Genomic DNA, 57671 nt, shown 5'->3' with positions numbered 1-57671 from the left:
GGGCGTTTGACACCTTGGAACCGGGAGATATTATTGCCGCCCGCGTGACGCACTTAGAGCCATTCGGTGTATTTGTAGACATTGGCTGTGGCGTGCCTTCGTTTATTGGCATTGAGCACCTCTCGGTGTCCCGGATTTTCCATCCAAGTGAACGATTTACTGTGGGACAGTCGATCTATGCAGCTGTACTGTGCATGGATCGCGCACGATCACGGATTTCTCTCACACATCGTGAGCTGCTCGGCACTTGGGAGCAGAATGCTGCACTGTTTCATCCCTGCGAGACCGTTCCGGGAGTGGTGCGGAGCGTAGAAGAATACGGGATTTTTGTTGAACTGACGCCAAACTTATCCGGCTTGGCAGAGCGAAAACCGGACATGAAAAATGGAGATCGGGTGTCGGTCTATATCAAGTCGATTCTGCCAAGCCGTATGAAGATCAAATTGAATATTATTGATTTGCTGCGGGATCAGCCGCCGTTCCAGCCGCCGTTGCATTACTATATCACCGAAGGACGGCTGCAAGAGTGGGTTTACTCCCCTGCTTCCTGTGTCAATAAACACATTGCAACCGTGTTTTGCTGACCTCTCTTATTGGGTCACACGGAAAATATAGCTGCCGAGCGGCGCCAGAACAATTTGCGCACGGTTGTGGTCATCTGAATAGATTACCCAATCATTCGTCACGTCCCGACCGCCGTATTTCGATGTATCCGAACTAATCAGCTCGCGCAGCGTTGTGGGACGGTCGAACTGTAAGGTGTAATTGGGATATTTTCGATTGGACAGATTGAGAACGACCAATAGTGTCTGTCCTCCAGCCGTGCGGAAGTAGGAATATACTGAGTGCTCACTGTCATTGGCATCCAGCCACTGAAAAGCACGCATATCGTATTCGTCCTGATGCAGAGCAGGATTTTCCAGATAGAATTGAGACAAATCCATCAGATAATGTTCAAATCCGATGTGCTTTGGATATTCCAGCAGATTCCAATCCAGTTGCAGCGCTTCGTCCCATTCGCGGAATTCGCCGAGCTCATTGCCCATGAAATTCAGCTTTTTGCCCGGATGGGTGTACATGTAAGTGAACAGCGTCCGACACTGTGCAAACTTCTGATCGTAATCACCCCACATCTTGTCAAGCAGCGCTTTTTTACCGTGCACGACTTCGTCGTGGGATAACGGCAAAAGATGCAGATTATCGTAAAAATAACTCATGGAGAATGTGAGTCGGTGGTGTGCCGCAGGACGCTGCTCTGGCGGCAGCATAAAGTAAGATAATGTGTCATTCATCCAACCAAGATCCCATTTATAGTCAAAGCCAAGACCGTCATATTGAACGGGAGCCGTGACTTTAATGAGATTTGTAGAATCCTCTGCAATGAGCAGTGCGTGGGGATGCCGCGCACGCAAACCTTTGTTGCATTGCTGCAAGAAATAAGTGCCGGACGGGTTGACACCATTGCGCTCATCACCTTGCAAATAAATGACATTACGGATGGCATCAAAGCGCAGGCCATCACAATGGCAGACGGTGAGCCAGAAATCGGCAGCAGACTGGAGGAACGAGCGCACGATCGGCTTGACTAAATCAAAGTTGCACGATCCCCACTCGCTCAGCCGCACACCGCTGTGATCTGGGTATTCATAGAGCGTAGAGCCGTCAAACCGTGCGAGAGCATATTCGTCCGGGATAAAGTGAACGGGCACAAAGTCCATAATGACACCGATGCCGTGTTTGTGGCATTGGTCGACCAGATAGCAGAAATCTTCCGGTGTACCATAGCGCGAAGTGACGGCAAAATAACCGCTCTCCTGATATCCCCAAGAGCCATCAAAGGGATGTTCTGCGAGCGGAAGAAATTCGATGTAATTGTAGAAATGCGCTTTGCAGTATGGAATCAATGATTCCGCCAATTCCCGATAGTTCAGCCAGCTGCCGTCTTCGTGCTTGCGCCAGGAACCGGCATGGACTTCGTAGATGTTGATGGGCTGATTATAGTGATTGCCGCGCGCTGCACGCCAACCACTGTCGGAGAACTGATATTTTGCGCCGTCGGTAATGATGGAAGCTGTGTTGGGACGAAGTTCGGAACAACGACCAAAGGGGTCACAGCGATCACGATAAGAATCCTGTTCAAATGCGTGCACACGGTATTTATAGCGCTGACCGGCTTTCGCTTCCGCCCAAAAGAGTTCAAACACACCTGATCTTGAAGGTGTCATTTGAACCGGTGTCCAGTTGTTAAAATCACCGATGAGTTCTACGACGAACGCATTGGGCGCATATACGCGGAATACGACACCCTGCTGATGATTGCGGATGGTTGCATGCGCGCCAAAGTAATCGTAAGCGTTAAAGCAGGTTCCTTGAAAAAATTCTGAGAGAATAGGATTCACACAAATCAACTCTTTCTGTTTTAGGGCTCAGATCCCTTGATTTTTTCCCAGTAAGCGCGTGCTGCCTGCTCGGTTTTGTTCGGGCCATACGCATAGTAGTGACGATCGACCAGATGATCGGGCAGGAATTGCTGTTTGACCCAATGATTGGGATAGTCGTGCGAGTACATGTAGCTTTGTCCCCGACCGAGTTTTTTTGCGCCGCCGTAGTGACAGTCTTTCAAACTGCTCGGGATGTCTCCGGGGCCATTTTGGCGAATGTCAGCGATGGCTGCATCGATGGCACAGATTGCGGAATTGGACTTAGGTGCGGTTGCCATCAGAATGACCGCCTGTGCGAGCGGGATGCGCGCCTCGGGCAGACCAAGCTGAAAGGCACTGTCCACACAGGCTTTGACAATCGCGGCACATTGCGGGTACGCCAAACCGATATCCTCACTTGCAATGACCAGCATACGCCGTGCCGCAGAGATCATATCTCCGGCTTCCAGCAGTCGTGCCAGATAGTGCAGTCCTGCATCGGGGTCGGAACCGCGGATGGATTTCTGGAATGCAGAGAGAATGTCGTAGTGACTGTCGCCGTCGCGATCATAACGCATATTGGAGCGCTGCGCAACTTGCGCGGCGCTTTCTGGTGTGATGGTTTCCCCGTCGGCTGTGCTATTGACCAGCAGTTCAACGGCGTTCATGGCTTTTCGCACATCACCGCCGCAGCTGTGCGCGATCTCCTCAGCTGTTTCGGGTGCAATGGTGATAGATCGTCCTTCACAGGCGATTTGAAAGCCGCGCTCTACCGCACGTACCATTTCCTCTGCTTCTACGGGCAAAAACTCAAAGACCGTGCAGCGGCTTAAAATCGCGTTGTAAATATAAAAATAAGGATTTTCTGTCGTGGAGGCGACCAGCGTAATACGACCGTCCTCAATAAATTCCAGTAAACTTTGCTGCTGCTTTTTGTTGAAATATTGAATCTCATCCAGATAGACCAAAGCACCATTGGGTGCTAAAAAGGTGTCCAGCTCGTCTACGATGGACTTGATATCTGAAATAGATGCGGTCGTAGCGTTCAAATGGTATAACTTTCGGCTGGTCTGACGTGCAATGATAGAGGCAACTGTCGTTTTGCCAATGCCGGAAGGACCATAAAAAATCATATTGGGAATGTTTCCGCTGTCTATAATCCGGCGCAGCAGGCCGCCTTCTCCGAGCAATTGGCGTTGGCCGACCACATCGTCGAGAGATTTTGGGCGAATCCGGTCAGCAAGCGGCTGATACATGAGATCCTCCCCTTTCCGTATATGTTGAATATAAATATTATAGCAGTTTTTACAGAGAAAGACAACGGCGGCTTGACTTTATCGATTTATTGTATTAAAATATAGGAAATTGTAATTTGACTGGATGAGGTGACCGTGTTATGGCCGGAAACTGGCGCAAAAATGTAAGAGAAATCGCTCCGTATGTGCCTGGAGAGCAGTCCAAGGACGCAGACTTGATCAAATTGAATGCAAATGAAAATCCCTACCCGCCTTCTCCAAAGGTACAGGAGGTATTTCGCAGCTTTGATGCCGCTGCATTGCGGCGCTATCCCGATGCCAACAGCACGGAGCTGCGCCACACGCTAGCCGAGCATTTTGGAGTCGGTGACAACCAGGTTTTCTTGGGAAATGGTTCGGATGATGTGCTGGCGCTGTGCTTTCAAACCTTTTTCTGTTCGGATGAACCGATTTTATTCCCGGATGTGACCTATTCGTTTTATCCGGTCTGGTGTTCGCTGTTTCGGATTCCTTTTCGCAAAGTTCCGCTTACCGCAGATTACCGCATTGATCCGCAGGACTATGCCGTGCAAAATGGCGGTGTTATCCTGCCCAATCCCAATGCACCGACCGGTATCGGAGAGGGCCTGGAGTTTGTAGAAACGCTGCTTCAGAACAACCCGGACAGCATTGTGATCATCGACGAGGCATATATTGATTTCGGTGGTACGTCCTGCCTGCCTCTGCTCGAAAAATATGAAAATCTGGTTGTTGTGCAGACCATGTCCAAGTCGCGTTCGCTCGCAGGCATGCGCGTCGGTTATGCAATTGCATCGCCCGAACTGATCGCGGCACTGGAAGCGGTCAAGAACTCGTACAACTCGTATACCATGGATATGCTGACGCTGGATGCAGCAACTGCATCGGTCAAGGATGACGCGTATTTCCGCGAGATCTGTGCGCGTGTCATTCAAACGCGAGAGCGTTCGGCCCAAACCTTCCGTGAGATGGGTTTTACGGTACTTCCCTCTCAGACCAACTTTTTGCTGGTAACACATCCCGAGAAATCGGCTAAGGAATTGTTTGAAAAACTCCGTGCACAAAAAATCTTTGTGCGCTACTTCAATCAGCCGCGGGTTGACAATCACCTGCGCGTGACCATCGGAACCGATGACGAGATGGACAAACTGTTTGAGGCTTTGCGGAATATCATGTGATTTGCAGTAAAATAAAAACGGTATCCCAAGTGGGATACCGTTTTTTCTATTGTTATTTGTCCAGAAGTGCGATGATTTCATCCAGTTTTGCGTCCCGCTCTTTGGAATCTTCGCAGGATACCGCATCTCGCACACAGCCATTGAGGTGACCTTTGAGTACCTCTTTGCGCGCCTTACGCAGCAGGGCTTCGGTGGCAGAGAGCTGATTGATGATGTCAATGCAGTAGCGGTCTTCGTCGATCATTTTAAGGACCGCTTCAATCTGTCCGCGTGCAGTTTTGACCAGCGGCTCTACTTTTTTACGATCTGCACGCATTACTCGATCCCCACAACCTTGTAGCCGGCGTCGGTAACCGCCTGGGTCAGGACCTCGTTTGCAACATCCTCCGACAGCGTACAAATCGCCTTGCCGGTCTCGTGGCTGACTTCAGCAGACCGGACACCGGGCAGCTTGCACAGTGCGTCGTGTACATGACCGGAGCAGTGGGGGCACATCATGCCTTCAATTACAATCGTTTTTTCCATTGTGGATTCATCCTTTCTTGTATCAGTTGTTTCTGCCATAGAAACGGCAGGTGTTTGCGGATTGATTTCTGCGTGAAGCGGGCGGAAGAACTTCAGACGCAGTGCATTGGATACTACGCAGACCGAGGAAAGACTCATAGCTGCCGCGCCGAACATCGGGCTGAGTTTGAGTGCAAACGGAATCCAGAATACACCGGCTGCAAGCGGAATGCCAATGCAGTTATAAATGAATGCCCAGAAGAGGTTTTCCTTGATGTTGCGGATGACCGAACGAGACAGCCGAATTGCATTGACAGCATCCATCAGGTCGGATTTCATCAGAACAACATCGGCAGAGGAAATGGCAACATCGGTACCGGCGCCGATTGCGATGCCGACGTCGGCACGTGCCAGCGCGGGTGCGTCGTTGATACCGTCACCGACCATTGCAACTGTTTTGCCCTCTGATTGCAGGCGGCGCACCTCTCGTTCCTTATCCTGCGGCAATACTTCGGCAATGACATGCGGAATACCCAGCTGATTGCAGATTGCCTGCGCAGTGATGCGATGATCGCCGGTTAAGAGCGTGACATCAATGCCCAAATGCTTAAACTGGTCAATCGCCTGCTTGCTGGATGGCTTGACGACATCGGCAACGCCAATCACGCCGATGAGGATACCGTCTCGCGCAAAATAGAGCGGAGTCTTGCCTTGCTGCGCTAACTCATCTCCATAGTTCGCACTTTGTGAGGTTGAAATACCCTGGGCTTCCAGCATAGCAGCCTTGCCTGCAATGCAAGCATGCCCGTCAATCAGAGCCGTGATGCCCTTGCCAGTCTGGGCTTCAAAGCCGGAGATGGATAAGCTGCGAGTCTGCTTTTCCTGTGCATAGGTAACAATTGCCTCGGCTAAGGGGTGTTCAGAGGGCTGCTCCAGCGTGTATGCAATCTCCAGCAGTTCTTTTTCGCTTACGCCGAATGCCTTGAGATCGGTCACCACGGGATGACCCTCTGTGACCGTTCCGGTCTTGTCGAGCACAACCGCGTCGACCTTGTGCAGCAGTTCAAGTGCCTCTGCCGACTGGAACAGAACACCGTTCTCTGCACCGACACCGGTTCCAACCATGATTGCAACGGGTGTCGCGAGTCCCAATGCACAGGGACAGGAGATAACCAGGACTGCAATTGCACAGGACAGCGCGAAGGTGAAGGTCTGTCCGACGAGCAGCCAGACAATCAGCGTGATAAGCGCAATACCTAGAACAATGGGGACAAAGACACCGGCAACACGGTCGGCCAGTTTGGCAATCGGAGCCTTAGACGCACTGGCTTCTTCGACCAGACGAATGATCTGAGATAGAGTCGTCTGGTCGCCGACACGCGATGCGCGGAAGGTGATGAATCCGTTTTTATTGATGGTCGCAGCGATCACGGTGTCTCCAACACTTTTTTCAACCGGGATGCTTTCGCCGGTGAGTGCCGCTTCATCGAGAGCGGCCTGCCCTTCTGTGATGATGCCATCCACCGGAATGTTCTGACCGGGACGTACAACGACGAGATCACCGACTTGAACTTCCTCGATGGGGACAGTCACTTCGGTACCGTCTCGCAAAATGACGGCGGTTTTGGGGCGCAGATCCATCAGTTTGGAGATGGCTTCACCGGTCTTCTTCTTTGCACGTGTCTCGAAGTATTTTCCGAGGGTCACAAGAGTCAGAATCATGGCAGCCGATTCAAAATACAGATCATGCATGTACTGATGCACACGCGGCATATCCTGATGACCCAGTCCCCAGCTAAGCTGATAGAGTACAAAGACACCATAAATCAGTGCAGCACTGGAACCGACAGCGATCAGTGCATCCATGGTCGGAGCACGGTGCCAAAGAGTCTTGAAACCGTTGATATAATATTTCTTGTTGACGATGACAATGGGTATGGTCAGTAAAAACTGAGTCAGTGCAAAGTTGACTGCGTTTTCTGCACCGGATAAGAAAGACGGTATCGGAAGTCCCACCATACTGCCCATCGAGATATACATGAGCACGATCAAGAACACAAACGATGTGATAATGCGCTGCTGCATGGACTTTAATTCCTGCTGTCCGTTATCAGCAGCACTCGCCTGCTGTGCAGCAGCTTTTCCTTTGACCGATGCACCGTATCCGGCATCAATAACCGCTTGGATAATCTCCTGATCGGACAGTTGGCCTTCGGTATATTCGGCTGTCATGCTGCCGGCAAGCAGATTGACTTGAACGTCCTGTAAACCGGGCAGCGCGCGCACGGCTTTTTCGACATGTGCAGAGCATGCAGCACAGCTCATGCCCGTCACATTGAATTGTTGTTTCATAACACTCCCTCCAATTACACCCCCTCCCTGTGGGGGTGGGTATTTACAGGATTAGTATACCGAGTCCGTCTGTATTTGTCAAGCAAGATCATAAAAAGAAACTCCTCTCTGAAGAGAGATCAGAGAGGAGAAACTGTTTATTCGATTGTAACGCGGAAAGACAGTGTTTCAGAGCGTCCGGCAGCTACGGTACGAATACCGACTTTCTTTTCCAGCTCCTTGCCCAGATAAGCACAATCCGGCAGCGTGCTCCAAGGCTCCAGACAGATGAACGGAACATCACAGTCGGGCTTATAGGGACTCCAGACGGCGAAGTAATCGATTTCGGGGAATTCCATAATTACCTTTCGGGAATGGCTCAGGCATCCCAAAGTGCAGCGATGTACCGGGAGACGATCGAGCATCAGGGTGTTATCCTTGGAGAATGTCTCACGCGACAGATACAGTCGGCCATCCTTAAGCGGTACAGCGTGATGCGACTGCATCAGCATGACATCAGCATCACAATCGATGACATCCAGCGCATCAATGCCTTCAAACTCAAGATAGTAGTCGGACAGCGCCGCGTCATCAAAGGATAGCATGTATGCATCATGTCCGCCAACTTCGTAATACATGGTATGATTGCTGTCGTTTTGTACGATGTGTTCCTTTTTGAGCGTCTTGCCATCGAGCGAATAGCGAATGGTGAAGGTAAAGTCGTAGGGATACATTGCCTTGGTGTACGCATCCGCACTGAGCGAAAGTTCTACGCAGGTATCGGATGCCTGTACAACGGTAAATTCCTTGTCTCGCGCAAAGCCATGTCGGGTGATTTCGTAAGTGGTTCCATCCAGCGTATATTCCTGATCTTTGAGTCGGCCGATGATCGGGAACAACAGCGGTGCATGCTTGCCCCAGAATACAGGATCTGCATTCCAGACATATTCCGATTGGTCGGATTTGCGTACAATAGAAGTCAGTTCTGCGCCAAATTCGTTGATGGAAACGCGCAGAAATTCATTTTCGAGAAATTGCATGAGAGCTTCCTCCTTGAAATTTTATAATTTGCTGATGGGACAGCATACGAACAAACGAGGATACGATGACGATGCCCATTGCCATAGCACCAGCGATACCGATGGTGTTGATGCAGGCACTTAAAGCTTCCTCCGGTGCACCACGGATGCAAAAGAGCATCGTGCGGTAGATGCCGCCGCCCGGAACCAGAGGAATTACACCGGCAGCCAGATAGACGATGGCCGGTGTACGCAAGACACGCGCGAAAAATTCCGCATAGATCGTGGTGGCCACGGCAGCCAGAAAATATGCTGGGAGTTCGCCTAACCCGGCACCGGATACTGCGTAAACCAGCCAACAGACTCCGCCAGATGCTGCCGCACAAACTAAGTTGCGTCCGCGGACTTGAAATAACACGGCAAAACAGAGACTGGCAAAAAAGCTTGCAGCTGTTTGATAGAGAATTGCACCCATCGGTCAAAACACCCCCAGAAGCAGCGTGCGCATTCCAAGCGGTATGGCCGCACCGGCTGCGATACCGGCTGCAATCAGGAGCGCTTCGGAAAAGCGGCTGATTCCAGCCATGAAGTCACCGGCAATCATGTCGCGAATGGAGTTAGTCATCAATAAACCGGGAACCAGAGGCATGATAGAACCGATGATTACAACATCGTAGTTGTGTCCGAACCCTACGGCAACGCCTAACAGTGCAGCCAAACTAATCCATACACCACCGAGCAGGTTGGTAAACAGTGCGTGCATATACAGTCGTTCGGTGTATGAGACGAGGGTTTGAAGCAAAAAGCCAATTATGAATGCTAGAAGTCCTTCGGTGAAGCTGCCGCCGAAGAGCAGCGTGAAAAAAGCAGCGACACCACCGCAGGCAAAATACTGAACCTGTTTGGAGTATTGCGGACGCGCCTCAATCTGCTGCAGGTCTTTTTGAAATTGACCGTAAGAAGCCGGGCAGGTGCACACCGCACGGCAAAGTCCGTTAAGCGCGGCTACTTTGTCCAGATCGGTTCCGCGCTGTTTGATTCGGCTGGTCTGTGTGAGAATCTCTTCTTCGTCGATACGAATGGTGGCGATGATCGCCGTGGGAACCGCGTACACATCGGCACTCTGTGCGCCGTAAGACAGACACATGCGCTCAATGGATTCTTCTACGCGATAAATTTCTGCACCGCATTCCAGCAGACGGCGACCGAGCAGCAGCGCACAGCTTAACAGCTCGGCCGATGTCATACATGTAATCAATCGGGTACTCCTCCCCTTTCAATAACCTTTTGTCACATTCAGCATACCTTGTTTGCTCTATAAAGTCAATGAAAAAAAGAGCCGCCATAAGGCGACTCTTTGCAGCAAACGATCAGCTTTCTGCCGAAGACAGCATGAGCTTAATACGGTTTTCCTGATTGATTTTGGATGCACTGGGGTCGTAGTCGACGGCAACAATGTTTGCCTGCGGGTAATGCTCACGAATTTTACGAATCATACCCTTGCCGGCAATGTGGTTCGGCAAACAGCCAAAGGGCTGCGTGCAGACGATGTTGTTGACGCCCTCGGTGATGAGTTCGACCATCTCAGCGGGAAGCAGCCAGCCCTCACCCATCTTGACGCCCTGACCGATAATTTGCTGAGACAGCTTGCGCACCTCATCAAACTTTGCGGGTGCACGGAACTTTCCGTGCTGTTCAATCAGACGAATCATGTCCTTCTGCTTACCCAACACAAAGTGATACAGCATCTGGTTGCGCATAGCGACCTTGGAGGAACGGCCATACAGTTCGTGGTCAATGACACCGTTGTAAATGCTGTACAGGCAGAAGTCCATCAGACCGGGCAGAACGGGCTCGCAGTTTTCTGCAACCAGAAAGTCTTCCAGATGGTTGTTGCCCAGCGGCGAGAACTTAACGTAAATCTCACCGACAACACCAACCTTCTTTTTGGGTTTGGAGTGGTCGAGCTTGACCTTGCCGAACACTTCCAGAACAAAGCGGTACAGTCGACGTACTTCACTGTAATGGATGAAACGATTTCCGGTGAAGCGCTCGGTGATGGTCTTCATGCACAGTTCGACCGCTTTCTGGGAACTTCCGGGAACAACCTCATAGGGGCGGCACTGATTATAAATCTGCATAATCAGATCGCCGACCAATACACCGTAAGCAACCTGAAGCAGCATCTGCGGGGTCAGCTTGAATCCGGGATTGTCTTCCAGACCGGAGAAGTTCAGTGAAATAACCGGAATGTAAGAGTAACCGTTGTTGACCAGTGCCTTACGCATCAGATGGATATAGTTGGAGGCACGGCAGCCGCCGCCGGTCTGCGGCAGAATCAGAGCGATCTTGTGCGTGTCGTACTTTCCGCTCTCGATGGCATCCATCAGCTGGCCGATGACCAGCAGAGCGGGATAACAGGTATCGTTGTGGACGTTTTTCAGTCCCTGATCGACAATGCCGGGGCCTTCGGTGTCCAACAGTTCCATGTTGAATCCATAATTGCGCATCAGCTGGCAGATCAGACCGAGCTGAATGGGCAGCATGTTGGGCACTAAGATCGTATAATCTTTTTTCATTTCTACCGTAAACGGTACATGAACGTAATTATTGTTGTTTTGCAAGTTTTTTGCCCTCCTCAATGGCGGCCAGCATACTGCGAATACGGATCTTGGCAGCGCCAAGGTTGTTGATCTCGTCAATTTTGAGCTGGGTGTAAATCTTGCCGCCGGATTCTACGATCGAGCGAATTTCGTCGGTCGTGATCGCGTCAATACCGCATCCGAAGGAAACCAGCTGAATGAGCTGTGCATTCGGCTTGTGCACGACATAGTTTGCAGCGGAATACATACGAGAGTGGTACGTCCACTGGTTGAGAACGTGCACTTCAGGCTCTTCAGCCAGATTCCACACGGCATCTTCCGAAACGATGACCATGCCGTAAGATGCGATCATCTGGTTGAGACCGTGGTTGATCTCAGGATCGATGTGGTACGGACGACCGACAATGACAGCCAGCTCCAGACCATTCTCGTCCGCGTATGCGATTGCCTGACGGCCTTGCTCGCGAACGGCTGCATAATAAGCATCCAGTGCACGGTAAGCCGCATCGGAAGCGCGTACAATGTCCTTTTTCTTCAGACGCGGATACTTCTTGCAGAAGAACTTGATCGCCTGCGTCTGGAAACGCTTGGGATCTACCAGCTCAAAGTACGGCATCATAAAATCGAGAGATTGCAGCCCTGTGACATTTGCTTCGAGCAGCTCGGGATAGTATGCAACAACCGGGCAGTTATAGCAGTTCGAAGCACGGCCCTCGTCCAAATTGTAGGTCATACACGGATAGAAAATAGAATGAACACCTTTTTCAATCAGGTTTTCAATGTGACCGTGTACGAGCTTTGCCGGATAGCAGACGGTATCGGAAGGAATGGAGTGCTGACCCTGCATGTACATCTCGCGAGAGGACGGGTCGCTGACAACGACTTCAAATCCCAATTCGCCTAAGAATGCATTCCAGAACGGAAGCAGTTCGTAGAAGTTCAAACCGAACGGAATACCGATCTTTTCGCCACCGGTTTTGGTCGGCAGATTGCGCAGATATTCATACTTCCACTTGTAAAGATCGGGCAAATCCATAGCCTTGTTTTTGCCGAGCGGGCGCTCACAGCGGTTGCCGGAGATAAAGCGACGGCCACCCGGGAAACTGTTGACAGTCAGGCTGCAATGGTTGGTGCACAGACCGCAGCGAACGTTGCTGACGGTGTGCGAGAAGTGGCTCAGCTCTTCGGGCAGAATCAAAGAGGTCTGCTCGGGGCAGTTATCCTTTGCGTGAAGTGCAGCACCGTAAGCACCCATCAGACCGGAAATTGCAGGGCGAGTGACTTCACGGCCGATTTCCTGCTCAAACGAGCGCAGAATCGCATCGTTGAGGAAGGTACCGCCCTGTACAACGATGTGCTTGCCCAGATCGTCCGGAGAATGCGCACGAATAACCTTGTAAAGTGCGTTCTTAACGACAGAAACCGACAGACCGGACGAGATCATATCGATCGAAGCGCCATCTTTCTGCGCCTGCTTGACCGAAGAGTTCATAAAGACGGTGCAGCGGGAGCCAAGATCGATGGGATGCTCAGAGAACAGACCGAGCTTGCAGAACTCCTCAATGGAATAGCCCATAGAGCGTGCAAATGTCTCGATGAAGGAACCGCAGCCCGAGGAACATGCCTCGTTGAGGAAAATGTTATCAATACAGTTATTGCGAATCTTAAAGCATTTGATATCCTGACCACCGATATCGATGATAAAGTCAACTTCGGGACAGAAATGACGTGCGGCACGGAAGTGTGCAACGGTCTCGACCAGACCATGATCTACACCGAACGCGTTCTGAATCAGCGCTTCACCATAGCCGGTGACAGCCGAGGACAGAATATGGACACGGTCGCCGCAAAGCTCATACAGCTTGTTCAGCTGCTGCTCGATGACATCAACCGGATTGCCCTTGTTGGGAGAATAGTGGTGATACAGAATCTGATTGTCTTCGCTGATTAAGACGAGTTTCGTGGTCGTCGAGCCGCAGTCAATACCCAGATAAGCGTTACCCTCGTACATGGTAACGTTCTTGGTCATGACGTCGTGCTTGCTGTGACGTGCAGAGAACTCGCGGTACTCTTCCTGTGATGTAAAGAGCGGCGGCAGATAGTTGCTGACCGCGGGTACACCGGCAGCCTGCTCCAGCGTTTGCAGCAGATCGGTATAGGTGTAAGATGCTTGCGTATCCTTTGCGTACTCCGCAGCACCGGCTGCGATAGCATAGGGTGCAAGATCCGGGAAATGAGCATGCTCATCGTCCAGCTTCAGCGTCTCGCGGAAGCGATTCTGAAGACCCTTAAAGAAAAACAGCGGGCCGCCAAGGAAAAGAATGTCACCAGCGACCTGGCGTCCCTGTGCCAGACCACCCAAAGTCTGGTTGACAACCGCCTGGAAAATGGAAGCGGCAACGTCTTCCTTGCGAGCACCCTCATTGAGCAGAGGCTGAATATCGGACTTTGCGAAAACGCCGCAGCGCGAAGCGATGGTGTAAATGCGCTCTGCATGCAGACTAAGTTCGTCGAGTTCGGTCGGTGTGACATCGAGCAGTACAGCCATCTGATCGATGAACGCACCGGTGCCACCGGCGCAGGAACCGTTCATACGCTCTTCCAGCTGACCGGATAAGAAAATAATTTTAGCGTCCTCACCGCCAAGCTCGATGACAACATCGGCTTGCGGCACATGTACGCCAACAGCCTTGCGCGTCGCGAAGACTTCCTGTACGAAATCCACGCCGCTGGCCTTGGCCATGCCCAGACCGGCAGAACCGGTGATTGCGACATGCAGCGTATCCTGGCCAATGATTTCCTGGGCTGCACGCAGCATTTCGCATGCTTTTTCGCGTACTTTGGAGAAGTGACGCTCGTATCGTTTATAGATGATCTGACCGGCGCGCACCGCGACCAGTTTGACCGTTGTGGAACCGATATCGATTCCGAGATAAGTAGTGGTGTTCATAAATCGCTCCCCGTTCGCTCTATTGACCAATTGGAAAGATTCAGTCATACTTTTTGCACTTGCCCAAATGAAATACGGGTATGCAAGAGAATATACTCATGGTACAACTTTCAATTTTCAAAGTCAATTTGAATGTTTGCCATAATCAATCGATCAAAATAGGATGAATTTTGACGAAGCAAACAGAAAAAAGTCCTGTCATAACGCTATGAGATCGATTCCATGATACCATAGGATCAAAGGCTTAACGTTTGACAGGCTGATATACATATTTAATATAACACACGCTGCGCGAATTTTCCAGCACTAACCTTCTCGATTTTACAAGATTTTTACACGAAAATGCGCAAAAGATTATAACCAGCTGTATCAAGAACAAGAATCGGACTATTTTCTGAAAAAAATATGGACATGTCGCTACTTGACAAAAGACGACACAGCCGGTATAATATAGCCACTTTAAAAAATAGCATACCTTATCAAGAGTGGTGGAGGGATCGGCCCTATGAAACCCGGCAACCTGCAAGGACTTGTAAGGTGCCAAATCCGGCGGTAGTATCGTAAAGATGAGGCTTCGATCAGCGAATGTGCTCCCGCCTGTCGGGAGCTTTTCTTTTGCTCTGAGGTATGCGCGACTGGAAGAAAGGAATTTTTAACATTATGGCAAGACATCTGTTTACCTCTGAGTCTGTTACTGAAGGCCATCCGGATAAAATCTGTGACCAGATTTCGGATGCTGTTCTGGACGCGATCTATGCACAGGACCCCAGCGCACGTGTTGCTTGTGAGACCACTGTGACCACCGGTATTGTTTCGGTTATGGGTGAGATCACCACCAACTGCTACGTCGATATTCCGAAGATCGCACGTTCGGTCATCGAGGATATCGGTTATACCCGTGCAAAGTATGGTTTTGACGCAAACACCTGCGCAGTTGTGACTTCTATCGACGAGCAGTCTGCGGACATCGCACTGGGCGTTGACAACTCTCTCGAGCGCAAGGAAGGCGATGCAGACGCAGCACTGGAAAATGGCGCAGGCGATCAGGGCATGATGTTCGGTTATGCTTGCGATGAGACTCCGGAGCTGATGCCCCTTCCCATCTCGCTGGCACACAAGATGGCAAAGCGCCTGACCGAAGTGCGCAAGAACGGTACCCTGCCCTACCTCCGTCCGGACGGTAAGACCCAGGTCACCATCGAGTACGATGAGAACAACCGTCCTGCTCGCGTAGAGGCAATTGTTGTTTCTTCGCAGCACGCACCTGAGGTTTCCCTCGAGCAGATTCGTGCAGACATCACCGAGCAGGTTATCCGTGCAACCGTTCCGGCAGAGCTGCTCGACGACAAGACCAAGATTTACGTAAACCCGACCGGTCGTTTTGTAATTGGCGGACCGCAGGGTGACTCCGGTCTGACCGGCCGTAAGATCATCGTTGATACCTACGGCGGCATCGGCCGTCATGGCGGCGGTGCATTCTCCGGTAAGGACCCGACTAAGGTTGACCGTTCGGCAGCATACGCAGCACGTTATGTTGCGAAGAATGTTGTTGCAGCAGGTTTTGCTAGCCGCTGCGAGGTTCAGCTGGCATACGCGATCGGCGTTGCAGAGCCGGTATCGATCATGGTCGACACCTTTGGCACCGGTAAGGTAGACGAGGCAAAGCTGGAAGCTGCAATCGAGAAGGTATTCGACCTGCGTCCGGCTGCAATCATTAAGGATCTGGAGCTGCGCCGCCCGATCTATCGTAAGCTGGCAGCTTACGGCCACATGGGTCGTGAAGATCTGGGCGTTCGCTGGGAGGATACCGATAAGGTAGATGCTCTGCGTGCTGCACTGGCAGAATAAAATAAGATTAAACATTTATGGGGAGCGTTTCCACTGGGAGACGCTCCCCTTTTTGCACCGAAGTTTGGTTTGCTGCATACGCTGGCGTAGATAGAAAACGTAATAACCAGCGAAAGGATGGATGAACTTATGGCATGTTGCAAAAGCAGTTTGTCACAGATGACAGCCGGGCAGCAAGCTGTCATTGGCCGAATCGAGGTGCCGGAAGCACTGGCTGAGCGTTTGACAGCTTTGGGGATTTTGGAAGGAACCGCGGTAAAATGTCTGGGTGCGGGGCCTCTCGGTGATCCGGTTGCCTATGAGATAAGAAGAACGGTCATCGCCCTGCGGCGTGCGGACTGCATGGGAATAGAGGTGTGCTAGATGGCGGAGCGCATCTTCGCGGGGAAAATAGCGCTCGCAGGCAATCCGAATGTGGGAAAAAGTACGGTTTTTAACGCCTTGACCCATTTGCACCAACATACCGGGAACTGGACGGGCAAGACCATTACCTGTGCCAATGGCATTGTACGATGGAATGGAAAGACGTTCTGTTTGGTCGATCTGCCGGGAACATACGCACTGCATTCACATGCGGCGGAAGAAGATTCTGCTCGCGAATTTTTGCAGTCGAACACAGCAGATTGCATTATCATCGTCGTGGACGCAACGTGTCTGGAACGCAATCTGATTTTTGCGCTGCAAATTTTATCTATGACTCAAAGAGCAGTGTTATGCCTTAATTTAATGGATGAGGCACGAAAAAAGAGCATTTCTATTGATGTTCCTGCGCTTGAAAAACGGTTGGGAATTCCGGTGGTACCATGTACCGCAGCTACGGGTAAAGGCTTGGATCACCTGATGGAGACCGTAGAAACACTGGTTGAGAACAACAGCATAAAGACCACAGATCAGAAAAACGTTACGGAGTTCCCTCCCCTGTCATCCTTTGTTCATGCAGCCGAGCAGATTGCAGCAGAAACCGTTACGGTGGATGCGAGAATACCTGACCGAGACCGTAGAATTGATGCGATTCTGACAAGCCGTCGTTATGGCATTCCGATTATGCTTGCGCTCATTGCGCTTGTGTTCTTTTTGACCATTACCGGTGCAAATGTACCATCGGAATGGCTGTCTTACCTTCTGTTTGCATGCGCACAGCCGCTCAATGACTTGATTACATGGCTGGGCGCGCCCGAGTGGCTGCGCGCCATGTTGATTGATGGTGGATGGAATGTATTAGCATCCGTTGTGTCAGTCATGCTGCCGCCAATGGCGATCTTCTTTCCCCTCTTTACTTGCTTGGAAGACATCGGATATTTGCCACGTATTGCGTTTAATCTGGATCATGTATTTTGCAAAGCGCGTACATGTGGAAAGCAAGTGTTGACGCTCTGTATGGGACTGGGATGTAATGCAGCTGGTGTGGTGGGATGCCGCATTATAGATTCCGAGCGTGACCGAATGATTGCCATTTTGACCAATACGATGGTGCCCTGTAATGGACGTTTTCCGGCGATTATCAGCCTGATTACCCTGTTTATTGTCGGAACGACCCAGTCCAACGCAAAAACATTTCTACTCGCTGCGATCAGCTTGACCTGTGTGGTAATAGTGGGTGTTTTTATGACACTGGTCGCTTCGTGGCTTTTATCCAAAACCATTTTAAAGGGCATGCCTTCGGCCTTTTTTCTAGAGCTTCCGCCATATCGCAGACCGCAGGTTGGAAAGATTATTGTACGATCATTGCGAGATCGCACCATGTTTGTTCTGCTACGTGCTGTGTGCGTTGCAGCCCCTGCGGGATTGCTGATCTGGTGCATTGGAAATATACAAGTGGGTTCGGATACACTACTGACCATTTTTGCAGGTGCGTTAGACCCGTTTGCACGATGGATTGGCCTAGATGGCATGATCTTATTGGCCTTTATCTTGGGCTTTCCGGCAAATGAAATTGTGATTCCGCTTGTTCTCATGGGGTATCTCTCTTCTGGAACTTTAGTTGAGATCAACCAGTTATCCGATTTGGCCGCCTTGTTGGCTCAAAACGGTTGGACATCGGTGACTGCGGTATGTTTTATCCTGTTTTCTCTTTTCCATTGGCCGTGTTCTACAACCTGCTTGACCATTCGGAAGGAAACTGGAAGCACAAAATGGATGCTGATTGGTATGATTTTACCGACTCTGTTTGGTGTCACCTTGTGTTTTATCGTGCACAGCATATCGGTATTGTTATAAATATCCATAAGAAAAAGACCTTCAAATGCCAAAATGGGATTGAAGGTCTTTTGTGTTTAGATCTTATGCATAAACTGCGAAGCAGACTTAGCCATCAACCGCTTGGTACCCTTGGATGTAAAAGCGATTTCGAGCAGTTGATCACCGCCCATGGGCTTGACCGAAGTAATCATACCCTCGCCGAATGCCTTGTGCATCACGCGATCACCACATGCAAAGGTAGGAACAGACGAAGCGGTCATGGACGACTGCAAAGCAGAAGCCGAACGATAGGATTGATTGACCGTAGAGCGCGGGCGATATGCTTTTTTCTGCGCTTGTTCCGCTTCAGCCTGACGTGCACGTTCGGTCAAGTTGGAATCCAGCAACTCTGCGGGAATTTCCTGCAAGAAGCGGGACGGACGTGCATATCTGGTTTGGCCGTACATCAGTCGGCGCTCTGCACAGGTTAGGTACAGCTGCTGCTTGGCGCGTGTGATTGCCACGTAGCACAGTCGACGCTCTTCTTCCAGATCTTCGTCGCTTTCGTCTGCGCGGAAGCTCGGGAACAAGCCGTCCTCCATACCGCACAGAAAAACGGTTGGGAATTCCAGACCTTTGGCCGAATGCATGGTCATCATCAGAACGGTATCATCCTCTTCTTCGTCCTGGTCGGCATCGGTATACAGTGCCATTTCTTCCAGAAATCCTGCAAGAGAAGGATCTTCGGCCTTGTTCTCGTATTCTACGATGTTGGACTTTAATTCCATAATGTTTTCCAGGCGCGAGCGGGATTCCATATCGTTCTTGTTCTCCAACGCCTCTTGATATCCGGACAGATCAAGCATTGCATCGTACAATTCGGACAGCGATGCAGTCTGCTGCATGTCGCGCAGTTCCTGCATCATGTCACCAAATCGCTTCATCGCAGCTGCACCGCGGCCAAGTTCACTGTATGCATCTGCATGGCTTACGATGTCGTAAAGCATGGTGTTGTGCTGTGCTGCGAGTTCCTCGGCAATTTCAACCGATCGAGCACCGATCTTTCGTGCCGGAACGTTGATGATGCGCTTGAGGCGCAGGGTATCAGACGGGTTTTCAATCACCCACAAGTATGCGAACATATCGCGAATTTCCGCACGGCTGAAGAAGTCGCGACCCTTGTAAATGCGGTACGGAATGGAGTTGCGGCGGAATGCCGACTCTACCGCATTGGAAAGGACGTTGTTGCGGTACAGAATGGCAAAATCGCTCCACTTGCAGCCCTTTGCAACGCCTTCCAGAATGCGTGCTGCGATGTACTGTGCTTCGCTTTCCTGTGTATCCGAGCGATGCAGTTTAATTTTGCTGCCGCCTTCCTGCTTGGTCCAGAGCTCCTTGCCTTTTCGGTTGACATTGTTGCGAATCAGTCCATTTGCCGCATCCAGAATGGTATTGGTGGAGCGATAATTCTGCTCCAAACGGATGGTGCGGGCATTTTTGAACTGCTTCTCAAATTCCAGAATATTGGTAATGGTCGCACCGCGGAACTTGTAAATAGACTGGTCATCATCGCCTACGACACAGATGTTTTGATAACCGCCTGCAAGCAGCGAAGTTAAAACATACTGTGCGTGGTTGGTGTCCTGATACTCGTCAACTAAGACGTAACGGAATTTGCGCTGATAGTGTTCCAGAATATCTGGATTATCCTGGAGCAGCTGCACCGTTTTCATGATGATGTCATCGAAGTCCAGTGCGTTATTTTCGCGCATTTCCTTTTCATACAGGGTATACAGATCAGCAATACGCCCCATGTAAAATTCGCTGCGCTGCTCGAGTGCAAAGGTACGCGGTGTGATGAGATTGTCCTTGGCGCGGCTGATTTCGCCCATGACCTTGCGTGCATCAAAGATTTTCTCATCCAGCTTTAACCGGCGGATCAAATCGGTGATGACACGTTTTTTATCATCTTCATCATAGATGGTAAAGGTGCGGTTGTATCCCAGACGCTCGATGTCACGGCGCAGAATACGAAGACAGCAAGTGTGGAACGTGTAGGCCCAGATCGCGGATGCATCTGCCTCGCCGACTGCACGGGTTAAGCGATCTTGCAGCTCGCGAGCGGCCTTGTTTGTGAATGTAATAGCAACGACTTCCCAAGGCTTTGCCGGAGAAACTGCACAGAGTTCCATCGCACGGGCCTGGTTTTCCGGTGTGGGATTGGCCATGTAGTCGGCTAAGAATGCGAGATCCTCCATCGTAGCGCCTGGCGTTGCATAGGGACTATCGTAACCGTGTCCAAAACGCAGGATATTGATAATGCGATGAATGAGCACCGTGGTCTTGCCGCTGCCGGCGCCAGCCAATACCAGTAGAGGCCCTTCAGTCTGAAAGACTGCTTCTCGCTGGCGGTCATTCATGCGGGAAAATACCTGCTCAATGACAGCTTTGCGCACGGATGCGAATTTTATGTCAAATTTTGTTGGTTCCATGGGAATATCCTCTCTTATGGTTCTGATCATACATCATTATACCATGTAAGGCGCGGTGTGTAAAAGAATTTCACAAGAGAAAAGAACCTGCAAGGAAAGCAGGTTCTTTTGATGGAGGTTATGAAATGAGTTCTTGACGTAAAAGATCGACTGCCTTATGTTCCAGACGTGAGATTTGTACTTGGGAGACGCCCAGAACGCGAGCGGTTTGCTGTTGGGTCATTTCTCGTCCGTATCGCATGGCGATGACCTGTGCTAAACGACTTGGAAGTTTAGAAATGGCCTGCTGAAGCGAAATGCGAGTGGTGATGTCTTCCTCGGGACTGCCAGAGGATAGAGTGTCTAAAAGACAGAAGTCTGATTCGCCTGCAGGACACTCTAGAGACTGCACCGGCTGAGCAGATTGGAGTGCAGCGGCGGTTTCCTCGATGGATAATCCAACGTGTGCGGCGAGCTCTGAGACGGTAATCGAACGGCCAGATTTGCGCTCCAAATCTTCCTGTGCTTGCCGTAGACGAAAAGATTGTTCCTGTAAGGTTCGACTGACCTTGACCGGGCCGTCATCGCGCAGATATCGTCTGATCTCACCTGCGATTTTGGGAACAGCATATGTAGAAAACTGTGTGCCATATTGAGGATCAAACCCACGAGCGGCCTTTAGTAAGCCGATGCAGCCAAGCTGATACAGGTCGTCGGTTTCCACACCGCGTCCTTGATAGCGGTGTACAATACTCCACACAAGACCGCTGTGTTCCTTAAGCACATTCGCCTCGCGATCAGTCATTGGCACCTGTCCCACGCCCGGTGATTTTGCGCAGCATGGTAACGGTGGTACCGCGTCCCACAGACGACCGGATTTTGAGCTTGTCCGAAAAACTTTCCATGATGGTAAAGCCCATTCCCGAACGCTCGCTGTTTCCGGTTGTGAAGAGTGGTTGACGTGCCTGGTCGATGTTGGGAATGCCGCAGCCATGATCTTTGACCTTGATCTCGATAAAATTTCCCTCAAGCAAGCGCGCACTGACCAGAATTTCACCGACTTGATCGCGGTAGCCATGTACGATGGCATTGGTGACGGCTTCGCTGACGACGGTTTTGATATCGTTGAGTTCTTCCAGTGTCGGATCAAGCTGAGCGACAAATGCGGCGACCGTCATGCGCGCAAATGCTTCGTTCACTGAATGACTGTCGAAGCGCACGGTCATTCGATTTAAGATCTGCATACTGCACCCTCCCCTGCTTGATCGATGAATTGAATTTTGCGCTCCAGATGAGCGGCGCGAAAAACACGCATTGCCTGCGGAGGGGTGTGCCGAATGGTCAGCGTGCGGCCGCTGTGTTCCAGTGAGCGATATAGGTTAACCGCCACAGCAAGTCCGGAGCTGTCCATAAAAGTGAGTCGGCTGAGGTCTAAAATGATCGATTCTTCCGGATACAAAGTAACGATACGATCAAGAGCATCAATGACGGTACGTGCACTGTGTTGATCGAGCTCGTCCACCAAGTAAACGACTAAATTGGTTCCTTCCCGTTCGTGTATAATCTGCATAAACTTTCACTCCAATGTCGTAATGAGTTGCTGTCGATGGCAGTGAATAGTATAGCAGATTAGAGAGAAATATTTTGCCCCTTCCTGTCAGCACGCAGAACTTCTTCTGCTTCTCCGACCAGATAAAGCGAACCACAGATCAGGATGAGATCATCCGGTGCAGCCTGTGTTTTTGCCTGTGCAATAGCCGCTGCGCAATCTTGACAAATCACCGTATCCTTACAAATAGGATGCATCAGTGCTGCCAACTCGTTTGCATCCATAGTGCGCTCGTTCTGCAACGGTGTAACATAGCATTTTTGCGCTGGAAAGTTAATTTCCTTTACAGCATCGTGGATTGATTTATCTTTGCACATGCCGATGACCAGGTGGATAGAACCTGTAATGTTAAATGACTTTACAGAAAATGAAAGTTTTCGAATTCCATCTGGATTGTGTCCGCCGTCTAATAATATACAGGGATTCGTTGCGCAAACTTGCATTCTGCCAGGAATATATGCAGAGAGCAAACCGTCAGAGATTGCTTGCTCAGAAATATGCCAACCTCTTGTTTTTAGCTGCTGTAAAGTAGTTAACACTGTCGATGCGTTGGAGACTTGGTAGAGTCCGGGTAAGGAAATTTGATAGGATTTTCCCTGCCAAATGAATTTAGAACCCGATAGATCAGCGAATATAATCTCTGCATCAGGAGCGATGATGAGATCGGGAGCGCTTGCTTTTAATTGCTCATATACTGCATCGGCTTGTCCATTCGATGTGATGTGAATGCTGCCCGGTTTGTAAATTCCGGCTTTCGTTCGGGCAATTTCCTCAACAGTATTTCCCAGCACTGCAGTGTGGTCGAGAGAAATCGAGGTAATGATGGCGGCTTCTGGAGGTGCAATAATATTCGTTGCATCGTATGAACCTCCAAGCCCGGTCTCCAGCACAACAATATCACAGTTTTGTTCCAGAAAGTACAGAAAGGCGATTGCAGTTACAAATTCGAACTCACCGATGTGCTCGTTTTCAGGAAGCGTCAGGGCGTTTGCAGCAGCCTGCACCTGCTCGAATAAACGACTCAAATCGGAGTCGGAAATCATAGTGCCATTGACACGAATGCGCTCGTGGAAGGTCACAAGGTAAGGCGAAGTGTATAGGCCGGTACGATAGCCTGCATGCTGTAATACCGATGCCAACATGGTAGCGGTACTGCCCTTTCCGTTGGTGCCGGCAATATGGATGAATTTCAACCGATCTTGCGGATTGCCCAACGCATCACATAATGCCCGGATGCGGTGCAGGCCGGGCTTGCCGGAAAAGCGTCCAAGTGCATGGATGCTTTCAACGGGAGAAAGTTGATTCAAGAGAATCCCTCCTTTTTGATAAAAAGAAAGAGCTCAATATGAGCCCTTTCTTGTCATGTTTACTTGAGTGCTGCCAGGCTTGCATCCAGCTTGGTCATCAGCTCTTCGAGCTTTGCAACCTTTTCGCGCTCCTGCTCTACGACAGCAGCCGGAGCCTTTGCGACAAAGCCAGGGTTGTTCAGCTTCTTGTTGACAAAGTCAAGATCCTTCTGAACCTTAGCCTTTTCCTTGTTCAGGCGCTCGCGCTCCTTCTCGAAGTCGATCAGCTCACCCATCGGCATGTATGCGGTTGCACCCTTGGTGACAACCGATACCATGGAGTCAGCATTTTCAGGCATAGCATCTGCGAAGATAACTTCGGATGCGTATGCGAGCTTGCTGAAGAACAGGATACCAGCCTCGTAAGCAGCACGCTCGTCGGTCAGCAGAATGACCTGTGCACGCTTGGAGGGCGGAACGTTCATCTCTGCACGGCGGGCACGGATAGCGCGGATGGTGTCCATCATGGTCTCAACCTGCTCGGCCTCAGCAGCGAAGCACAGCTCGGTCTGATACTCCGGCCACTTGGAAACCATGATCGACGGGCCCTCGTGCGGCAGAGCCTGCCAAATGCTCTCGGTGATGAAAGGCATGAAGGGATGCAGCAGCTGCATGGTGCCGCGCAGAACATAGCACAGAACCTTCTGCGCACGCTCGTTTGCTGCAACGTCGTCGTGATTCTGCAAACGCGGCTTTACGATCTCGATATACCAATCGCAGAAGTTGTCCCAGATGAAGTCGTACAGCTTCTGAACGGCGATACCCAGCTCATACTTATCGATATTCTCGGTAACTGCCTTGACCAGTTCGTTGTACTTGTGCAGAATCCACTTGTCTTCCAGTGCCAGATCAGCGGGAAGTTCTGCATTGTCGATGGTCAGGTTCATCTGGATAAAGCGGGACGCATTCCAGATTTTATTTGCAAAGTTACGGCTTGCCTCAACCTTTTCGGTGGAGAAACGCATATCGTTTCCGGGCGAGTTACCGGTAACCAGAGTAAAGCGCAGTGCGTCAGCGCCGTACTGTTCAATAATCTCCAGCGGGTCAATACCGTTGCCGAGCGACTTGGACATCTTGCGGCCCTGTGCGTCGCGTACCAGACCATGGATATAGACGGTCTTGAACGGCTCCTCGTGCATCTGCTCCATACCGGAGAAGATCATACGAGCAACCCAGAAGAAGATGATGTCATAACCGGTGACCAGAACCGAAGTCGGATAGAAGTAATCCAGCTCGCGGGTCTTTTCCGGCCAGCCGAGGGTCGAGAACGGCCACAGTGCAGAGGAGAACCAGGTATCCAGAACGTCCTCTTCCTGATGGATGTGCGTACCGCCGCACTTCGGGCAAACGGTAACATCTTCCTTGGCAACGGTCATTTCGCCGCAGTCCTCACAGTAGTAAGCCGGAATACGGTGACCCCACCACAGCTGACGGGAAATGCACCAGTCGTGAACATTTTCCATCCAACGCAGGTAGGTGTTTGCAAAACGACCGGGAACAAACTTGACGCGGCCATCATGAACAACGTCCATAGCGGGCTTTGCCAGCGGAGCCATCTTAACGAACCACTGTGCAGAGGTCATCGGCTCGACAGTGGTGCCGCAGCGATAGCAGGTGCCAACGTTGTGCTCGTGATCCTCGGTCTTGACGAGGTAACCGCCCTCTTCCAGATCGCGCAGAACAGCCTTGCGGCACTCGTAACGATCCAGACCCTGATACTTGCCGCCGTTTTCGTTAACCGTTGCGTCCTCGTTGAAGACCAGAATCTGCTCGAGGTTGTGACGCTGACCCATCTCAAAGTCGTTCGGGTCATGGCACGGGGTGGTCTTAACACAGCCGGTACCGAATTCCATATCTACGTAATCATCAGCGAAGATCGGAATTTCGCGGTTCATGATCGGCAGGATACAGGTCTTGCCAACCAGATGCTTGTAACGCTCGTCGTTGGGGTTGACTGCAACACCGGTATCGCCCATGAAGGTCTCAGGACGGGTAGTTGCAACAACAAGGTATTCATCGGAATCCTTGATCGGATACTTGATGTGCCACAGCTTGCCGGGCTGAGTTTCGTACTCAACCTCAGCGTCGGACAGTGCGGTTGCACAGTGCGGGCACCAGTTGATGATGCGGCTGCCCTTGTAGATCAGACCCTTTTCGTACAGGTTTACAAAGACTTCCTTAACAGCCTTAGAGCAACCCTCGTCCATGGTGAAGCGCTCGCGGCGCCAGTCACACGAAGAACCGAGCTTCTTGAGCTGAGAAATGATGCGGTTGCCATACTGGTGCTTCCAGTCCCAAACGCGCTTGAGGAACTCTTCACGACCCAGATCGTAACGGGTCTTGCCCTCGTTGACACGCAGGTTTTCTTCAACCTTGATCTGGGTTGCGATACCTGCATGGTCGGTGCCGGGCATCCAGAGTGCGGAATAGCCCTGCATACGCTTGGTACGGATCAGGATATCCTGAAGGGTCTCATCGAATGCATGACCCATGTGCAGCTGACCGGTAACGTTCGGGGGCGGGATGACGATGGTAAAGGGCTTCTTGTTCTCGTCTACCTCTGCGTTGAAGAACCCGGAATCGTTCCAGAACTGATACAGCTTGTCTTCTACGGCAGAGGGATCGTATGTCTTGGGAAGTTCGTTCGCCATTTAGATCTCTCCTTTTATGGTATTAAGATTTGATATTTTTGCAATTTCATGCCTCTGATGATAAATCAGAGAAATAAAAAACGGTTTCCGTCCCAAATAGGACGAAAACCGTAGATTTCCGTGGTACCACCTAAATTCGCAGCAGTTCTGCGCACTTTTCGCCGATAACGGGACGTCCCGGGAATATTTACTGAAATTCAATATTCCAGCTCCAAAGCGACCTTCCCTCTTCCCTGCCTGCAAACCTTGCACCAGATGGTTCGCTCTCTAAAAGACAGGCTATAAGAGGTACTCCTCTTTTTCACTGCATTTGCGATATTCACGAAAAGAAATGGAGGTACCACCCAGAATCGAACTGGGGATCAGGGAGTTGCAGTCCCACGCCTTACCGCTTGGCTATGGTACCAAATCAGTTCTTGTCTATTATATCGGCTTTGCCGGAATTTGTCAATCAAAAAATTTTCCAGCCTATGCAGGCTGGAAAACAATCAGCTCTTTCGTGTAAAGTCCAGAAAGCGAGTGCCCTGAAAGGACAGCGTGCCGCGGTCCCCTTCGGCTAACATGCCATAGTCTGAGCCGCGCAGAGAAAACTCCATTCGATCGCCGCTGTCAAATTCAAAAGTTGCGTAATAGCTGGTCGATGTATGCATGTGGTTGTCGTGATGATGGTGATGCGTTTCGGTCCGCTTGGCCACGACTCTTGCAGTCACCGATAAGCGCGGAGACTGATTGTTCGTATGCCATTGCGCGATACCTCGTACTAGCTGTACAATAAAAAGAATTAAAATAATGCCGAAAAAGATCGGAAACAATGAAAATACCAGATTAAATCCAAACAAACCGATGACACGCCTCCTTTTTCTGTATCGATTGTTATGATATAGCTACATTATAATAGATATTATGACACTGTGCAACAAAAAGAACGAAGAATCGTCAAGTGATTTTATCATTCGGGGCTTGAAAAGTCAGAAAAGCTGTGATATAGTGATAAAGTATTCTTTATATTGATAATTGCGATGAGCAGGAAAAGTAACCTGATCGAATCTTTCTCAGAGAGCGGCAGTCACCGGCTGAAAACTGCCGTGTCAGAAGTTTGGGTGAAGTTCCCCTGTGAGCTGAGACGCTGAAGATATGAAGTAGGTGTCTCCGTCTTCTTCCCACGTTACGGGAAAACGAGCGCGCAGACAGATTGTTCTGCGAAGCTAGGTGGTACCACGGAGTTATGCGGCCTTCGTCCTAGATTTACTGGGACGAAGGCTTTTTTGTTCCAATTAAATAGATGCCGCAGAATATTTTCTCACAAGCAGAAACGTATTATAAAATATTGCAAGGAGTGTTCCACTATGAAAGAACAGCTCGAAGCCATCCTCGCAGAAGCGAAGGAAGCGCTGAGCAGCGTGAAAACCGCCCGTGAGCTGGGCGACGTACGCGTAAAGTATCTGGGCAAAAAGGGTGCGCTGACCGCCATCCGTAAGGGTCTGAAGGATGTCGCACCGGAAGATCGTCCGGCAATGGGCCAGCTCATCAACGATGTCGTTGCACAGCTGGAGCAGGCACTGACCGCACGCGGTGAAGAGATCGAGCGTATTGCGCTGGAAGAGAAGCTGGCAAGCGAGACGCTGGACGTTACGATGCCTGGCAAGCCCATCGCACTGGGCAAGAAGCATCCGCTGAACGTCGTTCTGGACGAGTTTAAGGAAATTTTCCTGGGTCTGGGTTTCTCGATCGCAGAAGGCCCTGAGGTAGAGCTCGATCATTACAACTTTGAAGCACTGAATATTCCGAAGGATCATCCGGCACGCGATACGCAGGATACCTTCTATATTTCGGATAATGTCGTACTTCGTACCCAGACTTCTCCGATGCAGGTACGTACCATGGAGAAGAAGAAGCCGCCGATCCGTATTATTGCGCCTGGCCGCGTATACCGTTCGGATGCAGTTGACGCAACCCACTCTCCCCTGTTCCATCAGATCGAGGGCCTGGTTGTCGATAAGGACATCCGCATGAGCGACCTGAAGGGCATTCTGGAGCTGTTTGCAAAGAAGCTGTACGGTGACGATACGGTTGTACGTTTCCGTCCGCACCACTTCCCCTTCACCGAGCCGTCTGCTGAGATGGACATTCAGTGCTATCAGTGCCACGGCGAAGGCTGCCGCCTGTGTAAGGGCGAAGGTTGGATCGAGATTCTGGGCTGCGGTATGGTACATCCTCACGTACTTGAAGTATGCGGAATCGACCCCAATGAGTATTCCGGTTACGCGTTCGGTATTGGTCTGGAGCGTATGGTCATGGGCCGTTTCAAGATTGACGATATCCGTCTGTTCTATGAGAACGATGTCCGTTTCCTGCACCAGTTCTAATTAGATTGTGTACCGATTATTATCCATATTGGGAGGAACAAGAAAATGAAACTGCCGCTTTCATGGCTGAAAGATTATACGAATATTGATGGCATTTCGCTCAAGGAATATGCCGCAGCGCTGACGATGTCCGGTTCTAAGGTTGAGGGCATTGAAAATCTGGGCGCTGAAATTGACAATGTTGTAACCGGTGAGATTCTGTCGGTTGAAAAGCATCCGGACTCCGATCATCTGGTGATTTGCCAGCTGAACGTAGGTCAGGAAGAGCCGGTGCAGATCGTTACCGGTGCACCTAATATCACCCCTGAGACCGTTGGCTGCATCTGCCCGGTTGCGCTGCATAAGTCTACCCTGCCCGGTGGTGTCAAGATCACCAAGGGCAAGCTGCGCGGTGTGGTATCCAATGGTATGATGTGCTCGTTCCAGGAACTTGGCATCGACCACGGCTGCGTACCGTACGCATGCGAGAATGGCATTCTGCTTCTGCCCGAAGGCACTCCGGTAGGCGCAGACATCAAGGACGTACTGGGTCTGAACGAAGATGTCGTTGAGTTCGAAATTACTTCCAACCGTCCGGACTGTCTGTCCATGATTGGTCTGGCACGTGAGACCGCAGCGACCTTTGATCGTCCGTTTGCCGTTCATGAGCCGGTTGTTAAGGGTTGTGGCGACGATATCAAGAACTATATCTCGGTTGAGGTAAAGGAGCCTGAGCTGTGCCCGCGTTATACGGCAAAGGTTGTCAAGAACATCAAGATTGAGCCCTCTCCGGCTTGGCTGCGTGAGCGCCTGAATGCTGCCGGTGTTCGCCCGATCAATAACATTGTCGATATCACCAACTATGTCATGCTCGAGTATGGCCAGCCCATGCACGCATTTGACTATGCTTGCCTGTCTGACGGTAAGATTGTTGTTCGTCGTCCGGTTGAGGGCGAGGCAATCCAGACGCTGGATGGCCAGGATCGTGCTATTACCAATGAGATGCTGGCGATTTGCGACGGTTCCAAGCCGGTAGCAGTTGCCGGTGTTATGGGTGGTGCAAACTCCGAGATCACCGACTCGACCAAGACCGTTGTCTTCGAGTCTGCATGCTTCCATGGTGCAACCGTTCGTATCACGGCGAAGGCACTGGGCATGCGCACCGAGGCTTCCGGCCGCTTTGAGAAGGGTCTGGACCCCAACCTGACCATGCCTGCTCTGCTGCGCGCTTGTGAGCTGGTTGAGGAACTGGGCGCCGGTGAAGTAATCGATGGTGTCATCGACGTATATCCGGGCAAGCAGCCTGCAAAGACCCTGCCCTTTGAGCCGGAAAAGATCAATGCACTGCTGGGTATCGACCTGACTCCCGAGCAGCAGATTGCATATCTGGAGCGTCTTGAGTTCCGCGTTGAAGATGGCGTAATCATCGTTCCGGATTTCCGTGTAGATATTGCGCGTATGTGCGATGTTGCTGAGGAAGTTGCACGCATGTACGGCTATGATAACATTCCGACCACGCTGTATGCTGGTGAGATGGTACAGGGCGAGTATACGCCCAAGCAGCAGCTGGAGCGTGACGCTTCTGCGGTATGCCGCATGGCTGGATTTGATGAGGCAATGAGCCATTCGTTCATCAGCCCCAAGTTCTATGATGCGATCAATCTGCCCGCAGATGATGTACGTCGCATTTCGACCACGATTCTGAACCCGCTGGGTGAAGATTTCTCGGTTATGCGTACCACCGTCCTGCCGTCTATGCTGGATAATCTGGCACACAACCATGCACATCGCAACCCGACCGCTTCTCTGTTCGAGATGGGTACGATTTATACCCCGAGTATCAAGGACGGAAAGGCTGACCCGGAAGTTCTGCCGCACGAGGAAAAGATTTTGACGCTGGGAACCTATGGTCAGATGGATTTCTTCCAGTTCAAGGGCGTCATTGAAGCAATCTGCCGTGAGCTGAACGTTAAGGATGTCTCCTTTGTTCCGGAGAAGACCAACCCGTCTTATCATCCGGGCCGCTGCGCAAAGGTATATGCTGGTGAGGCGTATGTCGGCGTATTTGGTGCAGTACATCCGCTGGTTTCCAAGAAGTATGGCATTGGCGGTGAGGTACTGGCTGCTGAGCTTGCAATCGACGCACTGTTTGCTGCATCGGATAACACCAAGCTGTATCAGCCGCTGCCCAAGTTCCCGGCTTCTACCCGTGATATCGCCGTTCTGTGCGACGATGAGATTCCGGTTGCGTCTCTGGAAAAGGCAATTCGCAATGCTGCAGGCAGCCTGCTCGAGAATGTATCGCTGTTTGACGTTTACAAGGGCGATCAGATTCCGGCTGGCAAGAAGAGTGTCGCTTATTCGATGAGCCTGCGCGCAGCAGACCGTACGCTGACCGACGAAGAGTGCGATGCAGCCATGAAGAAGGCCATTGTAGCCCTTGAGACGGAATTCGGTGCAGTACTTCGCGGATAAAAGACTTTACTTTTTCGACGAAATGTATTATTCTATAAGCAGAGCTTTTCACGATTGAAAGGAGGCAGCCAAAATGCTCGATGGAACCAGAAAATTTAGCCTCGTAGATGATAAGAACGCCGAAATGAAGCGGGTTCTGACTACGGTTTACGATGCCCTGAAGGAAAAGGGTTATAATCCGATCAACCAGATCGTCGGCTATCTTCTTTCCGAGGATCCTACCTACATCACCAATCACAACAACGCACGCAGCTTGATTCGTAAGATCGATCGTGATGAGTTGATGCAGGAGCTTGTTGCACATTATCTGCATAGCTAAGGTAGTAAGACCAATGAAGGCCTTCCCGTTTTGGGAAGGCCTTTTTTGTTTCCTTATACCCATGCGTGAAATGACAGTTTTTGACTAAACGACCAAAATATTTGGAAAAAATTTATCATACTTGGTGAATTTAACAACGAAAAGCAACAAAAATTGTCAACTATTCCTCTATATTTTTTAGATATGCAGTGATATCATGTTGGGTATAAAAGGTAATACCTATTACGTCTTATCAATTTGGGAGGGTACAGTATGACTCACGAGGATCACATCAAGTACTTAAAGCGCTGCATTGAGGTTTCCAAGGAAGCGCGTGCAGCCGGAAATACGCCGTTTGGTGCTTTGATGGTCGGACCGGATGGAGAAATCCTGATGGAGCAGCAGAACATTGAGATTACCACCAAGAAGTGCACCGGACATGCGGAATGCACGCTGGCAGACCGTGCGTCTCAGGAATACAGCAAGGATTTCCTGTGGAAGTGCACGCTGTACTCGACCGCAGAGCCTTGTGCAATGTGTACGGGTGCTATTTACTGGGCAAACATCGGCTGCATCGTATACGGTATGACCGAGCGCCGTCTGTTGGAGCTGACCGGCAGCAATGAACAGAATCCGACGTTTGATCTGCCCTGCCGTGAGGTTCTGGCACGCGGACAGAAGCAGATTCAGGTGTTTGGCCCCTTCCCTGAGGTGGAAGAAGAGGCTGCAGCAGTCCATGAGGGTTTTTGGGATTGATCATTCAATTCTCAGGATAAGGATATTTAAGATTTGAAAGAAGGAGTGAGCGTTTATGAAAACTGCTACCGCATCTGCGCAGCAGAATACAGATTATGAGCTCAGCGCAGTTCCCGCAAATCAGAGAAAGAGTTTCTTCAGCTTAACAATTGTCTGGACCGGTTTTGTATTTGTCATTACCAGTATGATGGCTGGCGGCGGCCTCGCAGCTGGATTGAACTTCAAAGACATTATTCTCGCGACTTTCTTAGGTAACCTGTTTTTGAGTGCGATTGCGATTCTGGTGAGCGTCATTGCTTGTAAGACTGGTCTGACGTTTGCACTGATTACGCGATACAGCTTTGGTGCGAAGGGTACGCGCTTGGCTTCCCTGTTTGTGCCGATCATAAACCTTGGATGGTACACCATTCAGTCTGCAACTTATGGCCATTTCATTGCCCAGATTTTTGATTTTGGCCCGGTTGCCGAAGGCATTACGATGATGCTTTCTGCTCTGGTTATGGGCGTATTCGCTCTCATTGGCATTAACGCAATTACCATTTTGGGCTATATTGCGATTCCTTCGATCATTTTCCTGTCTCTGGCAACCGCGATTAAGTCGGTTGGCGTAGCAGGTGCATTCTCGGTCATTACCGAGTTTATTCCTTCTGATCCAATGAGCATTGCAGGTGGTACCACGGTTGTTATCGGTACTTGGATTCTGTCCACAGCGACCTGTATTGCAGACATCATGCGTTATGCAAAGAACATGAAGCAGGCAGCGCTGAGCGCAATCGTTGGCCTAGTTGGCGGCAATAGTCTGCTGGTCATCTGCGGTGCAATTGCATCTATTGCGGTTGGTAACAGTGATCTGACCGGCGTTCTGTTGACGCTGGGTCTGGTTGTTCCGTCCATCATTCTGATGACTACGAACATCTTTACCACCAACGCATCCAATATTTATTCGACTTCGCTGAATTTGTCCAATGCATTCCACATGGATCGTAAGATCCTGATCAGTGTGATCCTGGTGCTGTCTGCTCTTCTGACGCTGACCAAGCCTTACCAGATCGATTCTCTGTTTACCTTCCTGAACGTGCTGGGTGTTATCGTTCCGCCGTTGGCCGGCATTATCCTCTCGGATTTCTACATCGTGCACAGAGGTCACTATGCACCGCTGGATGAAGCTGCACTGAGAGACTGGACGATTTCCCCGTGGGTCACCTGGGCGCTTTCCTACGGTATTGTCGTTCTGCTTGAGCGCATGAGCTTTGGACTCAGCTCACTCAACGGAATCATTGCCGCTATTGTGCTCTATCCGATCCTTGTTAAGATTTTCAAAGAAAAGCAGGATTAAGGGAGGATGAAAGTCATGAAACAGCAAGCTAATTTGACCAAGTATAAAATTATCGCATTCATCGGCCTGATTATCATGGGCATCGGTTCTTTCATGTCCTGTCTTGCACCGACTGCCGCAATGTGCAACGTTGGAAGCGGTATTCTGATTGTAAGCATCATTATTATGGCATATGCGTTCTATTTTTGGCGTCCCTGACTGGACTTTGCGGTGCAGGCATGATATACTGATACCGGAAAGGATGGTTTCATGGCACCGCAAATGATTCAGCGAGAGGATCTCAAAACCCAGGCAAAGCGTGCATTGATGCAATACATACGTACGTTGGACTTGGAACATGACAATAAACTGCCAAGAGAAGAACAGCTGTGCACGCTGATTGGCGTGAGCAGAGTGACCTTGCGCAGTGCGCTTAATGAATTGGCATCTGAAGGCGTGGTGCTCAGACGGCAAGGCAAAGGAACCTTTGTCAATCGAACCTGTATGAATATGAAGGCTACACTGAATCCGGCAATGCACTTTGGTGATATCATTGCACGCAGCGGATATACGCCGAATGTTCGTATGGTTGGTTGGGAGGTCTTCCCTGCTGATGAAGAAATCGCTGCGGGCTTGCAGATCGAACCATCTACCGCCTGTATCCGCGCAAAAAAGATTTTTTACGCAGATGATCGTCCTTGTGTTTATTGCGAGGACATCCTCCCTGCTTCCCTGTGGGGCGATGCTGCAGTGCCGGAAGGTGAACCGTCTCTGTTCCAACTGATATATGAACGGTCGGGCAGAAAAGTCGCCTGGGATAAAGTGGAGCTGCATGTGTGCATGAGTGATGATTTGCGGGACTTGAGCCCATTTGGTTCTCGTCCAATGTTGTTGCTCAAAAGTCTGACGTATGATAAGGATGATATTCCTTTGTTCTTTGCTTCAGAGTATATTGATACACAGCTGCTGACGTTAAGTCAGATCAGACAACGTGAGTTCGTTTACTCAGGTTGAGCAGTTAAAAACTGAAAGAGGGACTCAAATGAGTCCCTCTTTTTTGTATTGTATTATTTTCTGGTGATTGAAGTAAGAAAAAGCCTCGCAGAGATATCTCTGCGAGGCTGATTTTTATGAGTTCTGCGAAAATTCTGCCAGTCTCAGATTTTCATTATGATCGAGTGCCCAAGTGATATTCCAGGGGCTGGTGAACAACAGAAGCAGATGATCGCGGAAGTCCTGTACCACACGGGTATCGGACGTCAGCATAAGCTTCTTGTAGTCAAAGTCTTCCTCATCGTTTTCAATCCAGCGCAGATGCTCATACGGAAGCATATCGCGAATGATATCAACGCCGTATTCGTTTTTGAGGCGATATTCAAGTACTTCAAACTGCAGCTGACCAACAACGCCTACGATAACCTCTTCCATACCGGTATTCGGCTCGTGGAAGATCTGGATTGCACCTTCCTGTGCAATCTGGGTAACACCCTTGACGAACTGCTTGCGCTTGAGTGTATCCTTCTGGCGAACGGTTGCGAACAGCTCGGGTGCAAAGGTCGGGATGCCCGAGTAAGTGCACTTGAGCTTGGGATCACATACGGTATCGCCAATCGAGAAGATGCCGGGATCAAATACACCGATGATGTCACCGGCATAAGCCTCGTCTACGATCGAGCGATCCTGCGCCATCAACTGCTGCGGCTGCGCAAGCTGAATTTTCTTGCCGCCCTGAATATGGAACACTTCCTTGCCGCGCTCGAATTTACCCGAGCAGATACGCATAAATGCGATGCGGTCACGGTGTGCCTTATTCATGTTTGCCTGAATCTTAAAGACAAAGGCAGAAAAACGCTCGTCAAACGGATCGATGACACCAATATCCGAGTTACGCGGAAGCGGCGAGGTGGTCATGGTCAGGAACTTCTTCAGGAAAGGCTCAACACCGAAGTTGGTCAGCGCCGATCCGAAGAAGACCGGAGACAGCTTACCGTGACGCACAGCATCCAGGTCAAACTCATCGCCAGCACCTTCCAGCAGTTCGATATCATCCGCCAGCGTCTGATACTGTACCTCGGACAGACGTTCTTTGAGCTCATCCGAGCCGAACTGCAAATGCGTTGCCGTAACTTCATGGCGGGCATCCACACCTTCAAAAGCAATAACTTCGTTGTCCATGCGGTCGTAAACGCCGCGGAATTCCTTACCGGAACCGATCGGCCAGTTCACCGCATAGGTACCAATGCCGAGCTCGTTCTCGATCTCCTCCAACAGTTCATACGGATCACGTGCTTCACGATCCATCTTGTTGATGAAGGTAAAGATCGGGATATCGCGCATAACACAGACCTTAAACAGCTTGCGGGTCTGCGCCTCGACACCCTTTGACGCATCGATAACCATGACTGCAGAGTCTGCCGCCATCAGGGTACGATAGGTATCCTCAGAGAAGTCCTGGTGACCAGGAGTGTCCAGAATGTTGATGCAGTACTGGTCATAGTGAAACTGGAGAACAGACGAAGTAACCGAAATACCACGCTGCTTTTCAATTTCCATCCAGTCAGAAACCGCATGGCGGGAATTCTTTTTACCCTTAACCATACCTGCTTCCTGGATCGCACCGCCGTACAGCAGAAATTTCTCTGTAATGGTTGTTTTACCGGCGTCAGGGTGCGAAATGATCGCAAATGTACGCCGATTTTGTATCTCTTGTCTCAAATCGGACAAAGTCGATTCCTCCAACGTGTCAAAATAGGGATTTTAGATCTCTCGTCTGCCTTCCAGAGCACGCATGAGCGTGACTTCATCGATGTACTCCAAATGTCCGCCAACCGGAATACCGTATGCCAGACGCGTGACAGCAACACCGAAAGGCTTGAGTAAGCGTGCCAGATACATGGCAGTCGCCTCACCTTCGGTGTCGGGATTGGTCGCAATGATGACTTCGCGTACATCAGTGTCTGCCACACGCTGTAACAGCTCACGAATGCGGATGTCATCCGGGCCAATGTGATTCATCGGTGAGATGACACCGTGCAGCACGTGATACAAACCGTTGTATTCGCGTGTGCGCTCAAATGCCAGTACATCGCGCGGGTCTGCGACCACACAGATTACACCGGGATCACGGTTGGGATTGGAGCAGATCGGACAAATTTCGGAATCGGTCAGATTTTGGCAAACCTTGCAGGTGAATACCGCGCTTTTTGCCTGCGTGATCGCATCGGCAAAGCGCTGCGCGTCTTCTTTGGACATGTCCAATACATGAAATGCCAGTCGCTGCGCCGTTTTCTGACCGATACCAGGTAAACGAGCAAATTCTTCTATCAGCCGCTCAACTGGCGGCGCAAAGAATTTCATCCCTTAGAGTACACCCGGGATACCGCCGCTCATGCCGCCGGTGATTGCGCGCATGTTGTTCTCGGACTGCTCCTGTGCCTTGCGCAGAGCCTCGTTGATTGCAGCCATAACCAGATCCTGCAGCATCTCGATATCTTCGGGATCAACAACCTCGGGCTTGATTTCGAGGGACTTAAGCGAAGTGGTACCCAGTACGACAGCCTTTACAGCACCGCCGCCAGCGGTTGCCTCGGTCTCGGTCTGTGCCATTTCTTCCTGTGCACGCAGCATCTCCTGCTGCATCTTCTGCGCATGCTTGATCATGGCCTGCATGTTCATGCCGCCGCCGATACCGCCGAATTTACCCTTTGCCATCTTGAATTCCTCCTAGAATTAAAACTCTGTGACTTGAATGTCAAATTCTTTTGCTTTCTCTAAAATTTCATCAGACACTGCCTGCTTGTGCCGCTGCGGCTGCTGATCAGGGCCAAAGACCTTGAGCCGAACCGCATGTCCGGCAACTGCCGAGGCAATTTCTGACAATCTATCGATGGTCGGATGCGCTCCAGCGAGCCCAGCCGTTACATCATCTTCACAAAATACCAATACTTGTCCGTTATCCAGCTCAGCGCGAGACGAGATCTGAAGACAAGTCAGTGCACCCATATTGATAGAACCGGAAGCCTGTTCCAGAACTTGCGGCCAGCCGGGCCAATCTGCACGCTGCGGTTCCGCAGACGCGGACGCATCGTTTGCCGCGGGTTGTCCCTCTTCCTGAAGCCAAGGCGGTGCATCTTCATCCCCTGGCGGCGGAGGGCCGTCGTTATCCGAGGCCGCAGCCGACACGACTTTTTGCACAACAGGGATACCGTTTTTAATTTTTTCTTCGAGTGCTTCCACGCGTCCGGACAGAGAATCATAAGCCTGCGCCCCCATGGTGCACAGACGAATCATACACAGTTCGGCTTCTACGCGACGATTGCTCGCAGACTTAATATGTGCAGCTGCGTCCTGTAGGATGCGGCTGTACGCGATGAGCGTGGCAGGGGCAAGCCCCTCCCCTAACCGCTTGAGCTGTTCTGCTGTGTATGCCGGTGAGATCATCGCGGAGACATCGCCATGCGCTGTCTTAATTAGCAGCATATCGCGGATAAGTCCCAGCATTTGATCGATCACACCGGATAGATCACGACCAGCTTCATAGGCGCGTCCGATTTCGGCAATCGCAGCTGCCAGATCGGCAGTTTTCACGGCCTCCATCAGTGCAAGGGTATCGGTAGAACCTAAAATACCCAGACTTTTGGAAACTGCTTCGTCATCTACTACCTCGCAGCCAGCCGTACGGTCTAACATGGACAGTGCATCACGCATCGCACCATCGGACAGTCGTGCAATCAATTTTGCACCATTTTCGGTCAGTGCGATTTGCTCCTGTGCTGCGATTTCCATGAGTCGCTTGGCGATTGCGTCCGGCGTGATTCGTCGGAAATCAAAGCGCTGACAGCGCGACAGAATGGTCGCGGGAACCTTGTGGATTTCGGTTGTCGCCAGAATGAACATAACATGCTCCGGCGGCTCCTCCAAGGTTTTCAGCAACGCGTTGAATGCACCTGCTGAGAGCATGTGCACCTCGTCGATGATAAAGACCTTTTTACGCACCGAGGAAGGCGCATAGCGGACTTCATCACGAATCTCGCGCACATTGTCTACGCCGTTGTTGGACGCAGCATCGATTTCGACAACATCAAGAACCGAACCATCCAAAATACCACGACAGGACGGACACTCGTTGCAGGGATCACCATTTACCGGATGCTCACAGTTGACTGCGCGTGCTAAAATTTTGGCGCAGGTCGTTTTACCGGTACCACGTGTTCCGGTAAAGAGATAGGCATGGGAAAGCCTGCCGGTGCTGAGCTGTGCACGCAGCGTATCCGTAATATGTTGTTGCCCAATTACGTCTGCAAAGCAGAGCGGGCGCCATTTACGGTAAAGAGCCTGATACATGAATTACCGATAAGCCTCCCTGAGATTAAGATGAAAAAATGGGCAGATTCATCACCTGCCCACCAATCCAACGTTGTTTTCTGTTATGCAGTGCCTTGTAAGACCGCACACCAGAAGATCGAAACGAACATCCGGACAGCCTTTTTACCAAGCCCGTTCAAAATCGGCAAACCTGTGGCACACGCAGGGTTCTGTTTAATGCTGCTCGGTTCCCCGCCTGACATGGTTCACAGTCCCACGTTGCACAGTACCAATCTCTCATCACCGGCCTGTTAACTGCAAGCATCCAGATGCCGCACCTCCCAACCGGAATTCAGCCCTGCTATAGCGGATTGCAGGAAGAGGGCACCGCTACCGCCCCGCCTAGTGCAGCCTTACAAGACACTGCATAACATACTTACACATTATACTATATGATTTTCAAAATTTCAAGTCCTAGATTGACTTAATTTTCAGGATCGGACTCAGAATCCGACGTGTCCGAAGTGCTGTCGCCAGATGTGTCAGTGTTTCCACTATCTGTACCAGTTTCACCTTCTGTACCTTCGGTTCCCTCAGAGGATTCCTCCTCTTCGTCGTCGTTTCCAAAGTCGAAGATCGAATGACGATCGTGGCAGACGCCAAGGTATCCGCCAGAAACCGTGACATCGCCGGAGCCAACAGGATCATTGTCTCCTGTGAAGCAAGCATCAGCGTCTTCCAGTGCGGGAGAGAAATCCATCGGGAACAAGCGCGTCAGATCCAACTTGGATACCGTGCTTGTCCAGCGGCAATTATCCCCTGCAACCAGACCGGTCTGATTGCAAATCGTCACATACTTATGCAGATTGCATTCTTCACTCGGTTCGTCGCCCTTCCAGAAGCGGCCAACTGCAACACGATCGCCGCGAGAATCTGCCTCACAGGCATCGGTCGGTGCCAAGCCGCTGTCAATACAATAAGTTGCCTTGACAAAGTTAGAATCATCGCCCATATCGAACTCAGCATCGGGCAGATCGGCGTGAATCCGGCGCATAACAGCGGTCCACAACGACAGCGCCGTATTGCCAGAAATACCATCCAGGTTGTAGCTCTGATCATAGCCAAACCAGGTAGCGCCTACATAGTATGGGGTAAGACCGCAGAACCATACATCGCGCTTGGAAGTCGTCGTACCCGTTTTACCAGCCGTTTCGATACCGCTGATGGTAGCCTTGGTACCGGTACCGGAATTGGTGACCTCTTTCAAGCAGTCGAGCATGTAGTATGCAGTCTTTTCGTTCTGGAACGCGTTGATTTCTTCCGGTTCGGTGTAGTCAATCAGCACATTGCCTTCGCTGTCGAGTACCTTGGAGTAGGTACGGGAACCGGAATATTTGCCGTTGTTTGCAAAGATGGTATATCCTGCCGCCATTTCACGGACGGTCACACCACCGTTCATACCACCCAGAGCGAGCGGTGCGTAATCGATATCTGCACTGGGGTTGAGATGTTCAAATCCCAGCGTGTTATGCAGGAATTCATACGAGGCTTGCGGCGTGAGCATGTCCAGAACACGTACAGCGACACAGTTGATCGATTTTGCAACAGCATTTTTTACGACCATCTGGCCCTGATAGCGACGATTGTCGTTACGCGGCCAAGCCTTGCCGTCATAGACCTTAAACGGCATATCGGTCACGACCGAATAGGGCGTGATCTTGCCGGCATCCATTGCAGGACCGTAAACAGCGAGCGGCTTGATCGAAGAACCGGGCTGGCGCGTGGTCATAGTCGCACGGTTCGTCAGCAGGCTACCTTCCTTCTCGCCGCGTCCACCGACAAGTCCCAGGATATTTCCCTGCTTATCGCAGATGACCATAGCGGCTTGCGGAACGACACCGTTCTTTTGTGCGCTGGGGAAATTGGCTTCGTTGGTGAAGACTTCATCCATCGCATTCTGAACATTTTGATCGATGGTCGCATAGATCTGAAGGCCGCCGGACATAACGCGAGAACGTGCAAGATCATACGAAATATTCTCAGTTTCCTGCAGGTCCTCGGTCAGTTCAGAGATGATCGCCTCGGTAAACCACGAGTAGGGTTCGTTCGTGTCTTGTTCGTATGCATCAGAATGATAAACCAGTTCGGTGTTGATTGCCTCGTCATACTCAGCCTGCGTAATAAATTCCAGCTCGAGCATTTTCTGCAATACCAATGTCTGACGTTCCTTTACGTTTTCCGGATTGCGGAAAGGGTTGTAACGTGTGGGCGCATTGGGGATTGCGGCAAGCACAGCGCATTCGGCCAGATTCAGTTCGTCAAGTTCCTTGCCGAAGTAAGTCATTGCGGCGACTTTCGCACCAGCTGCGCGGTTACCGTAAGGAATTGTATTCAAATACATTTCCAAGATCTGATCTTTTGCCGTATCACCGAGATTCTTTTCCAGAGTCAGCGCCTGGAAGATCTCATTGATCTTACGTTTGACAGATTTGTCATTGTTTCCGGTCAGGTTTTTGATCAGCTGCTGGGTGATGGTAGAACCACCGCCGCGGTCATCGCCGGTGATAAAGCCTTGGATTGCACCGAGGGTGCGGAACCAGTCTACACCATGATGTGAATAAAAGCGCTGGTCTTCGATGGCGACAACTGCTTTTTGCAGGTCTTCAGGGATTTCGTCCAACGATACCCATTGCCGGTTGACGTCTCCTTCCAGAGTCTCATATATTTCGTACTCGTCCGTGTCTGGATTTTTGGCATAAATGACGGTAGTCTTTGCCAGATCCTTGCTATAAGAGGATACGTCGATATCGGAATTGGGAATTACGTACACGCCGATATAAAAGGCGAGCGCAACACCGCACAGACAGGCTGTGACGACGGCAATGAGCGGAATGGCCAGAATGACCATCATGAGCTTATGGGCAAAAGAGCTCTTTTTTCGTTTTGCCATATTTTTCGATACCTCCTTTTGCATGGCTGCAAAGGTTGCCGATGACGCGCAAGTACACGGCCATACTCAAGCGACAGATAGGCGAATACAGTATACCATATTCTGATGAAAATTGCCAATATTTTTATTGAATACGCATAATTTAGCGTTAACTTGTTCACACTAGAGGATATCAGTCACAAAATAGAAGGAGGAATTGATCATGCAGCCGCACAATCGTTCACTCGGATTTAACATTTTGGTTTTAAGTTTGACGTTTCTTGCTGTAACCTTTTTGCTTTTGGCATTATTATGGCCAAAAGCACCCGCTTCTAGCAATGTTTCTGCCGATCTTACACAATATATTGCCAAAAGTGTGGGATATCAGGTGGTAATTTATCAAACTGGTCGCAGTGATCCGGTTTTGATGACCGGTGTAGACATCCGAACTTTGCCCCAGGCCGATCAGGAAGCACTGGAAGAAGGGATTCCGCTTCAAGATGCAACTGCGCTGGCACACTTATTAGAAGATTACGACGCGTGATACCAGTTATAACCGCCTCCCTGTCCGCATATTTTTAGGACAAAACCATGGAAGGCGGTGTTTTATTTGTTGTGTTCTCTGTCAAAGCGAAGACGGAAGAAAATTTGGTCGGTTTTGGGCGCAGTTGCTCTGGTATTGATGCTTGCAGGTGCGGGTACAGCGTATGATAAATGGTTTGGACCGGTGACCACAGTCAATGCTGAAGTGACCAATTGGGGTCTCTCCTTCCCTACCCCTGGACAGCCTCCGATCGGCAATGCTTCATCTGAGGAGCTGGAAGCTTTGTCAGCGCGTTACCTTGGGGATGTCAGCGAACCCGTAATTTACCTGACATTTGATGCAGGGTTTGAAAATGGAAATACACCAGCGATTTTGGATGCGCTCAAAAAGCATCATGCCCCGGCTGCCTTTTTTCTGGTAGGCAATTATCTTGAGACTGCGCCGGATTTGGTGCGGCGTATGGTGGAAGAGGGACATGTCGTCGGAAATCATACAACCTCTCATCCGGATATGTCAAAGATTGCCGATCTTGAGACCTTTCAGCAAGAGCTAAAAGGCGTTGAAGATCTCTATCGTGAAGTCACGGGAGAGGAAATGCTCAAACTGTACCGACCGCCGCAGGGAAAATTCAGCTTGGAGAACCTAAAGCAGGCACAGCAGCTGGGATATACGACGGTCTTCTGGTCGCTGGCCTATGTCGATTGGTATACGGACAATCAGCCGACAAAGGAGCAGGCTTTTGATAAGCTGCTTCCACGTATCCATAACGGTGCAATTGTGTTGCTGCACTCGACTTCGTCTACCAACGCACAGATTTTAGATGAACTATTGACCAAGTGGGAACAAGCGGGATATCGTTTTGGCAATTTGAAGGAATTGATGATCGAAACGGTTCCTTCTTCTTAATAGACAATTGAGAAATAATTTGGTTCCCCGAGCATAAAAAACGACCGGTGATTTTCACCGGTCGTTTTTGTAAACATATTATTTATTCGCAGGTTTGCAGCTGCTTTTCCTCGAATGCCACACGACGCTTGACATCGGCCATAACAGTTTCGAACATCGGGATGTTCAGAGACTGCGCTCCATCGCACAGTGCGCGCTTGGGATCGTTATGTACTTCGATCATCAGACCGTCAGCACCCGAAGCGATCGCTGCGCGGGACAGCGGCTGTACCATGTCGCGCTTGCCTGCTGCATGGCTGGGATCGATGATGATGGGCAGATGGCTCAGCGTCTTGACCAGCGGAACCGCAGAGATATCCAGATTATTGCGGATCATGGTCTCGAAGGTACGGATGCCGCGCTCGCAGAGGATGACATTGTGGTTTCCGCCAGCAAAGATATATTCTGCCGCCATCAGGAACTCTTCCATGGTAGCAGACAGACCGCGCTTGAGCAGGATCGGCTTCTGAGAGCGTCCGAGCTCCTTGAGCAGCATAAAGTTCTGCATGTTGCGTGCACCCAGCTGGATGATATCAACATCGGCGAACAGATCCAGATGCTTTTCGCTCATGATCTCGGTGACGATGGGCAGACCGGTCTGGCGCTTTGCTTCAAGCAGCAGCTTGAGACCTTCTGCTTCCATACCCTGGAACGAGTACGGAGAAGTACGAGGCTTGAATGCACCGCCGCGCAGGAAGGAAGCACCGGACTTCTTGACAGCCTCAGCAACTTCGAGGATCTGTGCTTCGCTTTCGACCGAGCAAGGACCGGCAAATACGTTAAAGTATCCTTCGCCGATCTTACGGCCTGCGACTTCCAAAATGGTATCCTGCGGATGCATTTTACGGTTGACGCCCTTAAACGGTTCGGTGACGCGCTGGACTCGTTCAACCAGATCATATACCATAATGTCATTTTCGTCGATACGAGAGGTATCGCCAAGCAGACCGATAATGGTGGTGGACGAACCTTCCGAATAGTTCGTGTTCAGCCCCATATCGTGGAAGTGCTCAATTAGACGTGCGACCCGTTCTTTGTCCGGGTTGGGCTTTAAGATGACAATCATGGCAGGTAAATCCTTTCATTGAAATAAGATAAGATACACGGTTTTGAAAAGGTGTACTGAAAGGTATTATAGCATATTAGCAGATAAAAGCAACTATTTTGAAAGATTTAATTTTTTTCGCCATTTTGCTGAAAATAGAGATAATTTTCCTCGACCATTTTGCAAAATTCATCCCAACGATGTTCGTTGATCAGGTGCGCGGGGCAAATTTTTCCGGAAAAATCCTGATGCTTTTTCAGCGCGTCCATATTCAGATCATATTTCCATAGCAGATATCCGGCAAGCAGCGCACCGTTTTGCAAGGTTTTTTCATAGTCGTTATCTTCTGCAACGCAGAGCTCAACGCCGATACCCGAGGTGTTTCCCCCATTTGGCTCCATCCCATCGCCTGCGTGATAAGCGGGCTCGTTGTCCGGAATGTGATGATATGCTTCGTGGTCATCTACGGTATAGTGCCAGGATAATTTTTCGACCTTTGCATTTTCCTGAATAAACGCATCATGCCTTGCGGCATTGGCTCCGGCAGCAAAGTTGTCGGTTTCGTGGATGACAACGTATTCGATCTCACGTGTTCCGCCAGGACGACCGATTGCGTCTTCGGAGACAAAATGTTCGTGAACCGGCAAGCTGCCAACGTATGTAATGGGATATCCGTTTTCATCGGTATCCGATTGGAAGAAAACCTGGTGAATTGCAAAGCCGATTGCGCATACAATCAGCAGAAAAATAGCTAGTACCAGCAGTGGACGATAATTTCTTCTGCGTCTCCTGCGTCGTTTGGGTGCTGCGGCATGTGAAGCATGAAATGCAATAATTTTCAATTACGACCCTCCCTTATTGTATATCATACTACGTGGGATTCCAGGGATGCAAACTTTCAACTTTGAACTTTTTGTAAATTCCAGAGGAGCGTGCATTGCTGAAAGTTTGAAAAGAATTGTGTCAGTTCTGTAACTGTGATAAAATTTACACAGAAAGGAGGCAGTTGCGATGGAAAAAAAGCGATTGCTTGCGATTATTGACTATCAAAACGATTTTGTTTGCGGAACTTTAGGCTTTTCGGGTGCGGAGAAATTAGATGCGGGGATCGCTCAGCGTGCACAGGAATATCTGGCTATGGGCGATCCGGTTCTGGTGACCTATGATACACATGGGGAGAACTATTTACAGACCCGAGAAGGACGAACCCTGCCTATTCCCCACTGCCAGCCGGATACCGAGGGCTGGAGATTGTACGGAAAGACACAAGAGCTCATCAGCGGCACGTGCTGCACTGGCCTTTTGTATCCGGTTCGCAAAACAACCTTCGGCATTGCACCGGAAACATTGGTTGCACTCAAAAAAGAGATCGGTGATCTGGATGAAATTTTGCTGGTCGGATTGGTAAGCAATATGTGCGTCATGGCAAATGTATGTACGCTGCAGGCTGCATGGCCGGAGGCACAAATCATTGTAGACGCGTCGTTGTGCGCAAGTTTTGACCCAGCTTTACACGAAAAGACTTTGGATGTGATGCAGGGCATGCAGGTTCAGGTCATCAACCGATAAAGAAAGAGAAACGCCTCCTGGAGCGGAAAACCCGCCGAGCAGGAGGCGTTTTTTTATGTATTGATTGCGATAGGATGGATTCCTACACCCCTGAAACTTACTTCAGGCCGGCAGTGATAATAGCCATCTTGTAGACTTCTTCTGCGTTGCAGCCACGAGACAGATCGTTGATCGGAGCGTTCAGACCCTGGAGAATGGGACCGAATGCCTCAAAGCCGCCCAGACGCTGAGCGATCTTGTAGCCGATGTTACCAGCGTTGATGTCCGGGAAGATGAAGGTGTTTGCCTGGCCAGCAACCGGAGAACCCTTGCACTTGGTCTGAGCAACAACCGGAGAGAATGCAGCGTCGAACTGCAGCTCGCCGTCGACAGCCAGATCCGGAGCAGCTTCCTTGACCTTAGCGGTTGCATTGCGCATCATGTCAACGGTGTCGCCCTTGCCGGAGCCCAGAGTCGAGTAAGACAGCATAGCAACCTTGGGATCGATGCCGAATGCCTTTGCAGTGCGAGCGGTCTCGATTGCGATTTCAACCAGATCATCCTCACCCGGATTGATGTTGATTGCGCAGTCGCCCATTGCGTACTTCTCATCGCCGCCATCCTTAGCAGGACGGTGCAGAATGAAGCAGGAAGAAACGATCTTGTTGCCCGGCTTGGTCTTGATGATCTGCAGAGCCGGACGAACGGTATCAGCGGTCGAGTAGGTTGCGCCGCCCAGCAGAGCGTCAGCCTTGCCCATCTTAACCAGCATGGTGCCGAAGTAGTTGCCCTTGGACAGAGCCTTGCGGCAGTCCTCTTCGCTCATCTTGCCCTTACGCAGCTCTACCATCTTTGCGACCATAGCGTCCATTTCCGGATAGGTTGCAGGATCAATGATCTCGATGCCCTCGATGTCGAAGCCGCACTTCTCAGCAGCAGCCTTGACTTCGTCGACATTACCGATCAGGATAGAAGTCAGGATGCCGTCCTTCTTCAGGCGGGAAGCAGCTTCCAGGATACGGGGATCCGGACCTTCGGTGAAAACGATAGTACGCGGATCAGCTTTCAGGGTTGCAATCAGATTTTCTAACATAGTTCCAATAACCTCCTTAGAACTCTCTTCTCATATTATACACCAACTTGTGCATAAATCTCAATAACTGTGTGCAAAAGTTTGCAAAAAAATCATCTAAATTTTCCGCCTTGATCGGCATTACGTTTTGCAATCTGCATTACGAACAATCGCGAACGCGCGGAAAAGTTGGAAATGACAGCCATCATGAAACATTTTTATAAGATAAGCCCTCTGAAAGTTCCAGCGTGAGGGTGACTTAACAGAGGGCTTTTTGCACAATTACTTTTTAGTATCGTCGTGCTCAGAGGGCTTGCGGCGCTTAAAACGCTCCAGTTTTACCGCGGTAGGCGCTATGGTATCCTTGGTAATTGGGATCATTTCGCCGCTTTCCGCATCAATATGATCGAGGGTAATATAGTCAGCCGTTTGGACAGACAGCTTCTTTTTTCCGAGAGAACGGTTGACCAGTCCGGAAACTGCACTGTAAATAACAGCAAACAGCGGGACACCAACGACCATACCGGCAAAACCAAACATACCGCCAAACAGCAGAATGGCAAACATAACCCAGAAACTAGCCAGACCGGTAGAGTCACCCAAGATCTTGGGACCGAGGATATTTCCGTCGAACTGCTGCAGGATGAGGATGAAGATAACAAAATATACACCCTGAAGCGGGCTAACCAAAATGATCAGCAGCGTGCTGGGAATGGCGCCAATGAAGGGACCAAAGAACGGAATGATATTGGTCACACCGATAATGACACTAATCAGCAGAACATACGGCATTTGCAGAATAGACATTGCAAAGAATGTAATCAAACCGATGATCAGAGAATCCAGCAATTTACCCGTGATAAATCCGCCAAAGACCTTGTGGACGAAACGGATATTTTCCAGAATCACGTTTGCGGTATCGGTATGGAACATGCTGTAAATGAGTTTCTTACCCTGCGCAGAGAAGGTATCCTTGCTGTTGAGCATGTAAACGGCACTGATAAAACCAACCAATACCGTTTTGAGGAAAGAAATGGTGTTGGATACAAAGCTTCCCACAAAATTTCCTCGCATGACCTCTAACAGCTGAGGTACCAACTGGGTGTTTGCCCACTCCATGAGAGAGGAGGAAACAGAAGCATATAATTGCTGTACATTTCCTTCAAGAATGGGATTGTTGGAAAACAGGTGTACGGTCAGCCATTCTTCGGTGCGGTTGAGGTATTCGGGCAGTTTTTCTAACAGACCCATAACGCTCTCTGCCAGCTGCGGAAGTACCATGGAGAGCAATGCCACAACAATGAGCAGGAAGAAGGTGACGCTGATCAAGCTGCAGAACAGTTTATTGAAACTTTTTGCCTTTTTGGGATTGCGAATAACACGTGAAAACCAAGGATTGGTCTTACGCACGAGCGTGTTAAAAATAGGAAGCAGCAGATAGGCGACAACGAATCCGAACGTAAACGGTCGTAAAATAGAAGACAGCTGTCCGAGGATTTCTTTGATTGTATCAAGCTTATAAAATGTAAAGAAGCATAAAATGCTCATTACAATAACAAGCCATGCAGAGACAGCAACACGGAAATATTGATTTTGAAATGGACTTTTCATGAAATATAACCTGGGTACTCCTTATTAGTTCTGATTTGTGGTGTCATCTTGGAAAAAGAGTCGCCAGATCAGATAGACCCAAGATGCAAGAAAGCCGATGAAAAGCAAGAATTTGAATTTTTTTGCCTGCTTGGAGAATACCGTGGCGATAAAAGCGCCGAAGCAAACCAAACAAGTTTTGAAGATTGCGAAATCCAGAATGCTGAAGGTGCGCGCGCGAGCCAGTAAATATTTCACCAGGAAATTTACCTTTTCACAGCATTTTTTACAGGTGATCGATTGCATCATTGATCTTCCCCTTTCCCTTGTACCGCATTGGATGCGGTTTTTCGATGCCTGCCGGTATGTGATTTTCTCTCAGTCCCGGACTTCTTTGCAGAGGAACACTGTCGCCGCCCTGCGGGTGAAATCACACCGAGCTGCATACCAAGATGTTCCGCCAAAGCCTGCGCGTCGGCACAATTCGTCTCGCGCAGGGCACATTGCAAAATTTCCCCACAGGCATGTGCGTCAGAACCAGCTTCATGATGGTTCAGCGTAATGCCTAAAGCATCTGCAACGGTGTTTAGTTTGTGGTTTTCCAAATCAGGCCATACTTTTTGAGAAACCTTGACCGTACAGATATACTGACAGGTCGGAAGCGGAATGTTGTAAAACTCCAGACAGCGGCATAACACTTCGGTATCAAAAACCGCATTGTGACAAACAATGACACTGCCATCAACCTTGTCTTGGATTTTACGCCAAATTTCGTCAAAGGTCGGCTGATCTTTTACATGAGAGCGTTTGATACCATGAATTTTGACATTATACCAATGAAACTTACCTACGGAGTCAGGCGGACGGATTAGGAATGTTTCGGTTCCCACCAGTTGATCGTCTTCATAGTAAGCCAATCCGATAGAACAGGCACTGGTATAATAGCTGTTGCCTGTCTCAAAGTCCATTGCGACATATCTCATGCACGTCCCCCCTGTCCAATCTTCGCGCGGTCACGCAGTGTGCAGAGAAAATGATAGAACGGAGCCAATTTGGCAAAACGCTCGAGCATCAGAGGAACAAAGCTGCCGTCAAACACCGGGTCAAAATTTTGAGTTTCTTCAAAATCAATCCCCAGCTGTTTGCGGTTCAGCCACGGCTGATAAATCTCCTTTGCCTCGGGATGCTTGGGACGTTTATATAATTCTCCGGATAGGTGCATTTCAGGTACGGTTTGTACTGCACGGTAAGCATCCAGAAACAGTTTGTCCTCTCGCAGAATCATATCGCGCGCTTCTGCCATTTCGCCTCGTCCGAAGCCACCCCAACAGCCGTAGCGCCAAAAATCAGGCCCAAGTTCCATATAATAAAAAGGAACTTCCTCAAACTGTGCGCGCGGACGGCGGAAAAACAGCCACAAATTAGCGCGATAGAGTGTTTTATCTTTGGTGTATCTCGTATCTCGACGCACACGGGAAACCATACGGGAAGGGGCAGTCACGAATAGTGGATCAATCAGGAGCATATCCTCCCGCATCCGTTCACATAACGCATAGAAAGGTTCGATTGCCAGGCGCTTAATGTCTGCTTTATGCGCCTCATAAAAATCGGGCGAATCCATCATGCGATTTTCAATCAATAGGTCTAGTCCTTGCGGACAAAATCCTGTAAATTCCATCTAGGGAAGCACTCCTTCAAAATACCTATACTCATTTTATCCTCTTTGCAATAGAAACGCAATAGAATTTAAAAATCCTTGGTTTCCTTTTGCGAAAAAATGGAGTATAATAACACTATTAAGCGGCTGTCCGCTTCCCTACTTTGACATAATTGGGAGGTATCCTGACAATGAATGAACATGAAAAGATTTTAACGATGCTCGAACAAGACGCACGTCTGACTCCGGAACAGCTGGCAGATATGGCGCAGATGGATCTTGCGGATGTCAAAGCCATCCTGCGAGACTTGGAGAAGAATAACACGATTTTAGGATATAAGACGGTCATCGACTGGGATAAGACCGAGCGTGAACAGGTCACGGCACTGATTGAGGTTAAGATCACGCCTCAGAAGGGCATGGGCTTTGATGAGATCGCGCGTCAGATTTATTCGCACCATCAGGTTGAGAGCGTGTATCTGATGTCGGGTGGTTTTGACCTGACGGTCATCATTTCCGGCCGTACTATGCGCGAAGTGGCACGCTTTGTATCCGAACAGCTGGCACCGATGGAGAATGTGCTGTCTACCGGTACCCATTTCATCCTGAAAAAATACAAGGAACAGGGAGTGACTTTTGACCCGAGCGAAGTTGATAGTCGGGAGGTAATGATGTAATATGATCGATTATTCCAAAGTGCTTTCCGAGCGGGTGCAGGCGGTCAAACCGTCGGGCATTCGAAAGTTTTTTGATTTGGCATCTACGATGAAGGATGTCATTTCGCTTGGCGTTGGTGAGCCTGACTTTGAAACACCGTGGCAGGTACGCCGCGCAGGCATTGCTTCGCTGGAAAAAGGACGAACTTTCTATACTTCAAACTGGGGTCTTCAGCAGCTCCGTGATGAGATTGCAGGACTGGCGCTGCGCAGATATGACCTGTTTTATGACCCGCATGATGAGATTGTTGTGACGGTCGGCGGCAGTGAGGCAATCGATAATGCTCTGCGTGCAATCGTTTCTCTGGGAGACGAGGTTTTGATTCCGGAGCCCAGTTTCGTATGCTATACCCCCTTGACGACTTTGGCAGGCGGTGTACCGGTTGCGATTCCGACCGTTGCAGAGGAAGGCTTCAAACTGACACCCGAGCGTCTGCGCGCAGCGATTACGCCCAAGACCAAGGCACTCATTCTGCCCTACCCCAACAATCCGACTGGTGCGATTATGAATCGTCAGGAGCTGGAAGCAATTGCAGATGTGCTCCGAGATACCAATATTGTTGTGCTTTCGGATGAGATTTATTGTATGCTGACCTATCAGGGCGAGCATGTAAGCATTGCGCAGATTGATGGTATGCGTGAACGCACCATTGTGATTGACGGCTTTTCGAAATCTTATGCGATGACCGGCTGGCGTTTGGGCTGGGCAATGGGCCCGAGAGAATTGATGAAATCGATCTGCAAGATCCATCAGTTCGGTATTATGTGTGCGCCGACGACGGCACAGTTTGCGGGTATTGAAGCGATTCGTACCGGTGATGATGATATTATCCACATGCGCAGTCAGTATGATATTCGTCGCCGTTTTCTGGTCAGCGAGCTGCGCAGTATGGGTCTGGAATGCTTTGAGCCGCATGGCGCGTTCTATGTCTTCCCTTCCATCAAATCGACCGGTTTGACATCGGAAGAATTCTGCAATCGTCTGCTGCAGGAACAGCATGTCGCAGTAATTCCGGGCGATGCGTTTGGCGAGAGCGGCGCAGGACATGTACGCATTTCCTATTCGTATTCCATGGCGCATCTGCGTGAGGCGTGCAGCAGAATACGTGATTTCCTCCAAACACTGTAACGTAATATGAACCTCCGCATAGTTTAAAATAGAAGGTTTTCTTCTAATTCATTCCATACGGAGGTTTTTGTTATGGCTGAAAAAATGTGTCCTGGTCCCCTGAGCGGTGCTGCCAGTTTCCGAGAGGCTGTTTGTGTTCACACCAAGAAGGTCTATGATCAGTGCCGGAGCCGTGATTGCATGCGCGATCTGCGTGTGTATCTGCCGACTGAAGATCAGTGCTTTATCGAGGGAAATGCGGTCACTGTGAAGCCGAGATGTGCAGAGCTGCTCTCGGCTGTGATGGATGTCGAGCCCGTTGCATTCCGTCGTGGCTTTTACAGCGTAGACATTCGATTCTTCTATAAGGTATCGGTTGAAGCATGCACCGGTATCGGCTGCCCGCGTATTCTGGAAGGTCTGGCTGTCTATGATAAGCGCTGCATGCTGTTTGGCAGCGAAGGCGGTGCGCACATCTTCTCCTCGCAGTTTGTAGCGGATGGTGATGATGTACAGCTTGCGCGCAACACCAACCTGCCGACGGCAGTGCTGGAGACGGTGGAGCCGATTCTGCTCGAAGCACGTGTGGTTTATCCCACCCAGCCGTGCGCATGCGCATGCACTTGCGGCGAGCTGCGTGAAGTTCCGCGTGCTATTTGCGGCTGCTTTGCCGGACGTGACCTGTCCCTTGATTCTGCAAGCAATCAGCTGCGTGTCACCATTGGACAGTTCTCGATTATCAAGCTGGAACGCGATATTCAGCTGCTCATGCCGGCATTTGATATCTGCATGCCGGAGAAAGACTGCTGTGAAAATATCGGCGGCGACCGCTCGGAAGATCCCTGCGATGTATTCTCTCGCTTTGATTTCCCGGTCGACGAATTCTTCCCGCCGCGTCGTGAGTCCAGCGGCTGTGGCTGCAACACTTCTCGCAGTACCTCTACCTGCGGTACGTCTTCGTGCGGCAGCTCGAATGCAAGCTCCAACACGCGCAGCGGCAGCTGTGGATGTGGCTCTGCGGCATCCAATACCAATCGCAGCGGCTGTGGCTGCGGCAACTAAACAGTTTCCAAGTCAAAGAGGTGGGCGCATCTGCGCCTGCCTCTTTTTATATGTGATACAAAAAAATAAGCTCCGGAATATTCCAGAGCTTATAAAATAAGTCTTAAATCAGATTAAATCTTCATCTGTGATAAAGAAATCGGCGTTATTAGCTTCGCAGCGACGATCCAGTTCTGAAGTGGTGCCAAGCAGCGCACGCACGCTGTCGTATTCTGCCTTTGCCTTGGGATTTTCTCGATTGGTTCGCGTGGCGCGGATCAGCAGGTTTTTCGGGGTATCCAGCGGAGAAATGTATTCTACAACGGATACCTTGTAGCCCTCGGCTTCCAGCTTGAGTGCACGCATACTATCGGTCAGTACGTCATTGAATCTGGCTTTGAACACACCAAACTTGGTCAGTGGCTCCAGCCCGGGAATATGATACTGGTCAAGCAGCTCTTTGTGACAGCAAGGAACGCAAGCAATGTATTTTGCCTGGGCACGGATTGCAGTTCCGAGTGCAAGGTCGGTCGCAATGTCGCACGCGTGCAGAGAGATGACGGCAGTCACCTGCTTGGGCGGTTGATAGGTACGAAGATCGGCTGCAATGAATTCCATGTTGTGATAGCCCAGACGCTTGGCCATCTTCTGGCTTTCCGATACAACGTGCGGGTTGATATCGATGCCGATGATACGGCAGCGACGGCGCAGCACATCACGCAGGTAATAGTTCATGACAAAGGACAGATAAGACTTACCGCAGGCACAGTCAAGCAACAAAATTTCCTCGCTGTCATCCTGCTCGAACATGGGTGCAACCAATTCGACATAGTGATCGATTTGATTATACTTCCGGATCATGTCGTTTTTGATTTTGCCGTCCGCAGTCAGAATGCCGATCTCACGCAGCAGCGGTGCAGCCTTATCAGCCTGAATCAGATACTTTCGGCTGTGGTCAAGCAGCGGGTTGTTGACAGCTGCGGCATCCTGCGGAGCAGCTTGCTGCTCGGTCTGCTTCATAGATACACCCTTTGCATTGACCGTAATGGTAATAACGGTACCGCGTTCGGTATATACAAGCGTGCTGTCGTCATACAGCTCGGTTTGCTTGTCAAAGAAGGAGACCACTTCCTCCGCGTCAATCGGACGTTCGGTTCCCTGAAAGACCAGCAAATAATCGTTTTCTTCGCCAGCCTTCAGCGCAGCTTTAAATTTTTTATTGCCGGATTTGAAGATAAATTCGGCAGAAACGAAATAATCGCGATTTTGTTTGAGTCGAGCCTGAATGCCGATCAGCAACAGTTTGAGCTTGTTCTTTTCGCCCTTTTGCATAGATAGCGCCCTTTCCGTAGTCAAATGATATTCGTGAGCTTATTATAACGGGATTTTATCCGAGACGCAAGTGTTTTGCCTGCGGAAAAACATTGACCTCAACATGCGAAGACAAGATGATTGTTTTATCTGCTGCATGTTTTAAGATACATTGCGCTGTGCGGGCAATATTTGTCTCGTCCAATCCGGTGAATGGTTCGTCGAGGACAAGGATGTCGGCAGGAACGGCAAGCGCGCGTGCGATGGCGACGCGACGCTGCATACCACCGCTCAGGGTGCCGACAGGCTGCTCACAGTCCTCAGGTGCGATGAGTTCGCATAATAGACTGCGTATTTGTTCTGTATCCAGATCACAAACAAAGCGAACATTCTCGATTGCATTTTGCATGGGCAATAGTCGATTCTCTTGAAAGACTGGTGCAAAGCGAACAGACTCGCTTGTGATGATCTGGCCGGAAGACGGACGCTCTAGTCCCATCAGGAGACGCAGCAATGTGGTTTTTCCCAGACCGGAGGCTCCTTCAATACGCCAAATTTCATGGTCATGGATTTGCCAATCAATCTGTTCCAAGACCATTTTTCGGCCAAAACGCTTACTTACTTGTTCAAATTGGATTTCCATGCGAGTCCTCCCTGCCAGCGCGTTTCTGCGCTGCGAAGTATTCGAACGACGATTTTTTCACACAACAGACTAATGCAGATGATTACAATTGTCCAGGCAAACAATTCGTCTGTGTTGAGATATAGTTTGGCCAGGTAGAGCTGATCGCCGATGGATAGATCGGGCAGACCGATGATCTCACCGGCAATTCCTGCTTTCCACGCCATGCCTACACCCAAACGGCAGCTGGAGAGTAAATACGGCATGACCTGCGGCAGATAGAGTGCTTTGATTTTCTTTCGGCGCGGTACCCGAAAGACCTGTGCCATTTCGAGCAGAGAACGATCGACCTGCTGCAATCCTTGCCTCAGATTGATATAAACCGCGGGAAAGACAACAAAAAAAGCGACTAAAACAGAGATGTGTGCCGATGAGAGCCAGATGAGAGCGACAACAATAAAGCATGCAACGGGAACGGTCTTCATGATTTGAATGGCGGGTTCCAACAAGATGCCGATGGGACGGATGTAGTAACCTGCAATTGCCAGCATTGCGCCAAAGAGGAACGCTAGAACAAAGCCGATTGTGATTTTACACAGCGAGTGCAGAATAGAGATCCAAAATGTTGTCGTTTGGATCTGCCTCAGTAAGCACCGCAACGTATCAATCGGACCGGCAAAGAGTACATCCGGTAAATAAGCGGCTAAAACAGACCAGACCGTCACCCAAAAAAGGATGACGGTCAGTCTTACCAATACATGTTTACGCGCCATAGAATGCATCATCCGGCAGCTTTCCACCGATCATCTGCGGATCGAAGGTGTAAAGTGCATCGAGATATCCGGAAAGTGCAGTGCGCATTTCTTCGCCGGTCATGCAGACCAGATTGCAGCGCGGAATTGCCAGCTTGGCAATCGGGGCCTTGACAATATCAAGCGATTCAATCTTGGTTGCAGCGCCCTCAGGATGGCCGTTGACGTATGCGACCGACTCCGCGGCATCTGCTGCAAACTGAAGCATTGCAGCCGGATGTGCCTCTGCAAACTCCTTGCGCACGATGGTGACACCCGTCACAAGCTGGCTGCCGTTGTCGGATACACGATCCCACTCATCGCCCAGGCTAAGCGCAATGTGTCTGTTGTCCAGCTGCTGAATGGCGACCGTTGCAAACGGCTCAGGCAGGACCGCAAATGCAGTCGGATCGGTCTGCAGCGCAGAGACAACCTCAGTAGCTTCGGTCTTAAACTCTACGGTCATATCATCCCAGCTCATACCATTCTTTTCGATCAGATAGCGCAGAGAAGCCTCCGGTGTGGTACCCTTGCCGGTCATATAGATGGTCTTACCCTTGAGTGCGGTCAGGTCACTCATTTCTACGTCACCGGGAGTTACAACCTGCAGAACGCTCAGGGTATTGATGTTTGCAACTTCAATTGCGCCATTGGTTTTCTGGTACAGCGTTGCAGCCAGATTTGCAGGAACCAGAGCGATATCAACCTCACCCTTTACAACCAGCGGGACGATCTCGTCTGCGGCTGCGTAGATGTTGAATTCGTAGTGTTCATTTTCAGACGTCATCAGTGCAGACAGACCCATAGAAGTCGGACCCTTCAGCGAAGCAACCTGAGTAACCAGACCGTCTTCGTATCCGGCGGTGACTTCGGTTTCGGTAGCTTCGGTTGTCGCAGGCGGCGTGGAAGCCTCCTCCTGCTGGGGCTGTGCGGATTGTCCGCATCCAGCCAGCGTCAGGGCCAAAAATGCGGCCAGTGCAAGCAAACGTTTCTTCATGTGTATATTACCCTCCTAAGAAATAAAAAATCAGCAAGTTTATTTCCCGTATTGTGCTTTGGCCTGTACACCGGGCAGGCGGCCCAGCTTTCCGGCCAATGCACTGATGATATCGTTTGGAGCGTCCAAAACAACGCAGATGACGGATACTTCCCGATCACGATGCGGAATTCCCAAACGGCCAATGATATATTGACCATAAGTGTGCAGCAACGCGTTGACTTGCTCGCTCTGCTCGATATCATGGATAAAGATGCCTAAAATTGCCATACGGTTTTCCATCGAAGTTCCTCACTTTTTGCATAATAAAAGCGCCCTGTGACATAGATGACAGGGCGCTGTGATTTCTACCAGAATTTTACTTCATCTCAGGAACCTACGCTGCTTCGATGTCGAAAAAAGATATTTTCCTTGTCCGCAGAGAAACTTTGGACGCGGAGTATTTTTTAATAGTTTTCAGCCTTGATCTGGAAATAAGCCTTGGGATGTGCGCAAACGGGGCATACTTCCGGAGCCTGCTTACCAACAACGATGTGGCCGCAGTTCGAGCACTGCCAGATCATGTCGCCATCACGAGAGAAGACCAGACCGCCCTCAATGTTAGCGAGCAGCTTGCGGTAACGTGCTTCGTGCTCTTTCTCGATCTCACCAACCTGCTCAAACAGGAATGCGATATCGTCGAAGCCTTCTTCACGAGCTTCCTTTGCAAAGGTTGCGTACATGTCGGTCCATTCGTAGTTCTCACCGTCAGCTGCATCCTTGAGGTTTTCAACCGTAGAAGGAATGCCATCGTGCAGAAGCTTGAACCAGATCTTTGCATGCTCCTTTTCATTGTTTGCAGTTTCCAGGAACAGCTGTGCGATCTGCTCGTAGCCATCCT

At 50.2% G+C, this 57671-nt stretch carries 52 protein-coding genes, 1 tRNA gene, 1 other RNA gene, 1 riboswitch and 2 other annotated features (2 of these 57 running past the window's edge); of the genes, 18 read left to right on the top strand and 36 right to left on the bottom strand.

Annotated elements, in window-relative coordinates; genetic code table 11:
• Positions 1 to 584, top strand: partial view of a S1 RNA-binding domain-containing protein gene (locus B5F17_RS03990; protein WP_087371071.1) — the 3' portion only. It extends 340 nt beyond the left edge of the window; the window shows 584 of its 924 coding nt (coding positions 341-924); its start codon lies beyond the left edge, outside the window; the stop codon is at positions 582 to 584.
• A gap of 6 nt (positions 585 to 590) precedes the next feature.
• Here the strand turns inward: B5F17_RS03990 and glgB are convergent, their stop codons facing one another.
• Positions 591 to 2399, bottom strand: a complete 1809-nt coding sequence (gene glgB / locus B5F17_RS03985) for a 1,4-alpha-glucan branching protein GlgB (protein ID WP_016146684.1) — start codon at positions 2397 to 2399, stop codon at positions 591 to 593.
• A gap of 20 nt (positions 2400 to 2419) precedes the next feature.
• Entirely contained in the window at positions 2420 to 3676 is a 1257-nt protein-coding gene (locus B5F17_RS03980) for a replication-associated recombination protein A (protein ID WP_087371068.1), read from the bottom strand.
• Positions 3677 to 3816: 140 nt separating this feature from the next.
• On the opposite strand from B5F17_RS03980, the gene hisC reads away from it, so the two are divergent.
• Positions 3817 to 4872, top strand: coding sequence for a histidinol-phosphate transaminase (gene hisC, locus B5F17_RS03975; RefSeq protein WP_087371065.1), 1056 nt, complete (start codon positions 3817 to 3819; stop codon positions 4870 to 4872).
• Between the two features lie 52 nt (positions 4873 to 4924).
• On the opposite strand, the gene B5F17_RS03970 is transcribed toward hisC, so the two are convergent.
• The 7 genes from B5F17_RS03970 to B5F17_RS03940 all read right to left on the bottom strand — a co-directional run bounded on the left by B5F17_RS03970 (position 4925) and on the right by B5F17_RS03940 (position 14279).
• On the bottom strand, positions 4925 to 5188 hold the full coding sequence (locus B5F17_RS03970) for a metal-sensing transcriptional repressor (RefSeq protein WP_016146687.1): 264 nt from the start codon (positions 5186 to 5188) through the stop codon (positions 4925 to 4927).
• Complete coding sequence (locus B5F17_RS03965; protein WP_087371062.1) at positions 5188 to 7728, bottom strand: heavy metal translocating P-type ATPase; 2541 nt, start codon at positions 7726 to 7728, stop codon at positions 5188 to 5190. Before B5F17_RS03965 ends, B5F17_RS03970 begins: the two co-directional genes overlap by 1 nt.
• Before the next feature lie 137 nt (positions 7729 to 7865).
• Complete coding sequence (locus tag B5F17_RS03960; protein ID WP_087371060.1) at positions 7866 to 8747, bottom strand: aldose 1-epimerase family protein; 882 nt, start codon at positions 8745 to 8747, stop codon at positions 7866 to 7868.
• Positions 8728 to 9201, bottom strand: a complete 474-nt coding sequence (locus B5F17_RS03955; protein WP_087371057.1) for a threonine/serine exporter family protein — start codon at positions 9199 to 9201, stop codon at positions 8728 to 8730. The genes B5F17_RS03960 and B5F17_RS03955 overlap by 20 nt, the downstream gene beginning before the upstream one ends.
• A 3-nt stretch (positions 9202 to 9204) precedes the next feature.
• Positions 9205 to 9984, bottom strand: coding sequence for a threonine/serine exporter family protein (locus tag B5F17_RS03950; RefSeq protein ID WP_143287665.1), 780 nt, complete (start codon positions 9982 to 9984; stop codon positions 9205 to 9207).
• Between the two features lie 112 nt (positions 9985 to 10096).
• Positions 10097 to 11350: a 2-hydroxyacyl-CoA dehydratase gene (locus tag B5F17_RS03945; RefSeq protein ID WP_016146692.1), complete on the bottom strand. Its 1254-nt coding sequence runs from the start codon at positions 11348 to 11350 to the stop codon at positions 10097 to 10099.
• On the bottom strand, positions 11334 to 14279 hold the full coding sequence (locus B5F17_RS03940; protein WP_087371051.1) for an acyl-CoA dehydratase activase: 2946 nt from the start codon (positions 14277 to 14279) through the stop codon (positions 11334 to 11336). The genes B5F17_RS03945 and B5F17_RS03940 overlap by 17 nt, the downstream gene beginning before the upstream one ends.
• Positions 14280 to 14752: 473 nt before the next feature.
• A riboswitch (SAM riboswitch) is annotated at positions 14753 to 14852 on the top strand.
• An 87-nt stretch (positions 14853 to 14939) separates the two neighbouring features.
• On the opposite strand from B5F17_RS03940, the gene metK reads away from it, so the two are divergent.
• From metK to feoB, 3 genes are all read left to right on the top strand, one after another.
• Positions 14940 to 16127, top strand: coding sequence for a methionine adenosyltransferase (gene metK, locus B5F17_RS03935; RefSeq protein ID WP_087371048.1), 1188 nt, complete (start codon positions 14940 to 14942; stop codon positions 16125 to 16127).
• Positions 16128 to 16256: 129 nt separating this feature from the next.
• Positions 16257 to 16490: a FeoA family protein gene (locus B5F17_RS03930; RefSeq protein ID WP_087371045.1), complete on the top strand. Its 234-nt coding sequence runs from the start codon at positions 16257 to 16259 to the stop codon at positions 16488 to 16490.
• Positions 16491 to 18344 carry a ferrous iron transporter B gene (gene feoB / locus B5F17_RS03925; protein ID WP_087371042.1) on the top strand — a complete coding sequence of 618 codons (1854 nt, stop codon included), beginning with the start codon at positions 16491 to 16493 and terminating at the stop codon, positions 18342 to 18344.
• 56 nt (positions 18345 to 18400) lie between these two features.
• Here the strand turns inward: feoB and B5F17_RS03920 are convergent, their stop codons facing one another.
• From B5F17_RS03920 to B5F17_RS03885, 8 genes are all read right to left on the bottom strand, one after another.
• Complete coding sequence (locus tag B5F17_RS03920) at positions 18401 to 20797, bottom strand: ATP-dependent helicase (protein WP_087371039.1); 2397 nt, start codon at positions 20795 to 20797, stop codon at positions 18401 to 18403.
• 118 nt (positions 20798 to 20915) lie between these two features.
• Complete coding sequence (locus tag B5F17_RS03915; protein ID WP_016146698.1) at positions 20916 to 21581, bottom strand: sigma-70 family RNA polymerase sigma factor; 666 nt, start codon at positions 21579 to 21581, stop codon at positions 20916 to 20918.
• Positions 21574 to 22020, bottom strand: a complete 447-nt coding sequence (gene spoIIAB / locus B5F17_RS03910) for an anti-sigma F factor (RefSeq protein ID WP_087371036.1) — start codon at positions 22018 to 22020, stop codon at positions 21574 to 21576. The genes B5F17_RS03915 and spoIIAB overlap by 8 nt, the downstream gene beginning before the upstream one ends.
• A complete protein-coding gene (locus B5F17_RS03905; protein ID WP_087371033.1) occupies positions 22008 to 22346 on the bottom strand; it encodes an STAS domain-containing protein in 339 nt (112 codons plus the stop codon). Before B5F17_RS03905 ends, spoIIAB begins: the two co-directional genes overlap by 13 nt.
• 59 nt (positions 22347 to 22405) lie before the next feature.
• Complete coding sequence (locus tag B5F17_RS03900; RefSeq protein ID WP_162608067.1) at positions 22406 to 23692, bottom strand: bifunctional folylpolyglutamate synthase/dihydrofolate synthase; 1287 nt, start codon at positions 23690 to 23692, stop codon at positions 22406 to 22408.
• Positions 23693 to 23751: 59 nt separating this feature from the next.
• Positions 23752 to 26382, bottom strand: a complete 2631-nt coding sequence (locus B5F17_RS03895; protein WP_087371027.1) for a valine--tRNA ligase — start codon at positions 26380 to 26382, stop codon at positions 23752 to 23754.
• A gap of 94 nt (positions 26383 to 26476) precedes the next feature.
• Positions 26477 to 26696 (bottom strand) — a binding site (T-box leader).
• Between the two features lie 18 nt (positions 26697 to 26714).
• A tRNA-Cys gene (locus tag B5F17_RS03890) sits at positions 26715 to 26788 on the bottom strand.
• 82 nt (positions 26789 to 26870) lie between these two features.
• Entirely contained in the window at positions 26871 to 27221 is a 351-nt protein-coding gene (locus tag B5F17_RS03885; RefSeq protein ID WP_016146703.1) for a DUF2500 domain-containing protein, read from the bottom strand.
• 171 nt (positions 27222 to 27392) lie between these two features.
• Positions 27393 to 27627 (top strand) — a binding site (T-box leader).
• Positions 27628 to 27728: 101 nt separating this feature from the next.
• Between B5F17_RS03885 and pheS the strand changes: the two genes are divergently transcribed.
• From pheS to B5F17_RS03850, 7 genes are all read left to right on the top strand, one after another.
• Positions 27729 to 28748: a phenylalanine--tRNA ligase subunit alpha gene (gene pheS / locus B5F17_RS03880; protein ID WP_016146704.1), complete on the top strand. Its 1020-nt coding sequence runs from the start codon at positions 27729 to 27731 to the stop codon at positions 28746 to 28748.
• Positions 28749 to 28793: 45 nt separating this feature from the next.
• Complete coding sequence (gene pheT / locus B5F17_RS03875; RefSeq protein WP_087371024.1) at positions 28794 to 31202, top strand: phenylalanine--tRNA ligase subunit beta; 2409 nt, start codon at positions 28794 to 28796, stop codon at positions 31200 to 31202.
• A gap of 73 nt (positions 31203 to 31275) precedes the next feature.
• Entirely contained in the window at positions 31276 to 31521 is a 246-nt protein-coding gene (locus B5F17_RS03870) for an IreB family regulatory phosphoprotein (RefSeq protein WP_016146706.1), read from the top strand.
• 252 nt (positions 31522 to 31773) lie between these two features.
• The gene (locus tag B5F17_RS03865; RefSeq protein WP_087371021.1) at positions 31774 to 32256 is read left to right on the top strand and encodes a nucleoside deaminase; all 483 of its coding nucleotides are present in this window, start codon (positions 31774 to 31776) and stop codon (positions 32254 to 32256) included.
• 55 nt (positions 32257 to 32311) lie between these two features.
• Complete coding sequence (locus tag B5F17_RS03860) at positions 32312 to 33592, top strand: cytosine permease (RefSeq protein ID WP_087371018.1); 1281 nt, start codon at positions 32312 to 32314, stop codon at positions 33590 to 33592.
• Positions 33593 to 33607: 15 nt separating this feature from the next.
• The gene (locus B5F17_RS03855; RefSeq protein WP_016146709.1) at positions 33608 to 33790 is read left to right on the top strand and encodes a hypothetical protein; all 183 of its coding nucleotides are present in this window, start codon (positions 33608 to 33610) and stop codon (positions 33788 to 33790) included.
• Between the two features lie 51 nt (positions 33791 to 33841).
• Positions 33842 to 34585 (top strand): GntR family transcriptional regulator, encoded by a 744-nt coding sequence (locus B5F17_RS03850; RefSeq protein ID WP_087371015.1) that lies wholly within the window; start codon positions 33842 to 33844, stop codon positions 34583 to 34585.
• 114 nt (positions 34586 to 34699) lie between these two features.
• Here B5F17_RS03850 and B5F17_RS03845 read toward each other — a convergent pair whose 3' ends face one another.
• From B5F17_RS03845 to B5F17_RS03820, 6 genes are all read right to left on the bottom strand, one after another.
• Positions 34700 to 36295, bottom strand: a complete 1596-nt coding sequence (locus tag B5F17_RS03845) for a peptide chain release factor 3 (RefSeq protein ID WP_016146711.1) — start codon at positions 36293 to 36295, stop codon at positions 34700 to 34702.
• Positions 36296 to 36328: 33 nt separating this feature from the next.
• Entirely contained in the window at positions 36329 to 36928 is a 600-nt protein-coding gene (gene recR, locus B5F17_RS03840) for a recombination mediator RecR (protein ID WP_087371012.1), read from the bottom strand.
• A 3-nt stretch (positions 36929 to 36931) separates the two neighbouring features.
• Positions 36932 to 37282, bottom strand: coding sequence for a YbaB/EbfC family nucleoid-associated protein (locus B5F17_RS03835; protein WP_016146713.1), 351 nt, complete (start codon positions 37280 to 37282; stop codon positions 36932 to 36934).
• Positions 37283 to 37300: 18 nt separating this feature from the next.
• Entirely contained in the window at positions 37301 to 38914 is a 1614-nt protein-coding gene (gene dnaX / locus B5F17_RS03830) for a DNA polymerase III subunit gamma/tau (protein ID WP_016146714.1), read from the bottom strand.
• Between the two features lie 103 nt (positions 38915 to 39017).
• Positions 39018 to 39286: signal recognition particle sRNA large type (gene ffs / locus B5F17_RS03825), an RNA gene on the bottom strand.
• Positions 39287 to 39359: 73 nt separating this feature from the next.
• Entirely contained in the window at positions 39360 to 41825 is a 2466-nt protein-coding gene (locus tag B5F17_RS03820; protein WP_162608066.1) for a transglycosylase domain-containing protein, read from the bottom strand.
• A gap of 202 nt (positions 41826 to 42027) precedes the next feature.
• Between B5F17_RS03820 and B5F17_RS03815 the strand changes: the two genes are divergently transcribed.
• Positions 42028 to 42348, top strand: a complete 321-nt coding sequence (locus tag B5F17_RS03815; protein ID WP_087371007.1) for a BofC C-terminal domain-containing protein — start codon at positions 42028 to 42030, stop codon at positions 42346 to 42348.
• 66 nt (positions 42349 to 42414) lie between these two features.
• Positions 42415 to 43254 (top strand): polysaccharide deacetylase family protein, encoded by an 840-nt coding sequence (locus B5F17_RS03810; protein ID WP_087371005.1) that lies wholly within the window; start codon positions 42415 to 42417, stop codon positions 43252 to 43254.
• Between the two features lie 82 nt (positions 43255 to 43336).
• Here B5F17_RS03810 and aroF read toward each other — a convergent pair whose 3' ends face one another.
• Positions 43337 to 44359 (bottom strand): 3-deoxy-7-phosphoheptulonate synthase, encoded by a 1023-nt coding sequence (aroF, locus tag B5F17_RS03805; protein WP_087371002.1) that lies wholly within the window; start codon positions 44357 to 44359, stop codon positions 43337 to 43339.
• A 107-nt stretch (positions 44360 to 44466) separates the two neighbouring features.
• Positions 44467 to 45180, bottom strand: coding sequence for a peptidoglycan recognition protein family protein (locus tag B5F17_RS03800; RefSeq protein ID WP_087370998.1), 714 nt, complete (start codon positions 45178 to 45180; stop codon positions 44467 to 44469).
• Between the two features lie 169 nt (positions 45181 to 45349).
• Here B5F17_RS03800 and B5F17_RS03795 point away from each other — a divergent pair, with 169 nt between their 5' ends.
• Positions 45350 to 45907, top strand: a complete 558-nt coding sequence (locus B5F17_RS03795) for a cysteine hydrolase family protein (protein ID WP_087370995.1) — start codon at positions 45350 to 45352, stop codon at positions 45905 to 45907.
• A 97-nt stretch (positions 45908 to 46004) separates the two neighbouring features.
• On the opposite strand, the gene pta is transcribed toward B5F17_RS03795, so the two are convergent.
• From pta to B5F17_RS03770, 5 genes are all read right to left on the bottom strand, one after another.
• Positions 46005 to 46979 carry a phosphate acetyltransferase gene (gene pta, locus B5F17_RS03790; protein ID WP_016146721.1) on the bottom strand — a complete coding sequence of 325 codons (975 nt, stop codon included), beginning with the start codon at positions 46977 to 46979 and terminating at the stop codon, positions 46005 to 46007.
• 261 nt (positions 46980 to 47240) lie between these two features.
• The gene (locus tag B5F17_RS03785) at positions 47241 to 48506 is read right to left on the bottom strand and encodes an AI-2E family transporter (protein WP_242825610.1); all 1266 of its coding nucleotides are present in this window, start codon (positions 48504 to 48506) and stop codon (positions 47241 to 47243) included.
• An 87-nt stretch (positions 48507 to 48593) separates the two neighbouring features.
• Positions 48594 to 48857 carry a hypothetical protein gene (locus B5F17_RS03780; RefSeq protein ID WP_087370992.1) on the bottom strand — a complete coding sequence of 88 codons (264 nt, stop codon included), beginning with the start codon at positions 48855 to 48857 and terminating at the stop codon, positions 48594 to 48596.
• On the bottom strand, positions 48854 to 49531 hold the full coding sequence (locus tag B5F17_RS03775; RefSeq protein ID WP_087370989.1) for a 3'-5' exonuclease: 678 nt from the start codon (positions 49529 to 49531) through the stop codon (positions 48854 to 48856). The genes B5F17_RS03780 and B5F17_RS03775 overlap by 4 nt, the downstream gene beginning before the upstream one ends.
• A complete protein-coding gene (locus tag B5F17_RS03770) occupies positions 49528 to 50226 on the bottom strand; it encodes a DUF2461 family protein (RefSeq protein ID WP_087370987.1) in 699 nt (232 codons plus the stop codon). The genes B5F17_RS03775 and B5F17_RS03770 overlap by 4 nt, the downstream gene beginning before the upstream one ends.
• 170 nt (positions 50227 to 50396) lie before the next feature.
• Between B5F17_RS03770 and B5F17_RS03765 the strand changes: the two genes are divergently transcribed.
• From B5F17_RS03765 to B5F17_RS03755, 3 genes are all read left to right on the top strand, one after another.
• Entirely contained in the window at positions 50397 to 50882 is a 486-nt protein-coding gene (locus B5F17_RS03765; RefSeq protein WP_016146726.1) for an Lrp/AsnC family transcriptional regulator, read from the top strand.
• Between the two features lies 1 nt (position 50883).
• On the top strand, positions 50884 to 52050 hold the full coding sequence (locus B5F17_RS03760) for an aminotransferase class I/II-fold pyridoxal phosphate-dependent enzyme (protein ID WP_087370984.1): 1167 nt from the start codon (positions 50884 to 50886) through the stop codon (positions 52048 to 52050).
• A gap of 72 nt (positions 52051 to 52122) precedes the next feature.
• Positions 52123 to 53091, top strand: a complete 969-nt coding sequence (locus B5F17_RS03755; protein ID WP_206396694.1) for a hypothetical protein — start codon at positions 52123 to 52125, stop codon at positions 53089 to 53091.
• Positions 53092 to 53199: 108 nt separating this feature from the next.
• Here the strand turns inward: B5F17_RS03755 and B5F17_RS03750 are convergent, their stop codons facing one another.
• The 6 genes from B5F17_RS03750 to rbr all read right to left on the bottom strand — a co-directional run.
• Positions 53200 to 54402: a class I SAM-dependent methyltransferase gene (locus B5F17_RS03750; protein ID WP_016146729.1), complete on the bottom strand. Its 1203-nt coding sequence runs from the start codon at positions 54400 to 54402 to the stop codon at positions 53200 to 53202.
• A 55-nt stretch (positions 54403 to 54457) separates the two neighbouring features.
• On the bottom strand, positions 54458 to 55024 hold the full coding sequence (locus tag B5F17_RS03745) for an ABC transporter ATP-binding protein (protein ID WP_087370981.1): 567 nt from the start codon (positions 55022 to 55024) through the stop codon (positions 54458 to 54460).
• Entirely contained in the window at positions 55000 to 55776 is a 777-nt protein-coding gene (locus B5F17_RS03740) for an ABC transporter permease (RefSeq protein ID WP_162608065.1), read from the bottom strand. Before B5F17_RS03740 ends, B5F17_RS03745 begins: the two co-directional genes overlap by 25 nt.
• Positions 55766 to 56791: an ABC transporter substrate-binding protein gene (locus B5F17_RS03735; protein WP_087370974.1), complete on the bottom strand. Its 1026-nt coding sequence runs from the start codon at positions 56789 to 56791 to the stop codon at positions 55766 to 55768. Before B5F17_RS03735 ends, B5F17_RS03740 begins: the two co-directional genes overlap by 11 nt.
• A gap of 39 nt (positions 56792 to 56830) precedes the next feature.
• Complete coding sequence (locus B5F17_RS03730; RefSeq protein WP_016146733.1) at positions 56831 to 57073, bottom strand: TM1266 family iron-only hydrogenase system putative regulator; 243 nt, start codon at positions 57071 to 57073, stop codon at positions 56831 to 56833.
• 164 nt (positions 57074 to 57237) lie between these two features.
• On the bottom strand, positions 57238 to 57671 hold the 3' portion of the coding sequence (gene rbr, locus B5F17_RS03725) for a rubrerythrin (protein WP_087370971.1). It continues 106 nt past the right edge of the window; only the last 434 of its 540 coding nucleotides appear in the window; its start codon lies off the right edge, out of view; its stop codon occupies positions 57238 to 57240.

It is taken from the genome of Butyricicoccus pullicaecorum (assembly GCF_002160355.1).
In the GTDB taxonomy this organism is placed as follows: Bacteria; Bacillota; Clostridia; order Oscillospirales; family Butyricicoccaceae; genus Butyricicoccus; species Butyricicoccus pullicaecorum.
This window is presented reverse-complemented; position numbering and strand designations above follow the sequence as displayed.

Excerpts from the sequence above, each read along its gene's own strand:
- B5F17_RS03855 (WP_016146709.1), top strand. The coding sequence starts at position 33,608 with ATGAAACAGCAAGCTAATTTGACCAAGTATAAAATTATCGCATTCATC.
- B5F17_RS03955 (WP_087371057.1), bottom strand. The coding sequence starts at position 9,201 with ATGGGTGCAATTCTCTATCAAACAGCTGCAAGCTTTTTTGCCAGTCTC.
- metK (WP_087371048.1), top strand. The coding sequence starts at position 14,940 with ATGGCAAGACATCTGTTTACCTCTGAGTCTGTTACTGAAGGCCATCCG.
- B5F17_RS03920 (WP_087371039.1), bottom strand. The coding sequence starts at position 20,797 with ATGGAACCAACAAAATTTGACATAAAATTCGCATCCGTGCGCAAAGCT.
- B5F17_RS03730 (WP_016146733.1), bottom strand. The coding sequence starts at position 57,073 with ATGGAAAACCGTATGGCAATTTTAGGCATCTTTATCCATGATATCGAG.
- B5F17_RS03775 (WP_087370989.1), bottom strand. The coding sequence starts at position 49,531 with ATGAGATATGTCGCAATGGACTTTGAGACAGGCAACAGCTATTATACC.
- B5F17_RS03865 (WP_087371021.1), top strand. The coding sequence starts at position 31,774 with ATGACTCACGAGGATCACATCAAGTACTTAAAGCGCTGCATTGAGGTT.
- B5F17_RS03835 (WP_016146713.1), bottom strand. The coding sequence starts at position 37,282 with ATGGCAAAGGGTAAATTCGGCGGTATCGGCGGCGGCATGAACATGCAG.
- hisC (WP_087371065.1), top strand. The coding sequence starts at position 3,817 with ATGGCCGGAAACTGGCGCAAAAATGTAAGAGAAATCGCTCCGTATGTG.
- B5F17_RS03770 (WP_087370987.1), bottom strand. The coding sequence starts at position 50,226 with ATGGAATTTACAGGATTTTGTCCGCAAGGACTAGACCTATTGATTGAA.
- pheS (WP_016146704.1), top strand. The coding sequence starts at position 27,729 with ATGAAAGAACAGCTCGAAGCCATCCTCGCAGAAGCGAAGGAAGCGCTG.
- B5F17_RS03820 (WP_162608066.1), bottom strand. The coding sequence starts at position 41,825 with ATGGCAAAACGAAAAAAGAGCTCTTTTGCCCATAAGCTCATGATGGTC.
- B5F17_RS03740 (WP_162608065.1), bottom strand. The coding sequence starts at position 55,776 with ATGGCGCGTAAACATGTATTGGTAAGACTGACCGTCATCCTTTTTTGG.
- spoIIAB (WP_087371036.1), bottom strand. The coding sequence starts at position 22,020 with ATGCAGATCTTAAATCGAATGACCGTGCGCTTCGACAGTCATTCAGTG.
- B5F17_RS03970 (WP_016146687.1), bottom strand. The coding sequence starts at position 5,188 with ATGCGTGCAGATCGTAAAAAAGTAGAGCCGCTGGTCAAAACTGCACGC.
- B5F17_RS03795 (WP_087370995.1), top strand. The coding sequence starts at position 45,350 with ATGGAAAAAAAGCGATTGCTTGCGATTATTGACTATCAAAACGATTTT.
- B5F17_RS03765 (WP_016146726.1), top strand. The coding sequence starts at position 50,397 with ATGAATGAACATGAAAAGATTTTAACGATGCTCGAACAAGACGCACGT.
- B5F17_RS03760 (WP_087370984.1), top strand. The coding sequence starts at position 50,884 with ATGATCGATTATTCCAAAGTGCTTTCCGAGCGGGTGCAGGCGGTCAAA.
- aroF (WP_087371002.1), bottom strand. The coding sequence starts at position 44,359 with ATGATTGTCATCTTAAAGCCCAACCCGGACAAAGAACGGGTCGCACGT.
- B5F17_RS03915 (WP_016146698.1), bottom strand. The coding sequence starts at position 21,581 with ATGACTGATCGCGAGGCGAATGTGCTTAAGGAACACAGCGGTCTTGTG.
- B5F17_RS03980 (WP_087371068.1), bottom strand. The coding sequence starts at position 3,676 with ATGTATCAGCCGCTTGCTGACCGGATTCGCCCAAAATCTCTCGACGAT.
- pheT (WP_087371024.1), top strand. The coding sequence starts at position 28,794 with ATGAAACTGCCGCTTTCATGGCTGAAAGATTATACGAATATTGATGGC.
- B5F17_RS03940 (WP_087371051.1), bottom strand. The coding sequence starts at position 14,279 with ATGAACACCACTACTTATCTCGGAATCGATATCGGTTCCACAACGGTC.
- B5F17_RS03895 (WP_087371027.1), bottom strand. The coding sequence starts at position 26,382 with ATGGCGAACGAACTTCCCAAGACATACGATCCCTCTGCCGTAGAAGAC.
- B5F17_RS03780 (WP_087370992.1), bottom strand. The coding sequence starts at position 48,857 with ATGATGCAATCGATCACCTGTAAAAAATGCTGTGAAAAGGTAAATTTC.
- B5F17_RS03735 (WP_087370974.1), bottom strand. The coding sequence starts at position 56,791 with ATGAAGAAACGTTTGCTTGCACTGGCCGCATTTTTGGCCCTGACGCTG.
- B5F17_RS03860 (WP_087371018.1), top strand. The coding sequence starts at position 32,312 with ATGAAAACTGCTACCGCATCTGCGCAGCAGAATACAGATTATGAGCTC.
- B5F17_RS03785 (WP_242825610.1), bottom strand. The coding sequence starts at position 48,506 with ATGAGCATTTTATGCTTCTTTACATTTTATAAGCTTGATACAATCAAA.
- B5F17_RS03755 (WP_206396694.1), top strand. The coding sequence starts at position 52,123 with ATGGCTGAAAAAATGTGTCCTGGTCCCCTGAGCGGTGCTGCCAGTTTC.
- B5F17_RS03930 (WP_087371045.1), top strand. The coding sequence starts at position 16,257 with ATGGCATGTTGCAAAAGCAGTTTGTCACAGATGACAGCCGGGCAGCAA.
- B5F17_RS03750 (WP_016146729.1), bottom strand. The coding sequence starts at position 54,402 with ATGCAAAAGGGCGAAAAGAACAAGCTCAAACTGTTGCTGATCGGCATT.
- B5F17_RS03870 (WP_016146706.1), top strand. The coding sequence starts at position 31,276 with ATGCTCGATGGAACCAGAAAATTTAGCCTCGTAGATGATAAGAACGCC.
- B5F17_RS03850 (WP_087371015.1), top strand. The coding sequence starts at position 33,842 with ATGGCACCGCAAATGATTCAGCGAGAGGATCTCAAAACCCAGGCAAAG.
- B5F17_RS03905 (WP_087371033.1), bottom strand. The coding sequence starts at position 22,346 with ATGCAGATTATACACGAACGGGAAGGAACCAATTTAGTCGTTTACTTG.
- B5F17_RS03745 (WP_087370981.1), bottom strand. The coding sequence starts at position 55,024 with ATGGAAATCCAATTTGAACAAGTAAGTAAGCGTTTTGGCCGAAAAATG.
- B5F17_RS03965 (WP_087371062.1), bottom strand. The coding sequence starts at position 7,728 with ATGAAACAACAATTCAATGTGACGGGCATGAGCTGTGCTGCATGCTCT.
- B5F17_RS03815 (WP_087371007.1), top strand. The coding sequence starts at position 42,028 with ATGCAGCCGCACAATCGTTCACTCGGATTTAACATTTTGGTTTTAAGT.
- pta (WP_016146721.1), bottom strand. The coding sequence starts at position 46,979 with ATGTTAGAAAATCTGATTGCAACCCTGAAAGCTGATCCGCGTACTATC.
- feoB (WP_087371042.1), top strand. The coding sequence starts at position 16,491 with ATGGCGGAGCGCATCTTCGCGGGGAAAATAGCGCTCGCAGGCAATCCG.
- B5F17_RS03960 (WP_087371060.1), bottom strand. The coding sequence starts at position 8,747 with ATGCAATTTCTCGAAAATGAATTTCTGCGCGTTTCCATCAACGAATTT.
- dnaX (WP_016146714.1), bottom strand. The coding sequence starts at position 38,914 with ATGTATCAGGCTCTTTACCGTAAATGGCGCCCGCTCTGCTTTGCAGAC.
- recR (WP_087371012.1), bottom strand. The coding sequence starts at position 36,928 with ATGAAATTCTTTGCGCCGCCAGTTGAGCGGCTGATAGAAGAATTTGCT.